The sequence below is a fragment of the Adlercreutzia sp. ZJ138 genome (genome assembly GCF_011038935.1).
Taxonomy (GTDB): Bacteria; Actinomycetota; Coriobacteriia; order Coriobacteriales; family Eggerthellaceae; genus ZJ141.
The window spans coordinates 1-57,671 of the sequence record NZ_JAAKEA010000001.1 but is presented as its reverse complement, the minus strand read 5'-3'; the positions used below and the strand labels follow the sequence as shown (position 1 = coordinate 57,671).

The window sequence follows — 57,671 nt, the reverse complement described above, 5'->3', positions numbered from 1 at the left end:
CTCTTCCAGCTTATGTTCAACCACAGCGTTCGCCTGCATAAAGTGGCCCGAGCTTTCCTGCACCGCAGCATCAAGCGCGCTTGCGTAACGGCTGCGCTGCACCGGGCGTCCTTCGTCTTTCGGTCGTTTGGCGTTGCGCTGGGCTTTTTTGAACCAATCGGGGATACCATCGTCAACTGGCACAGGATAACTTGAAACGGTTGGTTGAGCAGTGACAGCTGCAACATCCTGAGAGTATTCTTCCTCGGGTTGCGCGGCTTCAGCCTTCTGAAGTGCTTCGGCAACCGTGTTTTCGGGAATGGAGCTCAGAGCGTCACGTGTTTCGTCACGCACTGCCTTGCTTTCTTCGGGGTCATACGTCACTGGTGGCTCTTTCACATTCACCAAATTACCCGAGATATTCGACACACCTGCGCCAGTAACTGGCTGTCCCGACAGCGCAGCAATAGCCGCTTTTGCCGCTGCAAGGCGCTCAGCCTCGGTCTGTGGCGCGAGGGGCGGTTCCTTTACAGGTGCGTCATCATAAGAAAGCACCGCTCCATCGGGAATAAGTCCGCTCGCACGCAAGGCGTTTTCACCATGCATGGTAGCATCTTCGGCATCGTACGAAGTTTGCTCTCGCGAAATACGACGCGCAAGTTCGATAATCATGGCAACGCCCGACGCACTGCCGTTCGCCGCTTCATTATATTGTGCAACCTGATGCAAAATGTACACCACAATAGGAATAGCCGCGAGCAGCATCGCAATAACCGACAGCACATTTAATACAACCATAGACGCGCCCTCGCCATTTGCTAAAAACACCGTGCGCACAAATGCGAGCACAGCAAGCGCAACCATGGCACCAAGCGAAACGAGATTTAAAACTCGTTGTGCGCCAGCAAGCCCACCCGATAACTCAGAGCGTACTTTCCCACTGTCGTAACGAGTAACCAACACGATCTTTCTCCGTCGTGCCGGCCCTTGTTCGGGATCATGACGCGGTTCGAAGCGGGCAACCACGTTCTGGCTGACTCCGCTACCCAAAAAACGTGAGATAACAGGGTATCCGAACGCCTCAGCAACGAAAATAGCCGCAGCAGCGACGGTAATAAGGAGGGCAGGAACTCTAAGAGGTGCTACGAACATCGACAACAATGTTAGGATAAGCGATGCGCCGCAGCAGATTACTGCCGGTAACTCATGCGCGGGAACACCCGTAAAATCCTCCACTTCGGCATCAAGGCCTGCATCCTTTTTAAATGCTTCAGCTATATAAGAGGCTGCTTGTTGCTCTTCTTCTGTACCCGCAGGACGTGGACCTATCTCCTGGGAGAGATACGCTATACGGTCGATCATGTCAGGCATTGTTCTGTGCCTTTCGTTTTCGCTTTGTAACAAAATGTGCACGCTAATTAGGTATACACGTTGACCAGTATACGCTATTTGTCCTGCGCTCCCAAATAATCACGAAGAATAGCATCTGCCGTACCTGCCTGCATACGCGCAGTATCGTATACCTCACGGAAAGGTGCGGTTTCGGTATCGTATGTTTCCCGCACCGCTTCGCTGGGATTTTCGGGAAGCTGCCCGGCAAGTGACACCGCTTCTGCATCGCATGCCTCGTACGCATCGTTTTGAGATGCCGCCTCTTCCTTGTTTCGTTCGATCAAAGCAACATCCGATGCGATCGCATACCCCATAGCCTCACGGCGTTTGTTTAAATACGCCTCGAATGACGAGAAGTCAACTTCTTCATACAAATTGCGAGCCTGCTCAAACAGCGCTTGGGCCTGATCAAACAGCGCTTGGGCCTGCTCGCTCATCTCTTTCGAAGCACGCAGGTTTTCCTCAGTCGCATCTTCAATGAGTTTCGCTGATTCGCGGGCCAGCTTGTCTCCTTCGATCACCCTCGACCATGCTTCAGAGGCGACTTCGGAACATTCCGCAACGTGTTGTGTAGGTTCAGAAATCTTCAGTGCCTGGTCAATCATGGTTTTTCTCGCGTCAATAGCAACAACCGCCTGGTTTGCCGCTTCTCTATCATCGGCGTCAGTAAGATTAAGTGATGCTTCGCGCGCTTTTTTATTCGCATCATCAAGAAGACGCTGTGCTGAAACTGCATCCGACCGGCGTTTCATGAGATCAGAGGCATCAATGGTGATATTCTTCTCGCCAATGGAAAACTCTGACACGTCGGACCCTTCTTCTGAAGTGCGAACAACCTCAATGCTGTCTCCCGACGAACCGGTACTTGAAACACTGACCGCCGAAACCGGATCGTCCACTATTTCGTCAAACGCGAGCACCGACACGTCGGCCTCTTCAATCAGCGACAAAGCGGCATTCAGGTCAGCTAAGCTGTCCTGCTGAGCCCCATAATACCGAACACCATACCAAAGCGCTCCGCCCGCTAATGCGACAGACATCAGACACACCGCTGCCACCGCTAAGGCCTTTCCTTTACGGCGGCGCGCTTTTCGCCAGGCTATTTCCTCTTCAGGAGTGCGTCCCAATCCTACCGTAGGCTGAGATGTATTGAATGTGTCCCGTGACGAGCGTTCGTTCCAACGACGATGCTTATTCAAAGGTTCAGTGGTTTCCACCTGCAAGAGGTCGGTAGGAATAGGAGCAGACGACGTTTCCTTAACTTCAGATGTAATCGATGTGCTCGATAATTCTTCTACAAATAGAGACCCTTTTATCGAAGCGCTTTCACCTACGTGCGGTTGTTGTTTCACCCTTCCGAACGCGCGAGCCCACGAAAAACCACCAACAATCCAAGGATGACCTTTTGGCTTCTTCGAGCCCGTTACTTTATCCGACGACTCTAGTTGAATGCCGCCGATACGCGAATTACTTTGGGGTAAACCTTCGGTTGATACAAATCCTCCACCAGGAAGCGTTAGCCCTTTCTCTTTTTCGGGTGTTCCCCCTCGCTTACGACGTCCTGATAACCTCAATAACGGAATACGCCCAGGTTTACGTACGTTAATATCGCCTTTTGTGCCATCAAGCTCGCCTTTAATCGCATCGAGCACGCTTAAAGAAACCTCATTCGAAGTTCCTTTTGTGTTCTGCTTAATGTGCGCTGCACGGGATATCTTGTTACTATGCTTCGACATAACGCAAACCTACCGGCACATTAACCTTTACGCACAGCGTGCGCGGCAATATCGGCAATAATATCGGCTGTTGTCATAACTTTCACAGTTCTACTCGGCATAGAATTCAAGAAAGCACGCCCGTACGATTTGGTAAGCAACCGCTTGTCGGCAAGTATGAGCGCACCGGTATCATCGGCTTTCCGAATAAGCCGTCCAGCCGCTTGCTTCGTTTCCAAGATCGCCTGAGGAAGCACGTACTTACGCCACGCCTGATCATCGCGCGCAGCGCGCTCGCACGACAAGGGATCAGTCGGTTTCGCAAAGGGAAGCTTCGGAATGATTATTCCTTTCAACGTAGCCCCTGGTGCGTCGAATCCCTCCCAAAAACTCTTCAAAGCAAACAGTGATAAATGCTCGTCTGCGAGAAAATCGTCACGAAGACCCTTCACCGACACTCCCCACTTCTGACAAACCAGTCGCAGGTCATGCGCTTTCAAACAAGGCTGTACCTCGTTAAAACAGGCTTCCATTTCACGGCGATTCGTAAATAGTGTAAGTATTGAACCCTGCTGTGCAATATGAGTGGCGATCAGCAGCGATTGTAATTTGCTCAAATACGAAGGATCCATTGGCTCGGGTATGTCAGATACCACATAGATAATCATATTCGTATCAAAGTCATAACTAGAATCAAGCATGCAGGTGCGTGCGTGCGAGAATTCACCAGTATTTAAACCCAACGCCGATTCAAACGCAGTAAACGTTCCATTCACCGACAACGTTGCGGAAGCAAACACCACCGAATGGGTTCGGGCAAATAGTGTTTCGTTTAGCTTGTCTCCTACCTCTACCAGCAACGCTTCTTGTTTTTCCATAACGCGATCCTGCTTGCGGCTTACCGTCGCTGAATATGCGTATGTATCGCTTGGTGAACGGATAATCAGCTCTAACGCATTAATCTGCCGTTTCGCCTCCATGGCAAGAGACGCGATCTCGCGTTGAACCTCGGCAGCACCCTCAACATCCTCAAGATAAGCAACAAGCTCCTGCGACGTAGTAACCAGCTTTTCTGCCGCGCCGATAAGCGTATCAGCAAACATTGCCATATGGGCGAACGTAGCGCTACGCCGTACATCATCGTTTAACCACACTTCCGCAATGTCGTAACCACGTCCCCGCTTACCGGGAGCGAAAAACACCATGTCCTTCATATGCTCTGCATATACTACTGCCGCTTCCGCATACATCTTTCCCGCTGATTTTGCGCGCGAAGTGAGCGCATAGAACAATGTTGCTTTCTCACCGTTGCCACCGGCATCAACTCGTCGTTCAGCTGCAATAAACACGTTACGAGCCGATTCATCGGCACCTGCGCGTGCAGCTGCTCGCAGCAGATCTTCTGCTTCTAAGTTCACCGAAAACGCTCGGCGTGCTTCTTGTTCTGCTCCATGAGCCTCATCAACAATCCAATACCGCACCGGAGGTAAAAGCCCTCCATCGGCAGCAAGGTCGCAGAACAGTAAGCTATGATTCGTCACAATAATATCAGCGTGCTCAGCGTGGCGACGCTGCCCGTGAACGAAGCACGACGTGTTGAAATACGGGCATTTCCTTCTCAAACAATCATGACTCGTCGTAGTAACAGCCTTTCGCGGAAGAACGCGATAATCAAGCTTCAGGGAATCCATATCGTCATATTCGGTTTGCTCAATATACGACAGTAGCGCCGCAATCGCAGGAGCCTGCGATACGCTTTTGCCCGCCACCTCTTTCATATGCGCACCCGAAGCAGCAATTTGGTCAATACGCCGCAAACAAGGGTAATGCGAAAAACCTTTCAACGACGCATAGGTAAGCGGACTCATATCGGGATACGTATCTTGTAAAGCCGCAGCGAGAGCGGGAAGCTCATGGTACACCAGCTGATCAAGTAATGCGTTTGTTTTCGTCGCCACACCGACGGTAATGTTGTTCCGTTTCGCGAGAAGTACCGACGGCACCAGATACGCAATCGATTTTCCCACTCCAGTACCCGCCTCAACAATTAAGTTCTCACTGCGTTCAAATGCAGCTCCCACTACGCAACCCATAGTACATTGTTCTTTGCGAGGTTCGTAGTCATCATACATGCGGCCGAGTAACCCGTCTCGGGAAAACAATTCACTTAGTTCGTTACTCGAAGGAAACGTAAGATTCCTTATAGGATCAGCTGCTATATCGTCTGCATCAGCCTTTGCGTTAAATTCCCGAGTACACACCCTTGCATCGCGAATCGAACGCAACGAAAAACGAGGAATGGCAGTATTGGCTGCTTTCTGGCGAGTGATCTCATCGAACACGATACGGCTCGACCATTCTTCCTGTGATGCCAAGCTAGCAATGAACGCTGTGAGATTCAGGGGCATTTCATACACTGCAGCAAACAGCACGCGTAACACGGCGCACGTAGACGCCACATCATCGTCGGCACGATGTGTCGATAAAGGAAGTCCGAACGCTTTCACCAAATCGATCAGACGATGCGACTTTAAACGGGGAAGAGCGATACGCGACAGATCAAGCGAATCGATCCATGTGTTTTCAAGGAGCGGATACCCGCTGGGATGCCGTGTAGTGAACGTGCGATCAAAATCTACGTTATGGGCAACCAGTTTAGCATCGCCTGCGAATTCCACCAAACCTGCAAGTGCTTCGTTAGGGGAAGGGGCATCGATCACATCTTCATCATGAATATTGGTTAGTCGAGCAACCTCTTCGGGAATGGGTTTACCGGGATTCACGAACGTTACATACCAATCGATGATCTTTCCTTGTTCCATACGTGCTGCCGCAATTTGGGTCAGTTCGTCATGATTGAACGAAAAACCTGTTGTCTCAGTATCTATAACAACGATATTGTGGTCTAAATCGCCAAAATCGTGCGACTTTGCCACTTCAGTAAGCGAAGCGTATCGGAATACAATCTCGTCGGGCGTCCCATCGCTGATAAACGCATTCAATGCCGCAGGTATTCCAGTTATATGCTTATTTTCCATACGCCCCACCTTATCATCTATCATACATTCAGCAGGTCATACTACCCCAAACACAGCTGCTGGTCCCACCACGGACGAAAGGAATCCCGTGCTTACCGACAAATTCTTCGGTTCCTACGAGCGCTTCAGTACTCCTTCAAAAAAAGAGGCGGCGGTTCTATTAGGAGCCGACAATCTTGTTGGCGACCGCTACGATATCGTTTTCAAAACAGAAAACCACGTTTCAATCGCCTGGCTGAAAAACCGTTTCGACGGAGAGGTTGGATTTTTTAACGCAAATGTTTCGAGAACACTACGTGTCCTTTCTGCACGCGGATGGAAATTGAACGCAGTACTTTCATTTGTTGCATATTCCGATATCCCCGAACCAGGTGAATATTGGGGTGAAATGGCTCTCATATGCTACGATCTCTCACTTGAAGAATCATTCCTTCCGTTTGTGAGTAAATTTGGCAACGATATGGTCGACGGCAACCGACGTTCCCTTTTGCTAAACGATCATGAATTACAGAGTATTATCGATAGTAATGGAAACTGGCTCCCTTCAACGAAGACTAAGTTGCCAACATTAGATAAGGGAACCGCATTCATTAAAACAAGGCGATCGTTTACGGAGAAAATGGTCGAACACGGAAGAAAAGGGAATATAGGCTGCTATTTGATCAGCTGGGCATTTATTCTCTGCCTTATCGCTTTCGTTGCTTTTATCCTGCATTCTTTCGGGTTGTTTTAATACCTCATCAAGAAAGAATACTTCGTATAACACCTCCCGGTGAAAGAAAAGCCCCTCGATAGGGGCTTTTCTTTCACATTACCTAGTTTGAAGTTTTTAAAGCATCTCGTATCAACATAGTACAAAGTTCAGGAAAGCTAATTCCCGCTGCGCGAGCGGCATCGGGAAGCAGCGATGTACTCGTCATTCCGGGAAGTGTGTTTGTTTCCAACACCCAACACTCCCCGTTCTCGTCGAGAATAATATCGGTTCGCGAAACCCCCGAACATCCTAGTGCCTTATGTGCTCGAATAGCAAGATCTTGCGCACAACAGGTCGTTTCACTAGAAATTCGTGCAGGACATATGTGTTCAGAGCCACCAGGGGCGTATTTCGACTCAAAGTCGTAGAACTCGCTTTTTGGTACGATTTCAATTACAGGTAGCGCTTTTGTTGTATCGAGATCATCCACAACAGCTACCGTCAACTCAGTTCCCTGAACGTAGCGTTCTATCAACACCTCGGTGTCAATCTCAAACGCCTGATCTATCGCATCGGCTATTTCTTGTTCTCCTTTAACGATAAACACGCCAAGTGCGCTTCCTTCAGTCCCAGGCTTCACCACACAGTGTTCCCCAACGGTTTTTACGATTTCCTTTAGAGAATACTCATCATCAATATGGAGGGTGATTGATAAAGGAGTTGGAATGTCGTTTTGAATATAAAACAGTTTTGCCTTTGCTTTATCCATAGCTAAAGCACTCGCCCACACGTTTGACCCGGTGTATGGTAACCCAATCATTTCAAGCATACCTTGCAGCGTACCGTCTTCACCGTATTTACCATGCATACATAAGAAGGCAACGTCGAAATCACCGGTAATCAACGATACGAGGTCATTGTTCGACGCCGGATCGAGCATGGTAACCGAATAACCCGCTTCTCTAAGTGCTTCATAAGCACCCTTACCAGAAGCGAGAGAAATCTCTCGCTCGCCGCTCTTTCCGCCAGCAAGCAATGCGACACTGCATGAGCTCGGATTCAACGTGTTCACCACAACTCCTTTTCGCTATATTATTCGGCTCATGCAGTATAGCAAAACGCCCTCTTATCAGCGCAGCTCGCCGTACAATGCGCATGTTTCACGTGAAACAGGTATAATCTTCCTTATGGAAACTCATATCAAAACATATTCACCAAATCAGCTATCAGTTCTCATGAAAGAACTCGGAGAAAGTCCTTTTCGCGCTCGTCAGCTCGAAGAATGGCTTTATGTTCACCATGTTGACTCATACGACAAGATGACTAATCTCCCAAAAGCGTTACGATTAACCCTTTCAGAGATGTATCCACTCTATACACCATCAATCATTAATAGGAGTATTTCGAAAGACGGAACGAGAAAGTACATTATCGAATTTCACGACAGCACCTGTGTTGAAACCGTTGCCATTCCCTCAAAGAACGATTCGCGGTTAACAGTTTGTTTCTCTACTCAAATCGGATGCCCAATGGCTTGTGACTTTTGCGCTACAGGAAACGAGGGTTTTATTCGAAACCTTTTCCCAGGGGAAATCGTTGACCAGGTTCTTTTAGCACAAGAAGATATGGGAAAACGTGTTACCAATATCGTCGGTATGGGACAAGGTGAACCATTTCTCAATTATGATAACGTTCTTGCTGCGCTACGCATTCTTAATAACCCAAAAGGAATAGCTCTCGGTGCACGACATATCAGCTTATCAACCTGCGGTGTACTATCAGGTATTCAACGGCTTGCTTCAGAACCAGAACAATTCACGCTTGCCGTATCTCTACACTCTACAGTGCAGGAAACTCGCGATCACCTGATGCCAAAGGTTGCATGTTTTCCTCTTCCCGACCTTCGGAAAGAACTCCAATCTTATATCAGAGCAACGAAACGACGTGTTACATTCGAATATATCATGATCCGAAACGTCAATGATCAGCCAAGTGATCTTCAAGCATTACTTCGTTTTTGTAAAGGTCTTCTCTGTCATATTAATCTTATTCCTATCAATTCCATTAAGGATTCCCCTTATCAACCCTCATCTGCTGCAGTAATAAAGAAATGGGTTTCAGAAATAACCAATAGTGGTATAGAAGTAACAATACGTGATTCTCGCGGAAGTGACATTGCGGGAGCATGTGGACAATTAAAGCAAACACATTTGCTATAAAGCTAAGATACTATCCTTATATTAGATTCTTCTCTTTCTTGATTTCTTATCCTTAAACACTTACTAGCATTGAAAGAGTGCGAGCTCCTTGAAAATAAGAAGGAGCTCGCACTAATTGTTTATGTAATAAGAATCAATCTTCGTTAACATCAATGTTTCACGTGAAACATTGATGTTAACGATTGTTCTACTCGGAAGATAATTGATTAAACAGACGTTTCAAATCTTCTTCGTCTTTAAACTCAATTTCGATTTTATTTTTCCCTTTAACTGACTTAACGCGAACAGGTGCACTTAACACTTTCTTAAGCTCAGTAGCAACTTTCTTATATGAATCAGGTAACGGTGCACGAGATTGCTTTGCTGCCGATGTTTTACCAGACATTAACCGTGCAATCGCTTCCGCTTCACGCACTGAAAGAGTTTCTTGTAATAGCTTATCAGTTAGTTTTTGTCGTCCCTCTTGTGTGGGAATAGATAAGATAGCACGCGCATGACCCGCAGTAATTTTCTCTTCAAACAGTAATTGCTGGGCGTCTTCAGGAAGATCAAGCAACCGTAATGCATTCGCTACCGTTGAACGACCTTTCGACATTGCTTGAGCAACTTCGGCCTGCGTCATACCACGACGCTCCATCATTCTCCGATATCCATATGCCTCTTCAATTGGATTCAAATCAGAACGCTGAAGATTCTCAACCAATGCAAGCTCTAAAGCCTGATCATTGTCCGCTTCTTTAATTCGAACAGGAACAGTTTTCAAATCAATTAATTTGCATGCCTGCCATCTGCGTTCACCTGCAATGATCTGATATCTTTCTCCATCAATCGAACGAACTAAAATGGGTTGAAGTAACCCATCCTTCTCTATTGAAGCGGCTAGTTCTTCTAATTCTTCTCGTTTGAAGTTTGTTCGGGGCTGATCAGGATTCGGCTCAATTAAGTCGATAGATATTTCATCGGTACTTTGTTCGGAAACAACACTGATAGATATATCCTCACTACTAACAGCTTGATTAAGATCTTCTACTATTACCGAATGTATTTCGTTTTCTCGAGCTTGTTCTGCTCGCTGTTCAGGAGTCATTTTTACGGCTTTAATCGACTCTGATGGTACATCTTCACCTTCTACCATTACACGTGGAACAGGTTGAGTAGGCTTCACAACCTGGACAGATTGGGTAGGTTGCGTATGTTTGATCGGTTCAGGTTTCTCTTCTGGAATTGCCTCGTTATAAATACTACCCATAAGAGAATTTAAACCACGGCCTAAACCACTGCGTGTATTTTTAGCCACGAGAGATCACTTCCTTTGCAAGATCAACGTACGATTGCGCTCCTTTGCCGGCAGGATCATATTGAGTAATAGGCTGACCATAGCTCGGGGCTTCTGATAATTTGACGGTTCGAGGAATCATTGTCTCAAAAACAATTCTGCCGAAGTAATTTCTCACCTCTTCGACAACTTGTCGCGATAACGTCGTCCTTCCATCGTACATCGTCATAAGCACGCCATAGATATCTAAACTTGGATTCAAGCGACTTTTGACACGATTCATCGAATCAAGAAGTTTTGTCACTCCTTCCAATGCATAGAATTCACACTGAATTGGGATTAACAGTTTATCTGCTGCAACAAGAGCATTAACAGTTAATAAACCGAGAGAGGGAGGACAGTCGATAAAAACAAAATCATATCTCCCTCTCATCGTGCCAACAGCATCTTTAAGACGGTTTTCACGTGCCATCTCAGAAACAAGCTCAACTTCCGCACCAGCAAGGTTGATTGTTGCAGGAACAACGTCTAACCCTTCGTATACATCGGGAATAATAGCTTGCTCTATCGGCACATCGTTAAGTAGTACGTCATAAATACAGTTTTGAACTGCACCTTTATCGATTCCTAAACCACTTGAAGAGTTTCCTTGTGGGTCAAGATCAATAAGCAAAACTTGTTTACCCATTTCACCAAGAGCAGCACCTAAGTTGATAGATGTTGTCGACTTACCAACTCCACCCTTTTGATTAATGATAGCAATAACCTTTGTTTGACCAACAACGTGAGTTACTGGAGCCTTGTCAGCATACGACTTCAACGGACGGCTCTCAATCACGACATCCCGCACCGGCTCGGGTTGTTTCACTTCTCGCTCAATAACGGGAGTAGCCTCAATATCTTCAATCGAATCTATTTGAGTAATTTCTTCTTTCGGTTCCTTAATAATAGGATCAGAAGTTGCTGATATTTCAGATTCCTTTTTATGTCTATCGCGCTTCAAGCTATCGAATAAGCCCACAGAAATCCCCTTTCATCGGACGATTCAAAGTATATACCTTCTCGATGTTTCATATGAAACATTCGCTCTCACATCCGTTGAAGTAACTATCTTCCGGCGTTATAAAGGCTTCTTTTGAGCCATACCAACGTTTCGTGGTAATTTTATTTTTGGTTTCCCTTGCTTCTTAAAGCAGATAATTCTACGTGTTTTATCATCTAAAGATACAGTTCGATCTGAAACGTAGCTCATTGCAAGCTTTTTTTGTAACTCTAAAGCATGTCCCAATTCGTCATCATCAACGAGAGCTTTATAACAAACAAGTAAACCATTATCACAAAGCAAGGGACTCGATAGTTCCATAAGAATCGATAATTTAGCCAAGGCACGCGCTGTAACTACACTAAATTGCCCTGCTCTTTCCCTTCCAAGGTCTTCAATTCTTCCCGTATACGTTGATACATTTTCCAATTCAAGCGTTTTTATAAATGAATCAAGAATAGCGGTCTTTTTCCGTACGGAATCAACTAAGAGGGTTTCACGGCCTGTTTCAATGGCAAGCGGTATCCCTGGAAATCCAGCACCTGATCCAATATCAGCATATTTTCCTATAGGAGCGGCGTTTATTTCTTCTAATCCAATAAGGGAATCAGCAACATGAAGTCTCATTCCCTCGTTAAAAGATGAAATACGTGTTATGTTTGTTATCTTATTTGCTTCAATAACTAGCTCAAGATGCTTCCGAAGAAGATCGTCATGCATGAAGGCTCCTTGGTTTTTAACTGGTTGAGCACTGTATCCTACCTGATTACTAATTTCTATACCACAGTGGAACTTCATCTGCATGGCAAGAATAGAAAAAGACTCCCCAGCTATATCAGCACTTGGGAGTCTTTATAATCAAACTATGTATTCGATTTTATCGAGGAATAACCACTACATGACGAGCTGACCCTTCACCTTCGGATGCGGTTTCAACTCGATCATCATCACGAAGAGCAATGTGAACGATACGCCGCTCATATGGAGTCATAGGTCGCAGTTTTACACACTTATGCTGAGATGCTGCCCGATTCGCAGATGAACGAGCAATAGACTCCAATTTCTCACGCTGACGCCCTTTATATCCCTCAACATCAATAACAACCGGATAACGGAATCCAAGCGTTCTTAACGTAATAGCTGACACGAGAAATTGTAAAGAATCGAGTGTTTTCCCATGACGTCCAATAAGAACCGCAAGATTATCACCGGTGATATCTAGTATGAGTTCTCCTTCATCGCCTTCATATTCATCAATAACAACCTCACCAACATTGAAGTGCTTCAAAATATCTTTCAAAACACCAATAGCAGTATCAGCTATACGATCAATATCTTCGTCAGTGAGCTCAACATAGTCGTCAGGCTGCTCTTTTTCTAGCTCTTCAGCCATAGTTGCTCCTTTAATCCACCAGTTGTTTCACGTGAAACAACTATTAATGCCTCTTTTTGCCGCCTTTTTTCTTAGGGCGAGGCTTTTTTTCCTTCCTCGTCACATCAATCTCAATCGGCTGAACTTCGATCTCGTTCGATTCCTCTTCATCACGCTTACGCATAATACTCATTGCAATTTGCTGTTGTACAACACCGAAGAGAGATGACACTCCCCAGAATAAAAGCACGCCTGCTGGCGAACTCCAACCAATCCACAGCATCATTAAGCTCATAAGACCAGACATAATGTACATCTGCTGCTTTTGCTTAGGATCGGAGTTATTCTTCTGCTGAAGAAACATTGGTAAGAATGTTGCTCCTGCGAACACAACCATCAAGATGACATAGGGTAAGAAAAAGAGAAATCCCTGACCAAGAGCCTGTGATGGTGTAGTAACCAAGCTAGGAACGAGATTATAGAACTCATACGTGCCCTGAACACGATCGCCCATCTCGCGCAACACCTGAAACAACGCCATAAAAATTGGCATTTGTAGAAGCATTGGTAAACATCCAGCAAGCGGGTTGAATTTCGCTTCTGCGTACAATTTCTGCATCTCAACATTCATACGTTGAGGATCATCAGCATACTTCGACTGCAGTTGTTGGATCTTAGGCTGGATCTTCTGCATCTGATAGCTCGATTTCGACTGCTTATGTACAATCGGAGCCATGATCAGACGGAAGATGACGGTGATAATAATAATCGCCATTCCCCAGTCACCAACGAAGCTGTAGAAGAAACTGATGATATCAAAGATCCAATCTTTGAATACCGACCACATAATTCCTTCCTTCCTTTATATACCAAAGAGCACCACGCAGTACAGATCCCGCTCAGGGTACAGGATCGTAACCATGTGGTCCTCCCGGACGACACCGTAAAATCCTCTTAATGGTGAGGATAAAACCTTTTTTGAACCCATATTTCCGAAAAGCAATCAAACTATATTGAGAACATGTTGGTTGAAATCGGCAGCACGAGGGAAACAAAGGAGATATCGCAGCTTGGTAAAACAAAATAACAAGCGTTGCTACTCGAACGGGAAGTTGTTTAATTCTGTCTATCATAAACGGAATCTCGAACAAACCCAGCTTTTTGCGCTGTTTCGGTACATACACTGACAAGTGTTTTAAATGTAATACTACTCACATTTCTTTTCGCGAGAAATACCACATCAAATCCTTTCCAGGGACCTCCCGCCAAATAACACGCCTCTCTCATGCGTCTCTTTGCACGGTTTCTCCAAACAGCATTCCCTAACTTTTTTCCCGCTATAAAAGCAACACGACCATTAAGGTCGTGCCGCTTTGTTGGTAACACTATGAAAGTCAGGTAAGGCGTATGGAAACGCTTGCCAGAGGAAAAGAGATCGGAGATTTCCTGTTTCGATGATATAGTCTCCAACCTAAGTTTCCTTTTACACGCAAAGACGCTTACGTCCCTTGGCGCGGCGGCGAGCCAAAACCTTACGGCCGCTCTTGGTCGCCATACGAGCACGGAAACCGTGGCACTTAGCCCGCTTACGAGTGTTAGGTTGATACGTGCGCTTCATATTATTTCCCTTTCATGGTTAAGAGCAACTCCCAAATTATATACTGAATTCCCAGCTCGTCAACTGTTTTTCATAATTCATATTGATACCTAAAACCTCCCCGGCTTTCATCACGGCCTTCCAATTTTCGTTTATATACCTGCAGTGTGAAGAGAAAAAACAAGGAAAGAAACGGGAATTATATAAGATAAAGAGTTTTATCTCTTTTGTTATCCTGTATGTCGATCATGAAATTGTGGAAAATGTTGAAAACTTCGAAATCACTCATAAACCGTGGTGGAAAAACCTTTCTTTTCAATTTGTCAAGAGTGTTACCTTTTACATATGACATAGTGTTTCATCAGGCATTTAATAATACAAACATCTGTTTTGTCGCTTTTGACCTGGTATTTTAATATTATTTAACAACAACATCTCTGAAAATTATTTTTTAAATCTTGTCAAATTAACGATTATCCTGTTCAAGTAGGTTTTCTCAGTTTTCGAACGATTCCCTTTTTGTTTTGAGAATTATTCAACAACTCATCTCTTCTTTCATTAGTTTTCCCCAATTTCCTATAGCTACTTTTCAATGTTTTCAACATTTCATGAATAAAAAGTTAAAAACCTGGGAAACCCCTTATGAATACGATATTTTCACCTGGATGAATAATGGAAACAGTAAAGGAAATTCTCTCTTTTCGCAGATGAATAGATTCATTATCTAAAAACAGCTACAATGAGCGCGGAATAATCTTGAAAAGTATGAAATATCAGGTCTGAAAACGGAAAACAATTGGAAAACCAGATCGAACATAACGAGAATCACCCTAATGTTTCCTTAGAAGAGGGAGGGTTTGATTACTCATACGTCCATACAATAGCTCGAATAGCCCGCTATGACGATAAGCTTGCCGCGCCACGCGTAATTGAGATTCAACCCGCTCCGACAGCCGATTTTATTGAAACACTCGCATCATCTATCGACCGCGAAGCACGCGTGCTTGGAGGAACAATTCCATATGCGGTCATTCGCGAAGTGTCCGAAAACTTTATTCATGCGCGATTCGAAGAGATCGTTGTGTCAATCCTTGACGACGGCAATACTATCAGATTTGCTGACCAAGGGCCAGGTATCACCGATAAAACCAAAGCTCAATTACCAGGTTTTACCTCAGCAATCGAACCAATGAAACGCTATATTCGAGGTGTTGGATCCGGTTTACCTCTCACAAAAGAGTATCTCGATATGAAAAATGGAACAATTTCGATCGAGGATAATCTCGGAACGGGCGCAGTAGTAACCGTTAGTCTAAAACAACATCCCAGGTCTGCGTTTAATCAGCAGATGGTAGGTAATCGTAATCACTCAAGTATCCCTGCACCTCCGTTAAATGAACGTCAACGTGATATTCTTAAATGCTTCGAATCTGAAGGAGCACTTGGGGTTACCGACGTGGTAAACCTTACTGGTTACCCAACTTCTTCAACCCATAAGGAACTTCAACGCCTCGAAGAAGCGGGACTATTGGAAAAAACAATGGGAAAGAAGAGAATTCTCACTGATATGGGATTTCAGGTAGCAAGCTCTTTGTAGAACGTTTCTCTTATGAAGCACCCCATCGACCCTTATTTGATATAAAATCGGAAGTTACCCGAAGGCGCTCATAAGGAATAATCGGCAGACGAAACCTGGAGAGACGACTGCAATGAACAGCGAAAAGCTCGAACATACCTGGAACGTACTATGCGAAACAGTTAAAGAGTACGAAGAGATCGACCCTGCTCAGATCAATGCATTCTTTTCCAGACTCCAACCTCAAGCGATGAGTGACGGTTTTCTTATGCTGACCGCTGATAACGAATTTATTAAAACCTGGATTGAACGGCATTATGTTGGCTATATCAAGCGCGCACTCAGTGATGAATATGGAATACCATTCACCGTTGTGGTAGAAGTTGACGCTACACAGGGCTTATATTCACAACAAACCCAATCTAATACAGGAAATGTGCGCTCTACCTCCACGACAACAACCCAATCATCAGCGACAACAACTGAAGAGATAGCAAATCTCTTTCAACCTTCTGAGCTAGAACAACTAACAAATAAGAAGGAAGATCAAATAATACAAAGGTCACAGGTATTTGACCAGGTATCAATTCAACCCAACGATTTTCCGGTTAAAAGGTATTCCAGTGGGCGCATGTGTGACAGCGTAACAGGGGCCCTAACTTTCGAGAATTTCGTCATCGGCGATTCGAATCGAATGGCATATCATATGGCGGTGTCAGTTGCTGAAGTACCCGGAAAGAAGACACTTAATCCTTTGTTTATTTATGGACGATCTGGATTAGGAAAAACTCATTTACTTCGCGCTATACAAAACTATATCAACGAGACGCAACCTCATCTCCAGACAATCTATGTCGATTCTGCTGAACTGTTGTCGGACTATATGGATGCCAGCGCCGCACATGACAAGGAAAAACAGAGTTATCGTAACTTTAAGAATAAATACGAAGAAGCTGACGTATTACTTATTGACGACGTTCAATGGCTTCAAGGTAAGAAACAAACTCTCGACATCGTGTTTCAGATCTTCAACAAGCTTATTGATGAGGGAAAACAAGTAGTTCTCTCCGCCGACCGTGCACCAAAGAATATCGATATCGATGAGCGTTACATCAGCAGGTTTAATTCGGGCGGTACGTTTGATATCCAACCACCCGAATTTGAAACCAAGCTCGGTATCGTGCGTAGTTTTATCAGCGAATATAAAGAAAACGAACATGATGATAATTTCGTCATCCCTGAAGATATCCAGATGTATATCGCAGAAAGTTCGAGTTCAAACATTCGAGAACTAAAAAGCGCAGTAACCAAGGTGATCTACCAAATTTCCTTGGTTAGTTCTAAGAATATTACGCTCGACGACGTAAAAAAACTGCTTGAGAATCATTTTACCGGCGGGCCATCACGGAGAGTTACTATCGCTGATATTCAAAAAACAGTCGAGGGCTTCTATAAGGTCAACCATAACGATTTAGTAGGAAAGAAACGTACGCGTGAGATCAAGTATGCTCGTCAAGTGGCTATTTATCTCTGTCGACAAATCCTCGATTTACCATACAACGACATAGGAAAGAAATTCTCCCGAGACCACTCGACCGTCATGTATTCAGTTTCTATCATTGAAGAGAAAATGAAAGAAAACCGAGAGTTGCGTGAGGAAATTGAAACATTACGCCAGCTCATTCAAGAAATTTAGGAAAAGTGGACAACATGATAAAACATGACTCAAATATGACTGATAACCACCAATCGATAGGGGAAAGATAATTTCAGCAATAAAACAGGTGGATATCTTGGAGAGATTTACACTGTATTCAAGAATGAACATTTTCACTCTCATATGCGGTTTTAACAGTTTTCCACTTTTTAACCGTCGTTATTATTGTTGTTATTCAAAAACCAATAGATATAGAAGAAGCAACGAATCACTGTAGGGAAGGAAATAATCGTGAGATTCAGTATTAATCAATCAGAGCTGCAAAATGCACTATCTGTCGTTTTAAAGGGAATTTCAACCCGGTCGACACTTCCCGTACTTTCAGGTATTTATATCGATGCAAATAATGACTCATTAACACTGCAAACAACCGACTTATCGTTATCTATCCAGTACACTGTTGCGGCACTCATTGATACACCCGGACGTGTAGTTGTTCCGGGTAAGCTGTTTAGTGAAATCGTAAAGAGTCTTCCTGATGCGGCAGTTCATTTCGCATTGGAAGGAGAGTCAGCTATTATCACGTGTGATACAGCTTCTTTCTCAATTAAGACACTCGATGCAGAGGAATTCCCAGGCTTTCCTCACGTGGATGTCCATCAAAAGATACGAATTCCTTTCTCGAAGTTGTCTTCTATGGTTAAGAAAGTTGCACGCGTAGTGTCGAAAGATGAAAGTCGTGCCATTCTTACTGGCGTACTGATCACATTAGAAGAAACAACCTTGAAGATGGTGGCAACCGATTCATATCGCCTTGCTATCGCTGAATCAGAGGTTCCTGAGGCCGCAGCTGACAACTTTGAAGCTGTTATTTCAGGACCTTTTTTACAAGAAATTGCAGCTATGGTGAAGTCTGATGACGATGTAACTATTGCCTTAGCGGAAAACCAAATCGTCGTAACATATCATGACACTATGCTTATTAATCGCCGTATTGAAGGATCATTCCCAAATTATCGCCAACTACTACCTAAAACATGTGCTACACGCGTTGCTATGGATAAGAACCATTTAGTGTCTGCTGTAAAGCGTGCGTCGTTACTGATTCAGACATCATCACCGGTGCGTTTCTCTATTGATGCCGAAGCACAAGCGGTACAGGTGTCTTCAGCGGCTCACGATGTCGGATCAGCTCAAGAAGTTGTTTCGTGTGAAGCTGAAGGCGAATCAGTTGAGATTGCTTTTAATTATGCTTATGTGCTCGATGGATTGGCGGCAATTGATACTGATCAGGTATTTCTTGAGGTTAATGAGGGTATGAAACCAGGAATATTTAAATCGGATAACCCGGATAATTTCCTCTATCTCGTCATGCCAGTGCGTATTTCTTAAAACAGTGGTGTTGTGTGAGTTTAACAATTCGCCATATTACCCTGTCGAATTTCCGCAGTTATGCGGCATTTGAGTTGTCTGATATAGGGCCGCTCACTATTCTGGTTGGACCGAATGCGACAGGGAAGACAAATCTCATGGAAGCATTGCGCTTAGTAACGGCGCAACGTACGCTTCGGCATGCGTCCACCGATCAGCTGGTTCGAAAAGATTGTACCTATACATCGATAACAGCGGATATAAGTGATGGTAATCGTCAGCTTTCCTTAGAGACTCGCATAATTGATAATAAACGCCATTATTTATTGAATGGTAAATCAAAACGCAATGGAGATATGAAAGGGATAATTCCTTCAGTCGCCTTTGTTCCGGATGATTTAAATCTTGCAAAAGGATCGATGTCCACTCGTCGTCAAGCAGTTGATGCTCTTGGAGAACAACTGTCAATGAACCATTATCTGATTCGGAAAGACTATGAGAAGTTGCTTAAGCATAAAAACTCTGCATTAAAGGAAGGTTGTGAACCGGATATATTAGATGCGGTGAATGAGATAATCGTAACCGTCGGTGCTCAGCTTACCTGTTACCGTGCAGCGCTATTTTCAAAGCTCATGGTTTATTTAGCATCGTTTTATCAAGAGATAACGGATGAAAAAGAAACAGTATCGGGGTACTATATTCCTTCATGGGAGCGTGATAGTGAAAGCGTTTTAGCCCATGAATATAATCACATACCGTTCGTTCGTGATGAAGCCAGAGATTTATTACGTGCTTGTCTTAATCAACGAAAAGGAGAAGAACTAGCGCGGCGGCGATCTCTTGTTGGTCCGCATGCTGATACCATTGAGTTTCAAATTGACGGGATGAACGTGGCAGCATACGGTAGTCAAGGTCAACAACGGTCGTTAGTGTTAGCATTTAAGCTCGCTGAGGTAGCTCTTATTCATGAGATACTAGGTCAACAGCCGATCATTCTCCTAGACGACGTAATGAGTGAACTTGATGATGATCGTCGTCAATCGCTAATATCATTCTTATCAAAAGACATGCAAACATTTATTACTACAGCACACCTTGACTACTTTGATAACGAAACACTCTACCGCGCGCGTGTGGTTACATTAGGAAAAGAGAAGGGGAGTACCTTTATCGAACGTGATACGCCCCCATTTTCTGGAAGGGAGGCGTTGAATGAAGCGGTTAAATGTGGGTATTAACGATTTCATGCGATCGTCTTCCGTGTATGGTTTATCAAAGAAAGCTATTCGCGTTGCCCAAGTTCATGCTGCTTGGCGTCGTGCAGTTGAAGAAGTATATGGTGAGGCTTCTGGTCTTATTCTTATGCATACGAATGCAGTGTATATTATGAAAGATACCGATTATTATCCTTCTTCGGATGTCATAGATTCTGAAGTCGATTCTTGTACGACTGTTCATCAGTCTGAGCATATGTGTGATGTCGGATTATCCGTAATAGAATTCGGTGTTAAAGAGCATAGTAATAATAGGTCTTCTATTGACCATACGACTGACTGTAAACGTGTTTCACGTGAAACACGTCGTTTCTTACCAAAGCAACTAATTGTATATTCCGATGACAGTATGGTGAGATCAGACCTTGATGCTCGTCAAGAATTTCTAAAGATGAAACTTCGAGAATCAGGGGAGTATATTGAAAGATTCAAGATACTGCCGTCAAAAATGGATATGCGTTCACGCCATCCTTTTCTTGATGAAGACGGGAATCTAAAGAAAGGATCGGATGAAAATATATCACGTTCTGATAGGTTTGAAAAACTTAAAGTTCCGGCTGAGACATTCGATATACTTATCGATCACGTGAAAGATATTGATAACGAACAGGTGAAAAAGTCGCTCGATAAAGCAATACGAGCCAACCTAAGCCGAAGTAAAGACATTTCATGATATTTTTACTACTTTGAAGTGAAATCAGTGCTTAGATCATATGTGAATATCCGTAGATGATCTGATAAACCTTTGTATGAAAAGAGACTATGCTAGAATGTTCAGCTGATCAAGATTCAGCTGTTTTCAGGTGGTCATTCTCATCAACTTTGGTGAATAATGTATCCGCGGATATCATGCGATGGTTTCCGCGGATTTTTCTGCCATTGAATAACGCACTGGAAAAGGAGCGCAGCACGTGGCTAACAAACCAGATCATTATGATGGATCAGATATCCAGGTCCTTGAAGGACTCGAAGCTGTTCGTAAGCGCCCGGGTATGTATATTGGATCAACTGGCCCGCGTGGTTTACACCATCTGGTGTATGAGGTAGTTGATAACTCAGTAGACGAAGCTCTTGCTGGATTCTGCGATAAGATTGAGGTATGGATTCATCCTGACAATTCCATCACGGTTACGGATAACGGTCGTGGTATTCCTATTGATAAACATCCAAAGGAAAAAATTCCTACAGTTGAAGTGGTTTTAACTATTCTCCATGCTGGTGGTAAATTCGGCGGCGAGGGTTACAAGGTATCTGGAGGCTTACACGGCGTGGGTGTGTCGGTCGTTAATGCCCTGTCCACGCGTGTGGAGGTGTGCGTGAAGCGTGATGGCGGTGAATATCAGATCGCGTTTGATCACGGTAAAACAGTTGAAAAATTGAAAAGGATTGGTGCGGCGACAGGAACTGGTACAAAAACTACATTTTGGCCTGATCCGGAGATTTTCACCGAGACGACAGTATTTGACTATATGACGTTAGCAAATCGCTTCCGTGAAATGGCGTTTTTGAATCGCGGCTTAAAAATCATCTTACATGATGAACGTACGCCTGATGAGAAAGGTGTTCCACGTACTGAAACGTTCCAATACGCTGGTGGTATTACCGATTTCGTCAAGTATTTGAATGAGGGGAAAGAAACACTTAATAAACCGGTGTTCTTCGAAGCGGAGAATGAAGATGGCACTGTTGAAGTGGCTATGCAGTGGACTACATCGTATTCCACAAATTCGGTTATGGCGTTCGCGAATAATATCAATACGCACGAGGGTGGCACACATCTCGACGGTTTCAAGCAGGCAGTCACGCGTACGATTAACGAGTACGCTCGTGCGAAGGGTATTCTAAAAGAGAAAGATAGTAACCTTTCGGGAGATGATACCCGTGAAGGATTGGCTGCTATCGTGTCGGTGAAGTTACATGATCCGCAGTTCGAAGGACAGACGAAAACAAAGCTCGGTAACACTGAGATACGTCCACTCGTACAGAATGCTGTGACGAAAGGACTCGCCGAATATCTCGAAGAAAACCCTGCACCTGCAAAACGGATTATCGGAAAAGCAACTCAAGCACTGAAAGCTCGCGAAGCTGCGCGTAAAGCTCGCGAAATGACTCGCCGTAAAGGTGTACTCGATTCATTTTCACTACCCGGCAAACTTGCCGACTGCTCCAGTAAAACACCGGCAGAGTCAGAAATATTCATTGTTGAGGGTGATTCTGCAGGTGGTTCGGCTAAACAAGCACGAGACCGTAAAACGCAGGCTATTCTTCCATTACGCGGTAAAATACTCAACGTTGAACGTGCTGGTTTAAACCGTTCATTGTCATCTGATACTATTAGCTCGCTCATTACCGCCATCGGTACCAATATTGGTGATGATTTCGATGCTGAGAAAGCCCGTTATCATCGCATCATTATCATGACTGATGCCGACGTTGATGGTGCGCATATTCGTATCCTCCTATTGACGTTCTTCTATCGCTATATGCCTGAGCTTATTAATCGTGGTTATATCTACATCGCACAACCGCCTATTTTCGGTGTGAAAAAGAAAAACTCACGATCCCCGAAAATTGAGCGCTATATCTATGACGAGAGCGCGCTTGGTGAAGTGCTTTCCGAAATGGGTGGCGCTGATAAGTGGGATGTGCAGCGCTATAAAGGTCTTGGTGAAATGGATCCTGATCAGCTATGGGAAACCACCATGGAGCCCGCCAGTCGAACACTTTTACAAGTAAATATAGATGACGCAGCTGAAGCGGAGCGCGTTGTGAGTGAACTGATGGGTGATCAGGTAGAACCCCGTAAAAATTTTATTCAACAGCATGCCCGTGATGTCCGTTTCTTGGACATTTAACGAGATAGGACACGATGATGACCGAGGAAAACGAGAGTTTTGTTCCTGATAGTGACCGTGATAACGCGCCTTCCACTGAACTTGAGGGAATTTCTGTAGACGATACGTTAGATAATCATGTCCTTTCGGAAGAGCAGCGTGCCCGCGCAATGTTCGTTGATATGCCTGCCGCCCATGGGGATATCATAGAAGGTGCGAATGGTGGAGAAGGAACTATCGTTCGCAGCGCGTATCTTGGTAAGGAAATGCAAACGTCGTTCTTGGAATATTCCATGAGCGTTATCGTATCACGCGCACTTCCCGACGTACGTGACGGCTTAAAGCCAGTTCACCGACGCATTTTATATGCGATGAACGAATCCGGTTACACGCCGCAGCGGCCACATATGAAGTCGGCGCGTACCGTTGGTGACGTTATTGGTAAATATCACCCACACGGTGACTCATCGGTTTATGATGCTATGGTTCGTCTCGCACAACCATTCAGTATGCGTGTTCCTTTAGTGGATGGTCACGGTAACTTTGGTTCTATTGACGGCGACTCTGCAGCGGCAATGCGTTACACCGAAGCTCGTTTGGGAAAGACAGCTATGGAGCTGTTACGCGACCTTGATAAGGAAACAGTCGACTTTCAGCCGAACTACGATGAAAGCCTTGAAGAGCCAGTCGTGTTACCAGCGCGGTTTCCGAATTTGCTGGTTAATGGCTCAAATGGTATTGCTGTTGGTATGGCAACAAATATACCACCTCACAACTTAGGCGAAACAATTGACGCTGTGTGCTTATTAATCGACAACCCAGATGCCACAACCGAAGAGTTAATGACCACGCTTCCCGGACCCGATTTTCCCACTGGTGGCATTATTATGGGCAAAAAAGGTGTACTTGATGCATATGAAACAGGACGCGGTAGCTTAACTATTCGCGCGAAATGGGAATCTCACGAAGGAAAAAACGGTAAGAGTACTATCACTATTAAGGAAATACCCTATCAGGTGAATCGTCAGCGGCTCATGGAAAAGCTCGGTGAGCTGGTGCGTGAAAAAAAGCTTCCCGAGATAGCAAATATTCACGATGGAGCTGATCGTCACGGTATAGATATCATTATTGATCTGAAAAAAGATGCGATTCCTGATGTAGTGATGAATAAGCTGTTCAAACATACACAGCTGCAAGTCGGGTTTGGCGTGATTATGCTTGCGCTCGTAGATGGAATTCCTCGCGTTCTTTCATTAAAGGAGATGCTACATTACTACATTCTTCATCAGGAAGATGTTATCGTTCGTCGTACTCGCTATGAACTAGCAAAAGCCGAAGAGCGAGCCCATATTCTACAAGGGTATATCATCGCGCTTGATAACATCGATGAAGTAATTCATATCATTCGCTCATCTCAAACCGACAAGGAAGCGGCGGTTCGTCTAACTGAGCGTTTTGGGTTAACGAAAAAGCAAACCGATGCTATTCTCGAGATGCGTCTACGCCGACTCACGGGCTTAGAGCGTACGAAAATCGAAGAAGAATTGGCCGCATTGCTTGAGAAAATTGAATATTACAAGCGTGTGCTTGCTGATAACAACCTCGTTCGTCAAATCATTAAAGAGGAACTGCGGGAAATCAAGAAAAAGTTCAATTCAGCTCGTAAAACCCGTCTATCGGGCGAAGCAAAAGATATCGACGTTGAGGATCTAATCGCCGACGAGCAGATGGTGGTTACCGTCACGAAAGCCGGCTATGTGAAACGCCTACCGGTGGGAACGTATCGACAGCAGAAGCGTGGCGGCAAGGGTATGCAAGGGGTGAATCTGAAAGATAACGACTACGTTGAACATCTATTTATTGCTTCAACCCATTCTTATATGCTGTTCTTCAGTACGTTAGGTAAGGTATATCGCCTGAAAGTGTATGAGATTCCTGAAGCGTCACGTCATGCTCGTGGTACGGCTATCGTCAATCTATTACCGCTGCATAAGGGCGAAACCATCGCGGCAGTTATCGAAACACGTGATTTCCCTGAAAACGAATATCTCATGTTCGCCACTGCTCAAGGCATGGTAAAAAAGACCTCAATGAATCAGTATGACCGTACGCGTCGCGATGGGCTGATTGCCATTAACTTAAAGGATGATGACAGTCTGATTAGTGTGCGTCGTGTTGCGGAAAATGAGAATGTGATCATGGTATCATCCGCTGGTAAGGCAATTCTTTGGAATGAGCAGGAAGTGCGGGCTATGGGGCGTGGCACTATGGGTGTTCGTGGTATGACAGTTCCGGCTGATGCTCATGTATTAGGGATGGAAATAGCAAAGCCTGGTTGTGATCTGTTTGTTATAACCGAAAAAGGCTTTGGTAAGCGTACGCCCGTGTCGGAATACCCAGCACATCATCGTGGTGGTCAGGGTGTGTACACCATCACTATGACGCGGAAGAAGGGCCTGCTTTCGGTAATGAAGATTGTAGCGTCCGACGATGAGATTATGATCATCTCAGAAGAAGGCGTTATTGTGCGCACTCCGGTAAAGGGTATTTCTGAATTAGGGCGCTCGACACAAGGTGTGTGTGTGATGAAGGTTGCCGACAATGATCGTGTGACCGCAGTAGCTATCTCCACAGACAAGAAGACAGCGCGTCATGGTGAGAATTCAAACGATACCGATATCATCACTGAAAGTGATATATAAGGTAAGTATAGAAACGAGCGTTAAGTAACATGTGGGCTTCATGAGATATGCTGGATACCTAATATCCTCTCATGAAGCCCACGTATATGGTGAGAGAAATAGAATCAGTGCGGGATTTACTATATTGGTAAGTATTACTATGGGAAGCATTTAAGAGAAATCATCAGGAGTGAGATCATTAAGAAACTCTTGGAATTCCTTTATTTCCTGAGCCTCTTCTTCTGATCCTTTTGCAGCAGTGAATGAGAATGTGCACCCCATACGCTCAATAATAGACTCATCTATAAGAATAGGTGCTGATTGGCGCACAGCGAGTGCTAATGCATCGCTTGGACGAGCGTCGATACTGATCAAGCGATCATATTGGCGCACGTAAATCGTAGCGTAAAATAACGCTCCCTTCACGTGAGGGATAACTATGTGATCGATAATACCATCAAGATTCGTCATAATGTTAAGCAGTAAATCGTGAGTCATCGGGCGTTCGAACTGCTTGTCTTCAAGGGCTGCACCTAGTTGGAGTGCTTCGTTGTAACCAATCCATATAGGGACTACTTTTTGATTATCGATTACGTTGTCTTGTATGGTGTTGTATTCAGGTTCATATGTGCGTTCAAGCTGATCAGGTGCTTGTTCCTTAGATTGTTTGGCATTAGGGGTCTCTGATATAGGTTGTAACACAATAAATGAAGGATTAGGAGGATATACGACCACCAAGGTCTTTATTTCGACCGGAATCACGCACTTCCCCTTCTCGTGTTACAGAAAGCCATGCGTGCAGTTAGCGCTTTGCAACGCGAGGTCCTCTGCGGCTGCAGTACTTTTGATTATAACCTTTTCGTTGGTTCGTTGGGAGAGTGGTCTACAGACGATTCCCCTGCGTTGTTTTCCTTTGTATGATCTACGTGGTCTGTTGGCTGAATAACGTCGCGCGTTGACACATTACCAGTGGTTTTATCGGCTTCAACAGCGCTGCGCATGTCAATCACATACATCGATTCATCGATATCGCGATGAGCTTGATCTTTTGATGATCGCTTGTCGGCAAGTAAAGTCAGAACCGTTGACACCATGGGAACCGCCAACAAAATACCGGCAACACCAAACAACCCACCGCCGATAAAGACCGACATCAACACAAGAATACCCGGCACGCCAACAGATGTACCCACGACTTTGGGATAAATGAGGTTACTCTCGAGCTGCTGCAGAACTACGAGAAAAACAAGGAACATGATGGCTTGCTGCGGCGACACTGACAATATCATGAACGCGCCTACCGCACCTCCAACCCATGCTCCCACGATGGGGATGATAGAAGTTGCGCCAACAATAAGCCCGATTGGAGCGGCGAAGGGAAAATCGAAGATGGTGAGCCCGATAGCGCAAAGCGTACCTAAAATACATGCTTCGATACATTGACCATACACGAAGCGTCCAAAGCAGCCGTTTGCAACAGACAACGTATGGCTGACAGATGCATATGTTTTATTGGGTAGGATAGTCTTACCGAACGAGCGTATCGCATCGAGTGCGCGTTCTTTGTCGATGAGAATATATAACGAGAAAACAAAAGCGACAATAGTATTCACCGTTACACTCAGTAGGCCCGACCCTACTTTGGTAATTGATGATGTTATATTGTCAGCTCCACCTAATCCATCGACGATCTTCCTTAGATACTCGGACCACACATCGGGTTCGCCGCTGATCAGTGCGTAAAGATGAGAGTTTTCCCCGACGTATTTCTCAATGATATCCACTACAGCTGTTAAGCCTTCGCCAATAGCGAGAATCGCCGTGGTTAACTCACTTGCGGCAAAATAGGACACAATGGAGATAATGCTGATGACAACGGCAACCGAAAGCAGTAGACAAACTGGCCGGCGGGTGCGCTCCACAACCTTTGAAGATGAATTTGGGAAGTATATTTTTTCCCATTTAACCATCAGTAGATTCAGTACGTACGCAACTGCAAGGCCAACAATGAAAGGAAGGCAGGCATCCCACACATTTCCAAAGAATACAAACACCTTTGAAAGATTAGTCGCGATCATAAAAGCGAAAGTGAGTACGAGTAGCAGCATGAGCGTCATGCGTGTGGTTTCCCATTTTGGAGATTTTAGAAAATCTTGGATCATATGTATCAGCCTTCAAGAGATTAGTGGTTTCAACGTTTCTATCATCTTATGCAACAACAGTACAGTTTCGCTTAACATAAAGAAAATATCATGATGACGGTTTCAGTACGGTTGTAGGCGGTTTCAGCATAACGGAAATATTTCAACAACATACCAAAAAAAGCTTGACGGTTTGGTAACTTTCCCTTTAAAATAGCGAAGCACTTTTTCAAGGGCCCGTAGCTCAGTTGGTTAGAGCGCACGCCTGATAAGCGTGAGGTCGCTGGTTCAAATCCATTCGGGCCCACCATTGCGCGATAAACGCTCCACCGTGAGCCGAGTTAGCCGGTGGAGCGTTTATTATTGAGTGTCGAGGTTTTTGCCGCGTGCGTATGCGTGCAGGAATGTTCGGGGCATTAGCTCAGCTGGGAGAGCGCGGGCTTTGCAAGCCTGAGGTCAGGGGTTCGATCCCCCTATGCTCCACCAAAATTGTTACGGCCGTCAATTCAGGCTGGCGGCCGTTTTTGTTAACCTCACACGGATCGAACCCCGTGAGGGCAGAATGCGCCAGTGGCGCATTCTGGTCCGAAAGCCGAAGGCTTGAGGAATTCACGCCTAGCCAGGCATTCTCACCATGCCGCGTTCTACGATATCGAAGGCAGGGTCGCAAAATGTGCGAATAGTTTGAAATCCAACATGACGATAGAGCGCTTCGAGCTTATCGGAGTAAGTTTCTAAGAAACAAGGGATATTGTGCGCATCGGCGTAATCGAAAAACGGCGTGATTAAATGACGAAACGACCCCGATCCGCGCGCTTGAGTGTCGACGGCTAAACATACGAAGTGGATGAAGTCGTCAAAACCCATCTCGTGCGCCGCCTCGTATTCCCAATTAAACACAGAAACAGCTTCCATGCGCTGCTCTTGCTTTTCGATTGCTGTGAGCTCTTCTGCAGATAAAGCGGCTTCGAGTACGTGTGCTCCCCGTTTTTCCAACTGTGACCACGTAGTATCACCCAGCTCGCTTTTCAAATATGCCAGCGCCAGTGCCGATGAGTCATTGAGGGTATAGCAACCATCTGCCGGCGCAACACCGGTCATGCTGGCTAAAATAATAGTGCGCGATACTTCACGTTTACGATCACTGTTGTCGGGAAGAACTGACAGTACTTCACACGTCCACTGTTCTTCCATGAAACTGTCACCCATCATGGTTGCTAATCGCTTGATAAGACTACGATCAGCGGGGTTAACGGTAACAATACCAGGTAAGCGCATAGTGGCTCCTATAGTTGATTATAGGTGTATACGTGAGCACATAGAATTGCTGCGTCGTGTTCGATGGTATCACATACGGTCAGGTACTCCGAAGAGTACAAAGATCATGAAGATCATGAATAGTGCGCTTTTGGCGAGGTGACAGCATGGAAGTTTGCCTTGTATTGCCGATTGTTATAATGGAAAGCCGTCGAGTGTTTTCAAAGTAAAGCTCGCCTGTGGAGTATTACGCGGTGAGCTGATGCATGCGAGTATTGACGGACATGCGTGTCAATGCGCGCACGCGCTGACAGGTAGTTGGTGGGAACAAGGAAGAGAAGCAAGGGAACCGTGAATCGCATAGAAGCGCTTAATATTCTCGGGCTTGATGATGACGCCACACCCGAAGACATCAAGACGGCATATCGGGAAACCGTGCAAATCCTGCATCCCGATCGCTTTGCGAACAACGCAAAGCTACAGGATCGTGCGACTGAGCAGTTTAAGCGATTGCAAGATGCATACGAATACCTGAACAGCGGAAAAGGATCGCGTGGTTCGTCCGTGCAAGCAGATCGTAGCGCTGCGCGCCCGGGTTCGACAGCGAATCTTGAGGCCCGTTTAGCTGGTATTGCCGCAGCACGCACTCAGCTGGTGAAACAGCGCGACGTGATTCTTGATGAGCGGCGAAACGCCATTGCTATGATTGCTGTTGGCGGTTTGGTGGCGTTCTTCCTGCGCCGCATCGTTGCAGTGGCTGGTATTGCCAGCGCTGCAGTGGTGTGGGATATCGTGCAGTTGGCATCGTCGCAACGTACGTTGAACACGCTTGACGAACATATCACCGAATTGAAGCGAGAGCAGAAGGAACTGCAAACCCAATTGGAGGACAGGTAAGTGAAACAGGAGAACATCCGCAACGTCGCTATTATTGCCCATGTTGATCATGGTAAAACCACGCTCGTTGACCGTTTGCTGTATGCAGCGAACGTGTTTCGTGCGAACCAACAAGTTGCCGATCGTGTGCTGGACAGTAACGACCAGGAACGCGAGCGAGGCATTACTATTCTTTCCAAGAATATATCCATCAATTACAAAGACACAAAGATCAATATTATCGACACTCCCGGCCATGCCGATTTCGGTGGTGAGGTAGAGCGCGTGCTAAACATGGCCGATGGTGCTCTGCTCATCGTAGATGCATTTGAGGGTCCTATGCCGCAAACCCGCTTCGTGCTGTCTCATGCGCTTGCGCAGGGTTTGCGTATTGTGTTGGTTGTCAACAAAATAGATCGCCCGGGTGCGCGCCCTGAAGAGGTTGTCGACGAAGTGTTTGACCTGATGGTTGAGTTGAATGCATCAGATGAACAGCTCGATTTCCCCATTGTGTATGCGTCCGCTGTCAATGGCTATGCCCGCTATGAGCATGACGACGATAACATGGACATGTTTCCGCTGCTCGACACCATTTTGAAGGAAGTGCCCGCACCTGACGTTGACGTCGATGGTCCCGTGGCGTTGCAAATCTGCACCGTTGATCATTCGAGTTTCGTTGGCCGTATCGGTGTTGGCCGCCTCCATAGTGGTGTTATGCACGAAAAGGAACAAGTGCTGGTCATAAAAAACGATGGTACGCGCTATAACACCACAATAAAGAAGGTGCACACCTTCGAAAATCTCGACAAAGTTGAGGTTCTTCAAGCCATGGCAGGTGACATCATCGCAGTCATTGGAGTGGATGACGCCGACATTGGCGATATGGTGACGAGCCGCGAGAACCCGGTTCGTTTAGCTCCTATTGCCGTGGAAGAGCCCACTATGTCCGTTGTGTTTGAGGCATCTACCAGCCCACTGGTTGGTCGCGAGGGTGACATCGTAGGTGCTCGCCAATTGAAGGAGCGTCTGATGCGCGAAAAGGAGAGCAATATCTCCATGCGTATCGAAGAACTTGAGGACAAAAGTGGAATTAGCGTGTCTGGTCGTGGCGTTCTTCATCTGTCAGTACTGATGGAAACCATGCGTCGCGAAGGTTTCGAGTTTCAAGTAGGCCGTCCGCGCGTCATTATTAAGCATGCGGAGGACGGAACCAAGCTCGAGCCGATCGAAGAAGCGACGGTTGATGTACCGAGCGACTACGCTGGTAAGGTTATCGAGGTATTCGGCAATGCTGGTGGCATTATGACCGATATGTTCCCGCGAGAAGAACAAACCCATTTGGTGTTCAGTATTCCCTCGCGCGGCACCATGGGGCTGAAAACACGGCTGCTGAATGCAACACATGGTGAAGCGAATATGTTCCATCACTTCAAGGAGTATGGTCCGTATACCGGTGAATTCACCGGGCGCAAGAACGGTAGCATGATCAGTATGTCCACCGAGAAAAGCGTCGCGTATGCGCTCGATACGCTACAGGAGCGTGGTCGCTTATTCGTAGGTCCCGGCGAGAACTGCTACGAGGGTATGATCGTGGGTGAATCGGCTAAGGAAGGCGACATGGTGGTCAACATCGCCAAAAGCAAACAGCTGGGCAATCAGCGTTCCGCTGGTGCTGACAAAGCCATCCAGCTCACGCCGCCGGTAACCTTCACGCTAGAGGAAGCACTCGAATATATCGAAGATGATGAGCTCGTTGAAATCACTCCAAAATCGATCCGCTTGCGTAAGCGCATTTTGTCGGCAACGGCACGGAAGAAAGCTGCAAAGAAGTAGAGAAGTGTAAGCGAAGGTGACCCGTAAGCGTTTGTGAACTGAATGTGCGCATCGTGTGCGGGTCTGACCTCCCAAAACCGCGTATGCGACAATAGACCATCATTCAATCCGGTATTGGGTTCGCTTCCCCCTTGAGGGGGCGACGGGAAAAGAGCAATCTGTATTCGCCAAACGAGAGGGTGTTCATGGAAGCAAGCAAAGTACTAAGGACGGTAACCATTGGCGCGGTATCTACCGTACTCGCACTCAGTCTAGCAGCGTGTTCCGATGGTAAAGGGTCTTCAGAAGGCGATAAAGGAAGCGTTGCCGCAACGGTAAACGGAACGGAAATCTACGAGAATATTATCACCGACTATATTGCAAGCATTCGCGATCAGATGGGTCTGACCGAAGATGAAAAATGGGGAGAGTGGCTGGTCTCGTACAACTATACGCCAGAAAGCGTGCGAAGCGACGTTATTGATTCGCACGTCTCCCGTGAACTGATGGTGCAGGGGGCTAATGAGAAGGGTATAACCGTTGATGCGGCCGAAGTTGATGAGTACGTTAACTCTATGAAACAGTACTACGACTCCGATGAAGCGTGGCAGAGCGCTCTTGAGCAAGCGGGCATGGACGAGGAATACTATCGCAACGAGATCGAGATGCAGCTGAAGACTAAAAAGCTGCAGGAATCGTTTGCCACCGACGAGGAACCCTCCGAGGAAGAAATGCTGAGTACGTGCCAGATGTATGCGACCTCATATGATGGCGCGCGGAAGTCGTCGAATATTTTGTTTGATGCCGACGATAAAGAAACTGCTCAGGAAGTACTCGACAAGATAAATGCTGGCGAATTTGACTTCGCTGAAGCCGCCAAGGAGTATTCCATCGACACCGGATCGGCGGAAAACGGTGGTGATGTTGGCTGGGATTGCATGAACACGTTTGTTGAAGAGTACGAAACGGCGTTGAAGGCCCTTGAGAAGGATCAAGTATCTGACCTGGTGGAAAGCCAGTATGGATGGCATATTATTAAGTGCACCGATGTGTTTGTTGCACCTGAAGAGGTGACAAGTGTCGATCAAATTCCTGCGGATTGGGTTGAAACTATCAAATCATCGTTGAAGCAACAGGCTCAGAGTGAAGCATTTAACGCATGGCTCGAAGAGTACAAGAAATCTGCCGACATCGTTATTAATGACATGCCGGAAGGCCTTCCCTACGACATTGATCTAACGCCGTATCAGGAAGCTGCGGCCGCCAACGCTGAGGACACTGCTACTGAAGGTGATAGTGCCACTCCGTCCGAGCAACCTGCAGAGGGCGCTGAAGGTGACACAGCGGCTGCCGATGGAACTACTGATGGCGAGTCGGGTGATTCCGGTAGCGACACTGCGTCGAGCGAAGGTGATGCGGCTGAGGGCGACGCCGCTGCAGCCACCGACAGCACCGACGCTGCAGCACCTGCATCAACGCAGCCAACCGAGGCATCATAAGAACAACGTTGAGTTCAAAGGAATCTCATGATCGAACGCGAGATCAGAGACAAAGAAGCGGCGGCAGGGCAGCAAGTCCCGCCGCCGTTCCTTTCGTTTAAGGACGCCGTGGTACGTCGTCAGGGTAGGGATATCCTAACCATCGATAACTTACACATTCGTCAAAGGGAACGTCTTGCCCTGTTGGGGCCGAATGGCTCGGGTAAATCGACATTCGTGAAGCTCATCACGCGGGAAATGTTCCCGCTTCATCGCGATGTGCCGCCGGTGTTGTTTAAAGGGCGTGAGCGCGCTACCCTTGCCGAAGTGAAGGCGTGCTTGGGTATTGTGTCTTCAACGATGCAGGATGAGATAACCGTGCATCTTCCCTGCATTGATATTGTGGCCGGTGGCGTGTACGGGTCGCTGGGCATCCCTCTGCGAGCTACTGGTGTGCAACGCGCGCGGGATCGAGCAAGCGACGCATTGGAGATGCTGGGTATCGCCGATGTGGCGCGACGCGACGTGATGACGCTTTCAACTGGTCAGGCACGGCGCGTGCTAATAGCCCGCGCACTCGTGAACGATCCGGAAACGCTGATATTTGATGAACCTTGCACAGGTCTCGACCCAGAAGGTATGTATTACGTACGCTCCAGCATGCGCAAGCTCGCTCAGGCGGGAAAAGGTATTGTGCTCGTTACTCATTATCCGGAAGATATCATTCCCGAAATCGATCGCATCATTCTGTTGAAGGAAGGCCGCGTGTTTGACGATGGCGAAAAGAGCCGCATGCTGACAGATGAAACCATGAGTGCGCTATTCGATGTACCCATGCGCGTAAAACGCACAGTTGTCTGCGAACAGCAGAAAGAATCCCTGGCTTCCTCGAAGGTGGTATATTCTGATACAGCTACAACAGAAGCAATAACTAAGGGTAAAGAAATATCACAAACCGCTTATGAAGCCGAATATTTTTCACTTGTGAGCGAGTATTAGCTGTTGTATACTGCTGATTCGCGCGCGAGGTTTCCTCGGCGAATCGAATAATGCGGAGAGATGTCCGAGCTGGCCGAAGGAGCACGATTGGAAATCGTGTATACGCCAAAAGCGTATCTGGGGTTCGAATCCCCATCTCTCCGCCAGAGCTGATTGACGCCGTTCTATAGAGCGGCGTTTCAGAATAGGTCTTCTGATTAAGGAGACACACCCCAAGCGGAGGGGTGGCAGAGTGGTTGAATGCGGCGGTCTCGAAAACCGTTTTACGCGTAACCCGCGTAACGAGGGTTCGAATCCCTCCTCCTCCGCCAGTTACTTGCAAGCAGGTTAGGAAGCGGACCTACTTTTCTTCTTCGTTTTATTCATCGTTTGTTGACGGCAAGGCAAGAACCTCGGTCTTCCTTCTGGGAAAACACGCTGTAAATTGGTATGATTATTGGAAAAGGACGTGACGAAGGAGAGGCCATGTCTTACAGAATCGTACTTGATTCCAGTGCCGATGCCGTATCATGGGCAGCACCGACCGAAGAGATATCCTCGGTTCCGTTGCGTATTATCACTGACGCGCGGCAATTCGTTGATGACTGGCGTCTCGATGTTGGGAATATGGTCGACTACCTAGCTTCCCTTCATGAAAAGTCGGGAACGGCGTGTCCGAACGTGGGGGAGTGGAAACATGCGCTTTCAGGTAGCGACATGGCGTTTGCCATTACAATTACTAGCAAGCTTTCCGGATCGTATAATGCTGCTTGCCTTGCAAAAGAAGCTATCGAGCGTGAGAATGCTCAAGCGCAAATACACGTTATCGATTCTCGCATGACCGGTCCGGCCATGAGGTTAATCGCCGAAAAAATTGAACAATTGGCAAACGCAGGCCTTCCCTTTGCGTCCATTTGCCAGAAGATCGACGAGTATCGCGATCGTTCTCACCTTGTTTTCGCGCTTGAGTCGCTGCGTAATCTGGCGAATAACGGACGCGTTCATCCCGCTGCAGCGAAGCTTGCCGGCGTGCTGGGTATTCGCGTGGTTGGTCGAGCTACCGACGGCGAGCTCGACCCGTTTGCGAAATGCAAAGGCGAGCGCAAGGTAATCAAGACCATCTTCGAGGAAATGAAGAGCAAAGGTTACGATGGCGGTAAGGTACGCATCTCGCATGTATTCAACGAGAATGCTGCGCGTATTATGTCTGACCTGATTAAGCGCGAATTTCCCCAAGCTGACGTGCTGTGGTGTCAAGCGCGCGGTTTGGTGAGTTTCTATGCCGAGCGCAACGGCCTGCTCGTTGGGTACGAGGGGAAGTAACTCAGTACTCAGTTGTTTGTTTTGTGGTGGTTCACGCTTCGTTTTAGAGCGTGATGAATCTCGTTGTGCTTGGTGGTTTCCCATTAACACGTGCTTTTCACGTCGTTTCCTGCGTGAACGGCGCGGTTCTGTATACTTTCATACTAAGAAGATGAGAGAAAACCGTGCCGATGAAAGGAAACATTATGGCTGATCGTGATTTGGACAACTGGACATCCGAAGTCCCCGAGCTCCCCGAAACGCTAGAAAATGTACTGTTGTTCGCGCTTGACGAGGCAAAGGAGAAGATGGCTCAGGGTGCGGACATCATCCCGTTCACGTGTCTGGTGGTGAAGGACAGCCTGTTCATAGAGAATCATCCGGGCGAAACTTCCGAAGATTGCTTTGAGCATGCGCGTCATACGGTGCAAAATGCTCGTGGCGCCGTGGCGTATGCTTTGTGCTACGACGGCTATGTGGAAACCGATGCGGGTGAGGTGGACGCGCTCATTGCGGAAGGCGGTATTCCTGGAGCTGATGAGGGCCATGCGGTTGGTTATTTGTACACAGTCAGCGGCGATGAGGGTAACGTCACGTTCGAGGACGAGGCGGCCTACATCGGTGAGGCACCGAATTTTATGGTGGCCCTGAAAGATGCCGACGAGTACGCCGATGAGGATATCGAGGAATGCTATCTTGCCGAACCCGAGGTGGAAGGTTTTCGTTAGATTTCATCGGGTAATCTGCAAAAAACCGCACGGTGAAGCGCAAGAACGGCAATAGAAACGTGGTGGTCTGTATCAAGCATTCTGCCACGCTTTGCAGGGAGTTGTCATATACGATGACAGCGCAAGAAGTTGTAGTCGATGCGCGAAGGACAAAGCGTTCGTAGCGGGTGGAGTATTCGTCATTGGGCGAAAAGCAAAGGCGTTCGATGTGTGGGGAAACGATGGAAGCGATCAGGTGCAAAAAGAGTTTCCTTATATGGGTGACGGGGTTTGCTAGAATGGTACGGCTAAATCCTGCCCCGGTAAATGCCTTCATCGCGCCGGGGCCGTCAAGTCCAAAGGAGGTGAGCTCATGAAGGCTTATGAACTGCTGTTTTTTGTCGCTCCGACGATCAGCGAAGAAACCCGCGTAAACGTCATGACCCGTATCGAAAACACGATTACTGACGCACAAGGTACTGTCGATAACGTTGACAATTGGGGCAAGCGCAAACTCGCTTATGAGATCAATGGTTTGACCGATGGTGATTACACTCTCATCGATTTCCATGCCAATCCCGCAGACGTCGCCGAACTCGATCGTATTCTCCGCATTACCGATGCGGTGGTTCGTCACATGATCGTGAAGCGCGAAGACCGCGACTAAAGATGACGCATGGGGCGCAGGTTATGTGCGTCCAGCATGAGAGAGGTGTAAACCATGAGCATTAACCGAGTTATCATCAGCGGGAATTTAACGCGCGATCCGGAGCTTCGCTCCACGGCTTCTGGCTTGCCGGTTTTGGGATTTGGTGTTGCGGTAAATGATCGCCGCAAGAACCAGCAGACTGGTGAGTGGGAAGACTACCCGAATTTCATCGATTGTACGATGTTCGGCGCTCGCGCCGAAAGCCTGTCCCGGTACCTGTCAAAGGGCACAAAGGTGTCCATCGAAGGTAAGCTCCGCTGGAGCCAGTGGGAACGCGATGGGCAGAAGCGCAGCAAGATCGAAGTCATTGTGGATGAGCTTGAGTTTATGAGCAGCCGCAACGACGCTTCCCGTTCCGCTGGTGGCGGCTACCAGGCGCAAGGCGGTTATTCCGCCCCGGTTGCCCCGGTTGCTCCGGCGCCGTTGGTTGATGCCTCGTCCTCGGTTTATGACGAGGACATCCCGTTCTAAGCGAAACGAAAGAGGTTGAAATGGCAGATTACGCCAAGCAGCCGCGTCGCAAGTACTGCCAGTTCTGCAAGGATAACGCAGAATACGTAGACTACAAAGACACGCAGATGCTGCGCAAATATGTTACTGACCGCGGAAAGATCAAGCCGCGCCGCGTGACGGGTGCTTGCACCCAGCACCAGCGCGACATCGCCCTTGCTGTGAAGCGTGCGCGCGAGATGGCTCTCATGCCGTACGTCGTGCCCACGGTGAGCGGCCGTGGCGATCGCCGCAACCGCTAGGCGCAAGGAGGAACAATGAAAGTTATCCTGCTTGAAGAGCTCAAGGGCAAAGGCGGCGAAGGCGACGTTATCGAAGTCACTCGCGGCTTTGCGAACAACTACCTGCTGCCGCAGCGCAAGGCTCTTAAGGCCACCTCGGGCAATCTGAAGCAGCTCGAGCAGCGCAAGCACAACATCGCCAAGCGCGAAGAGGTGCGCATCGCCAATGCCACCAAGACCAAGGAAATTCTGGATGCCGCAACAGTGAAGATCGTCGCACAGGTTGGCGAGGAAGGCCAGCTGTTCGGCGCCGTTACCACCACCGCCATTGCTGAGGCTGTCAAGGAATCGATGGGTATTGAGGTTGACCGCCGTCGCATCGAGGCTGCCCACGCTATCAAGACCGCTGGCGAGCATGAGGTTCTTGTCTCGCTGTACCGCGATATCAAGGCCACGTTGAAGCTCGTTGTCGGTGGCCCGGAAATCTTGGTTGAGGAAGAGGCTGAAGCCGAGGCTGCAACTGAGGAAGAGACTGAGGCGACCGAGGAAGCTGCCGAGTAGCTCTTACACAAAAAAGTTTTCCACCGTCACCGAAGGTGGAAAACCACGAAACCCTCTCTGGCCCCCAGATAGATGGGCCGAGAGGGTTTCTTTTTTTGTTGAAAACCGAGCAATCTGCAGAGAGTTTTCAACAAAAATAGTGAATGACCTGCATCAATACTTGCTATAAGATAAACTCTCGCACGCTTAAGAGAAGGAATCCCGCCATGCAGACAGCTTACAATCCCGATTATGCTCCCGATGAGGCGGCGCCCGCGCACGCCAGAAAGCGCGACCCGCAGAACATCGAAGCGGAGAAGTCGGTACTCGCGGCGTGCCTGCTCAACCAAGAGGCTATCGAAGAAGTTGCCACGAAGCTGGTGAAGGAGAATTTTTACCGCATCGCGCATCAGCGCATTTTCGAGTCGATGATGGACCTGTATATTCGTCACATTCCCATCGACCATATCTCGTTGGCTGATAACCTGCAAGCAACAGGACAGCTCGAAGCCGTGGGCGGAAAATCGTACCTCGTCGAGCTTGCCGACAACACGTTTGCTCTCACAAACTGGCGCAGTCATGCCGACATCGTGAAGCGCACGTCGGTGCTGCGTGACCTGATACGGGCTTCCGCCGAAATTAACGCACTGGCATACGATGCGCCTGACGATCTGAATGTTGTGGTCGAAGAGTCCGAGAAAATTCTGTTTAACGTAACCGAAAAACGCGTGTCATCGGAGTTTGCACGCATGGATACGCTGCTTACCGACGCATTCGATGAGATAACGAAGCTCGCCGAGCAGAAGAATAGCATCGCGGGTGTGGCGACGGGGTTCAAAGATGTTGACAATTTGTTCCATGGCCTTCGCGGTGGTGATTTGGTAATACTAGCGGCCCGACCTGGCGTGGGTAAGACATCGTTCGCATTGAATCTAGCAGTCAATGCTGCCAAAACCGGTAGCACCGTTGCCTTCCTATCGCTGGAAATGAGCGCGTCGCAGCTGGTGCAACGCATCCTGTGTTCCGAAGCTCGGGTGAACTTGTCGCGCTTGCGCGCAGGTCAGCTTCAGGAACAGGATTGGGGAGCCATCGCCGACGCGTCCAACACGCTTTCGAAATTGAACATGTTCATTGATGACACACCGTCACTTTCCATTCTCGAATTGCGCGCAAAGGCTCGCCGCGAGCTGCGAGGTTGCGACAAGGGCCTGATCATCGTTGACTACTTGCAGCTCATGCAGCCACCCAAGTCGCGCCGCGACGGAAACCGCGCTGTGGAGGTCGGCGAGATTTCCCGTGGCCTAAAGGTGCTCGCAAAGGAAATGAACATGCCGGTGCTGGCGCTCTCGCAGCTGTCGCGTCAGGTGGAGATGCGAGGTAAGAAGCGCCCAATGCTTTCCGACTTGCGCGAATCGGGATCTATCGAACAAGACGCCGACATTGTCATGTTCATTGACCGCTCAATGGATGAGATGGAGGCGGAATCGGAAGGTCGACCCGATCTTGGTACAGCCGAGCTGATTGTGGCCAAGCACCGCAACGGCCCGACACGTGACATTCCGCTTGCGTTCAATTCGGAATACACGCGATTCATGGACTTTATCGACGATTCGCGCGTTGGTGGCTACGTGTAACGCAGCGACAGAGCGGGGCGAGCGGGAGTAGGGAGTGGGGGGCCAAGCAGCTCGGTTCTCTGTTTCTGTCAAAACCTTTGCATAACGGAAGTTGGGCGAGCAACTATACTATAATATGCGGTTGTTTCTGTCGCGCTTGCAAAGCATTTGAAAGGATGCGATCACATGCCAAGCACTGTATTGGTGGGTGCCCAGTGGGGCGATGAAGGCAAGGGGAAGATCACCGATCTCATTGCCCGGGATTACGACTACGTTGTGCGCTATCAAGGCGGCAACAACGCTGGTCACACGGTTATCCATGGCGACAAGAAGCTCGCTTTGCATCTTATGCCGTCAGGTGTTATGTATAAGGATTGTGTGCCCGTTATCGGAAACGGTGTGGTGATCGATCCAGGCGTGCTCATTAAAGAGATGGCTATGCTGCAGGCAGAGGGCATCTCGTGCAATAACCTGAAAATCTCGTGCGACGCGCATATTATCATGCCGTATCACAAAGACTTCGACGGCGCTGACGAGAAGCGTCTCGGCGAGAACAAAATCGGTACCACGAAGCGCGGCATCGGTCCGTGCTATCAGGACAAGGTTGCTCGCAAGGGTATTCGTGTGCAAGACCTGCTTGACGAGAAGATCTTTCGCCTGAAAGTTCAAACTGCACTGTCGCAAAAGAACCCCATTCTCGAGAAGATTTACGGGTTGCACACCTACACGGTTGAGGAAATCTGCGACGAGTACTTGCCCTATGCGCGCATCTTAAAGCCGTACATGGCTGAAACGGCGCAGCTGCTCAATGAGGCAGTACGTAACGGCAAGTCAATTCTGTTCGAGGGCGCGCAGGGCACGCTGCTCGATATCGATCACGGAACGTATCCATACGTCACGTCGTCGTCGTGCTGCGCGGGTGGTGCGGCTACGGGCACCGGCGTTGGTCCGAAGGCTATCGACCGCGTGTTGGGTATTCAGAAGGCATACGTTACCCGAGTGGGCGAAGGCCCGTTCCCTACGGAGCTTTCCTTCCCCGAAGACGGCGGTACTGGTCAGGATGCAATTGACGGCGAGCTTTTGTGCTCTGCCGGTCATGAATTCGGTGTGACGACGGGCCGTAAGCGCCGCTGTGGATGGTTCGATGCTGTTATTGGGCGCTATGCTGCTGAGGTGAACGGCCTCACTGACGTTGCGCTTACCAAGCTCGATGTCCTCTCCGAATTTGACACGATAAAGGTATGCGTAGCTTACGAATGCGACGGTAAAACCTACGACTACTTCCCCATGCAGCAAAGTGTGTTGTTCCACGCCAAGCCAGTGTATGTAGAGCTTCCCGGTTGGAAGGGTATTGACATCACCGGATGCCGAACCTACGACGAACTTCCAGAAAACACGCGCAAGTACGTGGAGTATTTGGAGGAAGTGACCGGCGTAACCATGAGCATCGTATCGGTTGGACCCGATCGCGATCAGACGATTATGAGAAGTTGGTAATTCCGAGTAGCGCTTTTCTGTGGGGCTTCATGAGTTTCGGTAGTTTTGCTGAAGTAGACGATTTGAATCTGAAAGGGCTGAGCATGAACATTCTGGTGCTGGGCGGTGGCGGTCGCGAGCATGCCATAACATGGGCGTTGGCGAAGTCCCCCCAAGTTGACAAGCTGTTTGTTGCTCCTGGCAATGGTGGAACGGCGCGCATTGCGCGGAATATCCCGCAGCTTCGAGCGGATGACGCTCAGGCGGTGCTGGGGTTTGCCCGCGATCGTGACATCGACTTGGTGGTTATTGGTCCCGAAGCACCGCTGGTTGCTGGTGTGGCTGACGTGCTGCGCGAAGCGGGCATCGCCGTGTTTGGTCCCGATGCGCAAGGGGCCCGCCTTGAGGGGTCGAAAACATTCAGTAAAGAATTCATGGCTCGTCATGGCATTCCTACTGCGCGCTACAACAGCTTTACCGAGTGTGAGCCGGCGCTGGCTTACGTACGCGAACTGGGCGCGCCCATTGTAGTGAAGGCCGACGGCCTGGCTGCAGGCAAGGGCGTTGTAGTTGCCGATGACGTGGAGGATGCCGAAGAAGCCGTGCGTGCGTGCTTTGATGGCGCGTTTGGCGGTGCAGGTTCTACAGTGCTTATCGAAGAGTGTATGACCGGCCCCGAATGTTCGCTGCTCGCGTTCGTTTCCGCAGGCAAAGCCCATTGTATGGCTACGGCACAGGACCACAAGCGTGCCTACGATGGCGACCGCGGCCCGAACACCGGTGGCATGGGTGTGTATTCGCCAGTACCCATTGTTACCGACGAAGAGCTTGCAGCCATGAAGGAGATTATGGAAACAGCGGCGGCGGCCACGGCTGAGGAATTCGAGCACGATTACCGCGGTGTTCTTTATGGTGGCTTTATGCTGACGCCCGAAGGCCCGAAGGTAGTTGAGTTCAACGCACGCTTCGGCGATCCGGAAACGCAAGTGTTGTTGCCGCGGCTTGAGTCAGACGTGGCCGAAGTAATGATGGCTGTTGCTGAGGGACGGCCTGACGACATTGACCTTGCCTGGTCTGACAAGCATGCTGTATGTGTGGTGCTGGCGAGTGATGGATATCCAGGCTCGTACGAGAAAGGCAAGGTTATCTTAGGCGTTGACGAAGCCGAGTTGATGGACGACGTCATCGTGCTGCATGCGGGAACCGCCGTGGATGACTACGATGAACTGGTCACTGCTGGTGGGCGCGTTCTGAACGTGGTGGCGCTGGGCGACACATTTGAAGAAGCGCGAGAGACTGTGTACCTTGCGTGCGACAAAGTGTACTTTGAGGGAAAGCAGTACCGCAAAGACATTGGCAAACGCGCGTTGCAGGGCCGTTCTGCTTGGAAATAGGCTTGCCGTTACCATATGTGCCGCGCTTGCGGCTAAACAACGAGTGAATACGTAAATACCGGGAGATACAAACCAGATGCTGTCCGAACGATTGTTGACGACCGCCGTACACACGTGCACGAAACGCTATTTGAATCTGAAACCAACCGATGAAGCAAGTGTTCCCGCCCCTGTTCCAGGGCAAGCGTATATGCTGTACATGCACGTGCCATTCTGCGAGCGTTTGTGTCCATACTGTTCATTCAATCGTTTTCCTTTCGCCGAAGATCGCGCGCGGCCGTATTTCGCCAACATGCGCAAGGAAATGCTCATGCTCAAGGAACTGGGCTACGATTTCGATAGCGTGTACATTGGCGGCGGCACCCCGACCATCTTGCTCGACGAGCTGTGTGACACCATCGACCTTGCGCGCGAAACATTCTCGATCAAGGAAGTTTCCAGCGAAACAAATCCGAACCACCTGATTCCCAGCTATCTAGATAAGTTGCAGGGTCGTGTGCAGCGTTTGTCTGTGGGGGTGCAGAGCTTCGATGATGATCTGCTGCGTCAGATGGATCGCTACGACAAATATGGTTGTGGCCAGCAGATCATGGAGCGCATCCAAGATGCCACCCCGTACTTTACGTCAATGAACGCCGACATGATATTCAACTTCCCCGCGCAAACCGAAGATGTGCTGATTCGCGACATCGAGCGCGTGGTGGAAAGCGGCGCTAGCCAAACGACGTTCTATCCGCTGATGGCCTCGCCGGCGGTGCAGAAATCGCTGGCGCGCACGGTGGGGAAGGTCGACTATACGCGCGAACACCGCTTCTACACCATCATCGACGAGCTGCTTGCCGGAGGCAACGATCCACTGTTCGATCACGGGTCGGCATGGACGTTCAACCGTCGTCAGAGTGCTGTGGCCGCGCCGCATGCGATGATAGACGAGTATGTGGTTGACTACGAAGAATATCCGGCTATTGGGTCGGGTGGCATCACGTATTTGGGAAAGAGCCTATACGTGAACACGTTTAGTGTGGTTGACTACAACAAGGCCATTGAGAGTGGTCGGATGTCGCTTATGGGCAAGACCACGTTCGGCAAGCGCGAGCGCATGCGCTATCGTTTCATGATGCAGCTGTTCGGCCTACGTCTTGATAAACGCCAGTTCAAGCGCGATTTCGGTTGCTCTATTGAAGCGGGGTTACCCGCCGAGATGGCGTTTATGACAGCGGCGGGTGCGTTTGCCACCAACACGCCCGACGAGCTAACACTTACTCCGCGTGGTCGCTACCTGATGGTGGTCATGATGAGACAGTTCTTTGTCGGCGTAAACAGTCTGCGCGATCAAGCCCGAGCCGCGCTGACCGGAGAAGAGCGCGAACTGCTTTTTGGGTAATCAGCGCTTCCCTGGCCGCTGCTCGGACAACAAAAAACAAAGTCGCATCAGTCGAATACTCTCGAAACAGCACGAAAATCCGCTGGTTCGAAGGAGTGGTGAGATCATGACGCAAACCATAGCGCAGAAAATGTATGGGTACGCCCGGGTGTCATCAAAGGACCAACATCTCGATCGGCAACTTGCCGCGCTTGAACAGTTCGGAGTTGAACCTTCGCTGGTGTACGCCGACAAGGCGAGTGGCAAGGATTTCAATCGTCCTGAATACCAGAAGCTGGTTGCGCGCCTGCGCAAAGGCGATGTTCTTGTGGTGAAGTCAATTGATCGGCTGGGGCGCAACTACGACGAGGTCATTGAAGAATGGCGGCGCATAACCAAAGATCGGGGAGCGAATGTTGTTGTATTGGACATGCCGCTGCTCGATACGCGCGAGCGTCAAGACGGTATAACAGGTGTGTTTATTGCCGATCTCGTGTTGCAGCTGCTCTCCTATGTGGCACAAATAGAGCGCGAGAGCATCAAGCAACGTCAGGCCGAGGGCATAGCCGCTGCTCAGGCACGGGGCGTGCGTTTTGGCAGGCCAAGGAAACGCAGGCCCGCAAGCTACAGTGAAGCCAGAAGATCGTTCCAGGAAGGGCGTATCACGCGCAAGCAGGCAGCGGCATGCTTGAAAGTGTCGCCCAGTACGTTCGACCGATGGATACGAGAAGATGACGACCAGGTGAAAGAATCAGCATAATCACCAGTTTGAAAGTCCTTGGTGCTTGATAGCACCAAGGACTCAAAGACTAAGACTAATCTTTAGTTGGAAGGATCAATTAGCTTAACGTTGATAAAGAGATGATAAAGAAGTGATAAAGAAAAACGACGTCCATTATATCACGATAATTTGCAAAACGCCTGATAGAAGGCCTGCAGGCATTTTTGAGTCAATGTCATGAAGCCCAAAATGATTTTCAGTGATAAAGAGGAATTGCCCGATCGCCAAGCTATCTTCCATTACTTTATGCCCAATGAGGGATATATCGTTTGAACTTAGTTCCAGCGTTTTCATCTTCTTCTTTGATAAGCTCTTTCTCGCATGCTTCTCTGATTAGCCGTGAGATAGCCAAGGTATTCTTTCTTTCATTGTTCAGACCAAAGCGGCTGCGAAGGCTCTGATTCCCCATTGATTCGTCTTGTGCGTACATAAGGCAGGCGTGCCAGTAGAGGGCTTCCATGCGCTCGGTTTTTGTCATGCGATCGAAAGCCGAATCCGAATAGAGAGAAACGGTGGTTCCAAGGTCTTCGGTGCTGATAATTTTTGGAGCGGGCATAAATCGACTCTCGCACGCTTCAACCGCTCTGTCCCACCCAGTGCCTCCTTCTTCACAAAGATCCATTTGACGCAGCATGCGCACCAGTCCGTTATTTCGAGTTTTTGGTTGGGCATTGAGAATGCGGTCAGTGGGGATGAGGCACGATCCGGGATTACTAAACTCGATGCGGTTATCGTATATCTTTACTAGTGGGCCAGCGGTGGTAACGGTTGCGTCTTGATGGACGATAGCGTTAATGAGCAGTTCGCGAATGGCAGCTTGCGGATATGCGTATTGGATTTTTCGGAAAGCTCCCTCAGAGATCTCTTTTGCGGGTAATGAGGCCATAATGTAGCTTTCAGCTTGAGGAATTACCAGTGCATAGCCTTCGTCAAAGGTGCGGTCGGCGATGATGTTGAGGTTGCTTTTTCCCTCAAATCGGATTACTCGAAGCGGGCGTTTTCTCAACCCTGGGAAGCCGGACAGCTTCTTTGCAAGAAGGAGAGCACCTAAATTAGTTATCGCGTAGTTTCCATCATCTTGGTACTTGATAAGTTCTTGTTCTGCAAAGGGGATGAGTGCCGATGCTAAGTCGGTGGGTTGTTTGAGTCCGAGCAAATCGAAATACGCGTCAACGGCAAGAAGCTCGCGCACGTCTTTTGCTGGGATGTTTTCGATGGCAGTTTGGAATTCAAACGTTGCGCGTTGAAGTCTGCGCCATAACTCTTCTTCTTTAGCTGATCCGAGGGCAAGGCATGTGGTTGCGTTTCCCTCACGAATGTAGGCGGTGTTGTTGAAGCGTACAGGCTGTCCCGATGCTGCTCTCACTTTCAGGATGACAAAGCGCCTGTTGGTATCGTCGGTAACCTGGCTGAACTCGTAGTTTGCATTAGGAGTAAGGTGGCGGGTGAGCCAAACCAGCAGATCTTGATTTCCTTCTCCTTTGGCTCGAAGATAGTCGAAAGTGGTTCCAACCAGTGCATGATCGGAGTCGCGAACGCCCCATATTTTATAGCCGTAATCGTGTCCGCAAAAAGCAGCGGCATTGGCAAGGGCTGAGATATCACGGCCTGTCCGCTGAGGATCCTTGTTGTTCTCTTTGAATTCAAGCCATTCGGTTTCGGCCGGATAACCAACGAGGGAATAAACAAGGTCCATTGAGTGCTGGTTGGGCATTTCGACTCCTTGGAATACGTGAGTTGATAAAGAGATGATAAAGAGGTGATAAAGAAAAATCAAGCCCTTTGTGTTGCAAGAACTTGAAAAATACCTGGTAAAAAGCTCGTGGGCATTTTTGAATCAACGTCATGAACCCCAAGATGATTTTCAGTGATAAAGAGAAATTGCCGGCATGGGCAGCAATGCGAAAGCCTATTTGATCGACTGAAGCACGAAGGCATGGGGACAAGTGGCTTGTTGGTTTCAGTCATAATCTCTCAAGAAGGTATTAACGACCATCGAACGCTTTAACGCAGATGAACTAAGTGGAAGTATTTCTTAAGCGGGGGTAATCAATGCAAAGCATTCAAAAGCACAACGACTTCGTGATTGCTTGCGCTACAATAGCGGCGTTTCACTGGGGATTGCCCGCAAAACGCTCGTGGGAGTGGTAACGGGTTTGGCTGGGAAGGGAAAGTTATCATGCGCTTCGTGTCGTGGAACGTGAACGGCTTGCGCGCCGTGCTGAAAAAAGGGTTCGAGGACGTGGTGAGCGCGTTTGATGCCGACATATTCGCGCTGCAGGAAACGAAGCTGCAGGCAGGTCAGGCTGCACCCGATTTGCCGGACTACTACGAGTTTTGGAGCTATGCCGAGCGCAAAGGTTACTCGGGTACGGCGGTGTTTTCCAAGCGACTGCCCTTACAGGTGCTGCACGGGCTGGGTTTCCCGCATCTCGATACCGAAGGGCGCATTTGTGCGCTTGAATTCCTCGAGTTCTGGTTTGTATGCGTGTACACCCCAAATGCACAAAACGAGCTGGCACGCATTGATCATCGTATGGAATGGGACGATGCGTTTCGCGAGTTCTGTACGGGGCTTGAATCAGGAGTGTTGCCGGCGGGTGTGCCCGTGGAGCGCCCGGGCGAAGGGCCGGCGGAGTTTGGGGCGGGGCACGTGGATGTCGCGGTGCTTCCAACAACACAGCCCGGGGATGCAACGAATCCGAAACCGGTGGTCATGTGTGGCGACTTCAACGTGGCCCATCAGGAGATTGACCTGAAAAATCCTGGCCCCAATAGGGGAAACGCAGGGTTTTCCGACGAAGAGCGTGCCAAGTTCACCGCGCTATTAGATGCGGGATTCATCGATACGTTCCGCCTGACGCACGGCCAGGAAGAGGGTGCGTACTCGTGGTGGAGCTACCGTTTTAATGCGCGCAAGAACAACGCTGGATGGCGCATCGATTACTTCCTGGTAAGCGAGCAGCTACGCCAGCGTGTGCAGGCTGCCAGCATTTACCCAGAGGTGTTCGGCAGCGACCATTGTCCCGTGGGTCTTTCGCTGGACGAGTTTACTGAATAAGCAGCTAGCTTCATCGCTTTGCCAATTTCCCGTGCAATTTGCGCCAACGGATCTCGGGTGTGGATCTCGGGTGTTTCAATAATGATGCGAAGCAACGTACGTGATGTGAAACCAACGCGAAAACGAAGGGTTCAATGGAGCGAACGAGGGTTGCATGGCGGGTAATAATGACACTCCGGCGTGCGTGTTGTGCCTGATAGAACAAATGCTACAAAATAACTAGCATATTGCGGATGTCCTTGATTCGCTGGTAGAATGAAACCGTAACGGTATTTCCATCTCGTAACAAATAGAAGGGGGTGTGCGATGGATCTGCTAACCGATGTTGCGCTGCTGTCCCGAATCCAGTTTGCTTTGACAGTTGCCTACCATTTCTTCTTCGTGCCGCTGTCCATTGGCCTTGGCTTGATTCTGGCCATCAACGCAACAAAGCATTATCGCGCCGTGAAGAGGGGTGACGCATCCGCCGAGCAGGAAGGCAATGCAGTTCGCTTCTGGGTGAAAATCTTCACGGCCACGTTCGCCATCGGTGTTGCTACAGGTATCACGATGGAGTTCTCGTTCGGCACGAACTGGGCTAACTACTCGCGCTTCGTGGGAGACATTTTCGGTGCGCCGCTGGCGGCCGAGGCGCTGTTCGCGTTCTTCCTGGAGTCGGTATTCCTGGGAGTGTTGCTGTTCGGGCGCAACCGCGTGTCGCTGAAGTTCTACACGGTGTCTGCCTGGCTTGTGTGGTTTGGCTCGTGCCTTTCTGCCCTGTGGATTCTCATTGCGAACTCGTGGATGCAAACGCCGGCCGGAGCCCAGCTTGCAGCTGACGGCAGCAAAGCGGTTATCACTGACTTTTTGGCCGCTGCGTTCAACCCATCCATTCTGCCTCGCTACGCACATACGGTCATCGCGTTGCTGATCATGGGTGCGTTCGTTGCCATGGCTGTGGCGGCATGGTATCTGCTTCGTGGCAAGTTCAAGGAATTCGCTCTGAAGACCATGAAGATCGGTGCTGTGGTGGGCATTGTTGCCAGCTGCACCATGATCTTTGCTGCTCATGCTTCCGCTGTGCTGGTGTGGGAAGAGCAGCCCACGAAAATGGCCATGATGGAAGGTATGTACGAAGACGAGGTTCCGCCGCTGTATGCGTTCGGCTGGGTTGACGAGAACGGCGAGAAGGTTCTCGCGCCCTTTGCCATTCCCGGCGGCACGAGCTTTTTGGCTACGGGCACCTTCGATACCGAGTACCAGGGCCTAAATTCGCTCGCTGAAACCGAGAAGTACGGCGACATCAACCCGTCTGAGCTGCCAGTAAACCTTGTGTTCCAGAGCTATCACCTTATGGTGGCCATGTACGGCGCTATCATGCTGGTGATTATTCTGGCGCTGGTGTTCACGCTGCGCGGCGGGAAGATTGCGAGCATGAAGTGGCTGCAGCGCTTGATCGTTATCGGCCCTCTGTTCCCGTTTATTGCCATTCAAACCGGTTGGATTACCGCCGAGGTTGGTCGTCAGCCATGGGTAGTGTATCCGTCCGTGAGTGGTCCTGACGGCGTGAGCCTGCTTACTAACGATGCCATTTCTCAATCGGTGTCGGCTCCTGAGCTGCTTATCACGCTGGCGCTGTTCATTGCCATCTATGCATTCCTGCTGATTGGTTGGATTCGTATTGTGAAGGGCTTTATCCAGAAGGGTCCCGTGGGCGATGAGGTCGCACCGGCGCAGGACATGACGCCGACGCGTGCGACTGTGTCTGCTGTACCGGCGACCAAGACCGCTTCTGCGCCTGCGGTCGAGAAGGCTGACGCTTCTAAGGAAGGTGAGTAACCATGACGTTTCTTCAGATACTGTGGTTCATTCTCATCTTCGTTTTGATTGCCGGATACTTCGTGCTGGATGGTTTTGATTTAGGTGCTGGCGTGCTGTATCCGGTGCTGGGGAAAAACGAGCGTGACAAGGCTGTGGTGCGCCGGGCTATTGGTCCGGTGTGGGACGGCAACGAGGTGTGGCTACTTACAGCGGGCGGTGCGCTGTTCGCCGCATTCGCTCCGGCGTATGCCACCACGTTTTCGGGCTTTTACCTGGCGGTTATGCTGGTGCTGTTTGGCTTGATTGTTCGTGCGGTTTCTCTTGAGTATCGTGCGCACGATCCCAAATGGGCGCGTTTGTGGGATGTTCTGTTCACGGTTGGGTCGCTTTTGCCGGCGCTGCTTTTGGGCGTTGCGGTAGGCAATATCTACGCAGGCATTCCCATGGACGCCGCCGGCAACTACAGCGGTGTTCCGCTGTTGGGCCTGATCACGCCGTTCACGTTGCTGTGTGGTTTGCTCGGTTTGGCTATGTGCCTTGCCGCCGGTGCATCGTGGGTGGCACTGAAAGCTCCGAAGCCCTCTGACATGCAGGACCGCGCCGCCAAGTTGCGCACGCCGCTGCAGATTGTTGCGCTGGTGTTGTTCGTTGCCGTTTCGGTGTACGCATTGGTTATCGTGCAGCCTGAAATGGCTGCTCAACTGGGCGTTGTGCGCTGGGTGTTCGCTATTCTGTTCGTGGTTGCTGTGGTCGCGGCGATCATGGCAGGCAAGAAGAATTGCGACATCGGGTCGTTCGTGCTGCAATCTGCCGCTGCGGTGTGCCTAGTTGCGCTGCTTGCCGCGAGCATGTTCCCCAACTTGGTGGTTGCTTCCGCCGATAGCGTGGGCGCCTCCATTACCATTGCCTCTGCGGCATCATCTGAGCTGGCGCTGTCGTGGATGACGGGCATTGCTTGTGTGGGCGTGCCGCTGGTGCTTATTTACCACGTAATCATTTATCGCACGTTCCGTGGGCGCGTGGCCGACGACGAGCTGGATTACTAGGTGATTCACGAGGTGGCTCGATTGCGGAAGCACACAGCTTTCAAGCTGCTGAGGTGCCGGATGTGTCGGATGGCTTTTCAAAAAGCTATCGCAGCTTTGGTTATGGGTGCGTGATACGAGCTTATTGCGATGGCGTCGCGCGTTGCGGCGCCATCGCTGTGCGTTGGTGGAGTTCGACAATAGGGGGCTTGGTGATGAGAACCTACTTTGGGTGGATAGCCGCCATCTGTGCAGCATTGGTGATGTTCGCTGTGGGTATTACACTCGTAGGTTACAAGTCACTCAGTGTTGGGCGCGTGGCAACGATGCTTGTGCTGACCGTAGGCGCAATCGGATTCGCAGTGGCGTCGCGTCGCGTGCGCTGACGCTTAGGAAGTGAAACGATCGAGAAACCCGGGTGGCTCGGAATGGCCGACCAGGGTTGGGCGGGCCGAGTGGAAACGCCGTGGGGCCGTTGGCAACCTTGGTATAGAATGTCCCAGGTAAGAACAGGCGCGTTTGAGTGGGGGTTTGTTACGTGGATACGGAAAAGATCGAACAAGGCGTGCGCCTGATTCTTGAAGGAATTGGAGAGGATCCGAATCGCGAAGGGTTGCTTAAAACCCCCGGCCGCGTGGCGCGCATGTACGAAGAGGTGTTTGCCGGCATGGAGCAGGACCCTGCCGTGCATTTCGAAACGACGTTTGACGAGCATCACGAGGAAATGGTGCTTGTTCGCGACATCCCTTTCTACTCGATGTGTGAGCATCATCTGGTGCCGTTTTTCGGCAAAGCACACGTTGCATACATTCCTGCGGCTGATGGGCGCATTTGCGGGCTGTCGAAGCTTGCACGCCTGGTTGACGTATACGCGCGCCGCCCGCAGGTGCAGGAACGTTTAACCAGCCAAATTGCTGATACGCTCATCGAGCAACTGCACCCCCAAGGTGTGATCGTTGTGCTCGAGGCTGAGCACATGTGTATGAGCATGCGTGGCGTGAAAAAGCCAGGCAGCAGCACAACCACCAGCGCAGTGCGCGGTGTGTTCGAGCGTAGTCAGAATACGCGGCAAGAAGCGCTACAGCTGATCTTTCGTCCGTAGTGTTCGCTTGATGGTGTGGTCGCGGCTGGGTCGCACGTGTAGCTGGCCGCTTCTGTATTACAATGCGGAAAACCTCGTGAAAGGACCTTCCAATGAAGTGTGTTATATCTGTTTTGGGGAAAGACCGTAGCGGCGTGGTTGCGGCTATTTCTACGGTGTTGGCTGAATGTGATGCGAACATCGACGACATCAGCCAAACCGTTCTTGATGACATCTTTAGCATGACCATGCTCACTACGCTGAACACCGACGTCGCCGATTTTAATACCGTGCAGGAACGTCTCGAAGAAGCCGGCGAGAAGCTAGGCATGCAGGTAATCATCCAGCGTGAAGATGTGTTCCAATTCATGTACAAGATTTAATGAACATGGTAAAGTTATCACGATAGTGTTTCCAATTAGTTCAAGCAGTTTCTTCTAATATCGGCTATAACCTGGTGCTTCACCTCTTTCTTGGACAAAAAATGCAGACTTTTATGCATCTGCACTAAAATGAATAATCAGTGAACTAATCGCGATTATAGAAAATTCAGAGCGACCTTGATAGAATGCCGTTAGGTTCGTTGTTACTGACGTCAAAATCAACACCAAAACTCGCGAGCGCCCGTTACTGATTGTTACCGACAAGGAGGAAAAAATGGCAAGCCCGGGTGGTGGAATCTGCTGGCGCAAAGCTGCAATTCTTGCAGGCGCCATCATTGCGTTGGTGATAGGTTCTGGATTCGCTACAGGCCAAGAGCTTTTTCAGTACTTTACTGCATATGGATTGCAGTGCGTATTTGCAATCGCTGTGTTCGCGATCCTGTTCATTTACTACAACTTCAATTTCGCCAAAGTAGGCACTGAGCAGCGTTACGAAGTTGGCAACGATGTGTTCAAGTATTTCTGCGGAAAGACTATCGGCACCGCATTCGATTATTACTCGACCTTGTTCTGCTACATGTCCTTCTTTGTTATGGTTGGAGGTGCGGCATCTACGCTGCATCAGGGGTTCGGTATCCCCGAATGGGTTGGCGGTGTCCTGCTTGCTGGATTGGTTATTCTGGTTGTGGCGGCAGGGTTAAACAAACTTGTCAACATTATCGGCGTGATCGGACCTATCAAGATAGGCTTCTTCGTTGTTGTGGGTATTGCTGTGCTTATTGTGGGCTGGCCTCATATATCTGAGGGTCTTGAAACCATCGCGAGCGGCACCTATCAGGGAGCGGAGGCGGGCCAGACTGTTACTAAAGCCGGTGGAAACTGGCTGATGTCCGGGTTATCCTATGCTGGCTTTGTCTTGCTGTGGTTCTCGAGCTTCACTACTTTGCTGGGCGCGAAGAACGAGCTTAAGAACCTGAAGGCTGGCATTATCATTGCAACGGTGACTATTTGCGCAGCTATCCTGATAATCGTTCTAGCTCAGATTGCTAACATCAACACCACTGATGGCACCAATTACGTGTGGAATGCAGCTATACCCAACCTCATTCTTGCGGAAAGCCTAAACCCCGCCCTTTCGGTTGTATATGCCGTCGTGGTGTTCGTCGGTATATGCGCAACCGCAGTGCCCTTGCTGTATAACCCCGTTGCTCGCTTCGCGAAGGAGGGGACTCGAAAGTTCCGCATTCTTGCAGTTGTGCTCGGTGTTTCGGGCCTTGTCATTGGCCTGTTCGTTCCGTATCGCATGCTCGTGAATGTCGTGTACGTTCTGAACGGGTACGTCGGCGCGGTGCTGCTGATTTTCATGGTTCGGAAGAACATTATGGATCGCAGGACGGTTTCGTCGCCTCGGCCGAACTACGGTGTGTGGTATCTGATGAAGAACGGGACGCCTTTGCCTGCCGAAGAAGTTCCTCGATAACTTTTCGCCTTGGGTTCCCGTGGTTCCCCATTCTGTATCCCCCACGGAAACCCAATGGTTCCTCTCTCCTGGTGCCGCTGCAGTTTTCCCTTATCCCGCAGCGGCACCACTCACATAACCACAAGAAGACTCAGTACTTTTGTTAACCAAGCAATTTCAGGATAGCGAGAGTCTATGAGCACGTCATCTTCAGCTCCAAAATACCTCAAAGAGCAGATCATGCGGGCGTCCATCGTTTTAACCGCTACTGACATTTTGCTCAGGGAAGGGTCTGCCGCAGTAACGTACGACAGCGTTGCTAAGTTGGCGCGAATTCCTCGATCGCAGATACCGCACTACTTCAGCTCCATCGATCGGCTTTTGCACGAAGGTGCCAACTCCATTGTGAACCTCATGCTCAAACAATCGGAAGAGGTGGTTCTCGAGGCTGAGAAGATGCATGCGGAAGAGATCAGGGAGCGAATCGTTGACCTTCTCATAAGAACGTGCCTTCCTGATGACAACACTGTTTTGGTGGGCTATTACAAGCAGATGCTGCTTGCCGAGAAAGAGAAGCCTCTCAATGTGGTTTACCAAAAGAGGCGTCGGAGATTGAACCTGTTGATCGAAGAGCTTTTGAGCAAAACAGACATTATCATTGATGCGTGCATGCTGAGCATTCAAATTGACGGAGCGGTATTGCAAGCGATTTCCAAAGGAGAAAACCCAAGGGAGTCGGCCACCTGCGTTGTGGAGAGACACATCAACGATTCGCTTTACTGCAACTAACCCCAAAGTACGCCTCCTCGATAAGGCGGATAAGGTCTTGTGCTCTCGTTTATGGTGGGTATAATACATGCAAAACGCATGCATTATAAGGAGTGTAGTATGCCGGCCTTGCAAGTGAGGGAATTTCCTGAAGACCTTTACGAGGAATTGCGTGTTTTCGCAGCCCGTAATCATAGAAGCATCGCGCAACAAACCGTCGCTTCGGTTGAGCAAGCGATTCGTGGGTGCGACCAGGTGCAGCGTACCTCCGAGCGACAAGGGTTGTTTACTATAGAGTCTTCCGTAGAGCGCGAGGCCCGCAATGCCAGGCGTGAAGAAATATTCCGACGAGCCCGCGAGCGACAAAGCAAGCTTCGCGGCACTCTTCCCGAACCGTCCACCATGCTTGCCGAGGCTCGCACGGAACGCGATGCGCGATTTGATGAACTCGCTGCAGACGTAGCAGGAGAAAAACGATGATTGTGCTGGATGCGAATGCCGCTCTCGCCATGGTTATGGGAACGGAATACGGCGAAGCGCTCGAGATACTGCGCTTGAAAGACGAGCGAATCGCAGCGCCAACGCTGCTCGTTACCGAGGTCACGCATGCACTTACGAAATACGTGAGCGGAGAACACCTGACGCCTGAAGAGACAATTGATTGCGGGCGGGACGCTATCGCTCTTGTTGATGATTTCTACGACGATGGCAATCTTTGGGTTGAAGCTATGACTGAGTCGGTCAGGCTCGGTCATTCGTCCTATGATCTGTTCTACTTCGTGTTGGCACGCCGTTTGGGTGCCACTCTCTTCACTGTCGACAAAAAGCTTCAATCCCTCTGCACCGCTAACGGCGTGAATTGTCTCTGGTTGGATGCTGCTTTTTAGCCGAGTGCCAACGGTGTCCTTGTGGGCTGTTTCGTATATGTGGGGTGCATGTGTCAGGGGGAGACTCTGGTCTTTGGTACACTCTAGTGGGTACGTCGTTTCGCTCCGGCAGCATTGAGTTTTCGACAGTGCTGGGGCAGAATGCCAGCGTGACTGTTACGGTTACTTGCTGGGTCTATGCTAGAATGGGCACAAAGTAAGTGCTGTTCTTCGGGGAGTTTGTTTGCTTACACGTGATGACATAACTACTGCAGTGGCTCAGGTGGCTCCGAAGTACGGCGTTCGACGCGCCCATCTCTTTGGAAGTTACGCAAGGGGTGATGCCTGTGCCGAATCGGATGTCGATCTTGTAATCGAGCTTGAGAAGCCCCTCGGGTTCGCTCTCGGCGGGCTGTATCTTGATCTTGAGAAAAAGCTCGGGTGTGACGTCGATATCATATGTGGAGCCGATAGGCTCTATCCCTTTGTACGTGAATCGTTTGAGCGGGATAAGGTGTCTATCTATGGATGACAGAAGCGATATCAGTCCGTTTCTAGTACAAGAAGTTTTGATTAATGCCCGCATGATTGACAGCAGGATAAAAAGTGAGCGAATCGACGAGGAACTCTTTTCAAAATCTCCTTTTCATCAAGATCTGCTTACTATGCCGCTTTTGCGTATTTGCGAGCTTGTGAGCAATCATAAGGATGCATTTAAAGCGATCAATCCGTCTTATCCATGGGATGAAGTTGCTAAAATGCGCAGTAAGATCGCTCATCCGTATGGCGGCTTTGATTTCTATTTCGTTTGGACTGCGATTGTTGAAGATCTTCCCAGCCTTGTTTCCATTTGCGAAGACTATGTCTCGTAAAGGTTGTGGCAAGACAATCGAATGAGTCTCAAAATCAGTAACTAACCCGCTATTAGGGTACACCTACCTAAGCCCCTTGAAGGGGAATTTCAAAAAAGTGGTGTTAAACGGTTCATGGTAATAGCCCGAATATTACTATGGCACGGTATGACTTCAAATAGTTGTGCAAGTGATATAAAAGATCCTGCAGTTGCACCAAAATGAATAATTGATGAACTAATCGCGATTATTGAAAATACAGATCGGCCTTGATAGAATGCCGCTTAGTTCGTTGGTTACTGACGTCAAAATCAACACCAAAGCTCGAGAGCGCCCGTTAACGACTGCTACCGATAAGGAGAAGAAGATGGTAAGCCCGGGTGGTGGAATCTGTTGGTGTAAGGCTGCAATTCTTGCAGGTGCCATTATTGCGTTGGTAATAGGCTCTGGATTCGCTATAGGCCAAGAGCTCTTTCAGTACGTTACTGCATACGGATTGCAGTGCATATTCGCGATCCTGTTCATTGGGTGCGTCGGTGCAGCGCTGCTGGCATTCATGGTTCGAAAGAACATCATGGATCGCAAGCCTAAGGTAGTCTCGTCGCCTCGGCCGAACTACGGTGTGTGGTATCTGATGAAGAACGGAACGCCTTTGCCTGACGAAGAAGTCTCCAGCTAATCCTCCGCATGGAGCTGCCGAGTTTCCCCATTTCATGCCCCCCACGGCAGCTCTATGGTTCCTCTCCTGGTGCCGCTGCAGTTTACCCCTATCCCGCAGCGGCACCAGCGGCTTAACCGCAAGGAAGCTCAGTGCTTTTGTTAGCCACGTAATTTCAGGATAGCGGGAGTCTATGAGTACGTCATCTTCAGCTCCAGAATACCTCAAAGAGCAGATCATGCGGACAACCATTATCTTGACCGCTGCTGACATCATGCTTAAGGAAGGGCCTGCCAATGTGACGTACGATAGCGTTGCTAAGTTGGCGCGAATTCCTCGATCGCAGATACCGCACTACTTCAGCTCCATCGATCGGCTTTTGCACGAAGGTGCCAACTACATTGTGAACCTCATGCTCAAACAGTCGGAAGAGGTGGTCCTTGAGGTTGAGAAGATGCATGCGGAAGAGATCAGGGAACGAATTGTTGACCTTCTCATAAGAACGTGCCTTCCTGATGACAACACTGTTTTGGTGGGCTATTACAAGCAGATGCTGCTTGCCGAGAAAGAAAAGCCCCTCAATGTGGTTTACCAAAAGAGGCGTCGGAGATTGAATCTGTTGATCGAAGAGCTTTTGAGCAAAGCAGGCATTGACATTGATGCGTGCATGCTGAGCATTCAAATTGACGGCGCGGTATTGCAAGCGATTTCCAAAGGTGATTCCTACGCCAATTCCTGAGCGCTGTTCCGCAATATACTGAGCAGCATGACGCTCATTCCTGAGCACGCGAGCGCTAATTGTTGAACACTCCCATAATCGCCCTGCATGGCAAAGACGACCATG

At 48.9% G+C, this 57,671-nt stretch carries 54 protein-coding genes and 4 tRNA genes (1 of these 58 running past the window's edge); 42 read left to right on the top strand and 16 right to left on the bottom strand.

From position 1 onward, the window contains the following. The 3 genes from G7Y43_RS00290 to G7Y43_RS00280 all read right to left on the bottom strand — a co-directional run. Positions 1 to 1,350: the 5' end (the start) of a M28 family peptidase gene (locus tag G7Y43_RS00290; protein ID WP_165042883.1), read on the bottom strand. The gene continues 1,989 nt to the left of window position 1, outside the view; only the first 1,350 of its 3,339 coding nucleotides appear in the window; it begins with the start codon at positions 1,348 to 1,350; its stop codon lies off the left edge, out of view. 74 nt (positions 1,351 to 1,424) lie between these two features. Continuing rightward, positions 1,425 to 3,107, bottom strand: a complete 1,683-nt coding sequence (locus G7Y43_RS00285) for a hypothetical protein (protein ID WP_165042881.1) — start codon at positions 3,105 to 3,107, stop codon at positions 1,425 to 1,427. A 20-nt stretch (positions 3,108 to 3,127) separates the two neighbouring features. After that, positions 3,128 to 6,124 (bottom strand): helicase C-terminal domain-containing protein, encoded by a 2,997-nt coding sequence (locus tag G7Y43_RS00280; protein ID WP_165042879.1) that lies wholly within the window; start codon positions 6,122 to 6,124, stop codon positions 3,128 to 3,130. Positions 6,125 to 6,212: 88 nt separating this feature from the next. On the opposite strand from G7Y43_RS00280, the gene G7Y43_RS00275 reads away from it, so the two are divergent. Further along, on the top strand, positions 6,213 to 6,857 hold the full coding sequence (locus tag G7Y43_RS00275) for a hypothetical protein (protein ID WP_165042877.1): 645 nt from the start codon (positions 6,213 to 6,215) through the stop codon (positions 6,855 to 6,857). A gap of 82 nt (positions 6,858 to 6,939) precedes the next feature. On the opposite strand, the gene G7Y43_RS00270 is transcribed toward G7Y43_RS00275, so the two are convergent. After that, positions 6,940 to 7,890, bottom strand: coding sequence for a D-alanine--D-alanine ligase (locus G7Y43_RS00270; RefSeq protein ID WP_370514620.1), 951 nt, complete (start codon positions 7,888 to 7,890; stop codon positions 6,940 to 6,942). Between the two features lie 115 nt (positions 7,891 to 8,005). Here G7Y43_RS00270 and rlmN point away from each other — a divergent pair, with 115 nt between their 5' ends. Beyond that, complete coding sequence (gene rlmN / locus G7Y43_RS00265) at positions 8,006 to 9,037, top strand: 23S rRNA (adenine(2503)-C(2))-methyltransferase RlmN (RefSeq protein ID WP_165042873.1); 1,032 nt, start codon at positions 8,006 to 8,008, stop codon at positions 9,035 to 9,037. A 187-nt stretch (positions 9,038 to 9,224) separates the two neighbouring features. On the opposite strand, the gene G7Y43_RS00260 is transcribed toward rlmN, so the two are convergent. The 8 genes from G7Y43_RS00260 to rpmH form a co-directional block, all read right to left on the bottom strand. Further along, positions 9,225 to 10,334 carry a ParB/RepB/Spo0J family partition protein gene (locus G7Y43_RS00260; protein WP_241158080.1) on the bottom strand — a complete coding sequence of 370 codons (1,110 nt, stop codon included), beginning with the start codon at positions 10,332 to 10,334 and terminating at the stop codon, positions 9,225 to 9,227. Beyond that, positions 10,327 to 11,229, bottom strand: a complete 903-nt coding sequence (locus G7Y43_RS00255) for a ParA family protein (RefSeq protein WP_370514622.1) — start codon at positions 11,227 to 11,229, stop codon at positions 10,327 to 10,329. Before G7Y43_RS00255 ends, G7Y43_RS00260 begins: the two co-directional genes overlap by 8 nt. Before the next feature lie 204 nt (positions 11,230 to 11,433). After that, the gene (rsmG, locus tag G7Y43_RS00250; RefSeq protein ID WP_165042871.1) at positions 11,434 to 12,075 is read right to left on the bottom strand and encodes a 16S rRNA (guanine(527)-N(7))-methyltransferase RsmG; all 642 of its coding nucleotides are present in this window, start codon (positions 12,073 to 12,075) and stop codon (positions 11,434 to 11,436) included. Positions 12,076 to 12,232: 157 nt separating this feature from the next. After that, complete coding sequence (locus G7Y43_RS00245; RefSeq protein WP_165042869.1) at positions 12,233 to 12,748, bottom strand: R3H domain-containing nucleic acid-binding protein; 516 nt, start codon at positions 12,746 to 12,748, stop codon at positions 12,233 to 12,235. Between the two features lie 43 nt (positions 12,749 to 12,791). Beyond that, positions 12,792 to 13,574 carry a YidC/Oxa1 family membrane protein insertase gene (locus G7Y43_RS00240; protein WP_165042868.1) on the bottom strand — a complete coding sequence of 261 codons (783 nt, stop codon included), beginning with the start codon at positions 13,572 to 13,574 and terminating at the stop codon, positions 12,792 to 12,794. A 52-nt stretch (positions 13,575 to 13,626) separates the two neighbouring features. Then, positions 13,627 to 13,860: a membrane protein insertion efficiency factor YidD gene (gene yidD / locus G7Y43_RS00235; RefSeq protein ID WP_165042866.1), complete on the bottom strand. Its 234-nt coding sequence runs from the start codon at positions 13,858 to 13,860 to the stop codon at positions 13,627 to 13,629. After that, complete coding sequence (gene rnpA / locus G7Y43_RS00230; protein WP_165042864.1) at positions 13,844 to 14,197, bottom strand: ribonuclease P protein component; 354 nt, start codon at positions 14,195 to 14,197, stop codon at positions 13,844 to 13,846. Before rnpA ends, yidD begins: the two co-directional genes overlap by 17 nt. Positions 14,198 to 14,210: 13 nt before the next feature. Further along, on the bottom strand, positions 14,211 to 14,345 hold the full coding sequence (gene rpmH / locus G7Y43_RS00225; protein ID WP_165042862.1) for a 50S ribosomal protein L34: 135 nt from the start codon (positions 14,343 to 14,345) through the stop codon (positions 14,211 to 14,213). A 775-nt stretch (positions 14,346 to 15,120) separates the two neighbouring features. Between rpmH and G7Y43_RS00220 the strand changes: the two genes are divergently transcribed. The 7 genes from G7Y43_RS00220 to gyrA all read left to right on the top strand — a co-directional run bounded on the left by G7Y43_RS00220 (position 15,121) and on the right by gyrA (position 25,738). Beyond that, positions 15,121 to 15,921: an ATP-binding protein gene (locus tag G7Y43_RS00220; RefSeq protein WP_165042860.1), complete on the top strand. Its 801-nt coding sequence runs from the start codon at positions 15,121 to 15,123 to the stop codon at positions 15,919 to 15,921. Between the two features lie 112 nt (positions 15,922 to 16,033). Then, positions 16,034 to 17,596, top strand: coding sequence for a chromosomal replication initiator protein DnaA (dnaA, locus tag G7Y43_RS00215; protein ID WP_165042858.1), 1,563 nt, complete (start codon positions 16,034 to 16,036; stop codon positions 17,594 to 17,596). Positions 17,597 to 17,848: 252 nt separating this feature from the next. Then, positions 17,849 to 18,949, top strand: a complete 1,101-nt coding sequence (gene dnaN, locus G7Y43_RS00210) for a DNA polymerase III subunit beta (protein ID WP_165042856.1) — start codon at positions 17,849 to 17,851, stop codon at positions 18,947 to 18,949. A 14-nt stretch (positions 18,950 to 18,963) separates the two neighbouring features. Continuing rightward, the gene (locus G7Y43_RS00205; RefSeq protein WP_165042854.1) at positions 18,964 to 20,166 is read left to right on the top strand and encodes a DNA replication/repair protein RecF; all 1,203 of its coding nucleotides are present in this window, start codon (positions 18,964 to 18,966) and stop codon (positions 20,164 to 20,166) included. Then, positions 20,156 to 20,875 (top strand): hypothetical protein, encoded by a 720-nt coding sequence (locus tag G7Y43_RS00200; protein WP_165042852.1) that lies wholly within the window; start codon positions 20,156 to 20,158, stop codon positions 20,873 to 20,875. Before G7Y43_RS00205 ends, G7Y43_RS00200 begins: the two co-directional genes overlap by 11 nt. A 238-nt stretch (positions 20,876 to 21,113) precedes the next feature. Continuing rightward, entirely contained in the window at positions 21,114 to 23,057 is a 1,944-nt protein-coding gene (gyrB, locus tag G7Y43_RS00195; RefSeq protein WP_165042850.1) for a DNA topoisomerase (ATP-hydrolyzing) subunit B, read from the top strand. A 149-nt stretch (positions 23,058 to 23,206) separates the two neighbouring features. Then, the gene (gyrA, locus tag G7Y43_RS00190) at positions 23,207 to 25,738 is read left to right on the top strand and encodes a DNA gyrase subunit A (protein WP_206215064.1); all 2,532 of its coding nucleotides are present in this window, start codon (positions 23,207 to 23,209) and stop codon (positions 25,736 to 25,738) included. A gap of 150 nt (positions 25,739 to 25,888) precedes the next feature. On the opposite strand, the gene G7Y43_RS00185 is transcribed toward gyrA, so the two are convergent. Together G7Y43_RS00185 and G7Y43_RS00180 are read right to left on the bottom strand one after the other, a co-directional pair. Beyond that, positions 25,889 to 26,479 (bottom strand): bifunctional nuclease family protein, encoded by a 591-nt coding sequence (locus G7Y43_RS00185; RefSeq protein WP_165042847.1) that lies wholly within the window; start codon positions 26,477 to 26,479, stop codon positions 25,889 to 25,891. Between the two features lie 86 nt (positions 26,480 to 26,565). Next, a complete protein-coding gene (locus G7Y43_RS00180; RefSeq protein ID WP_165042845.1) occupies positions 26,566 to 27,879 on the bottom strand; it encodes an AI-2E family transporter in 1,314 nt (437 codons plus the stop codon). 212 nt (positions 27,880 to 28,091) lie between these two features. Between G7Y43_RS00180 and G7Y43_RS00175 the strand changes: the two genes are divergently transcribed. Both G7Y43_RS00175 and G7Y43_RS00170 read left to right on the top strand, forming a co-directional pair. Continuing rightward, positions 28,092 to 28,168: transfer RNA gene (locus tag G7Y43_RS00175), tRNA-Ile, on the top strand. Positions 28,169 to 28,268: 100 nt separating this feature from the next. Continuing rightward, a tRNA-Ala gene (locus G7Y43_RS00170) sits at positions 28,269 to 28,344 on the top strand. Positions 28,345 to 28,473: 129 nt separating this feature from the next. Here the strand turns inward: G7Y43_RS00170 and G7Y43_RS00165 are convergent. Further along, positions 28,474 to 29,136 (bottom strand): GNAT family N-acetyltransferase, encoded by a 663-nt coding sequence (locus G7Y43_RS00165; protein ID WP_165042843.1) that lies wholly within the window; start codon positions 29,134 to 29,136, stop codon positions 28,474 to 28,476. A 330-nt stretch (positions 29,137 to 29,466) separates the two neighbouring features. On the opposite strand from G7Y43_RS00165, the gene G7Y43_RS00160 reads away from it, so the two are divergent. The 17 genes from G7Y43_RS00160 to G7Y43_RS00080 all read left to right on the top strand — a co-directional run bounded on the left by G7Y43_RS00160 (position 29,467) and on the right by G7Y43_RS00080 (position 44,854). Next, the gene (locus G7Y43_RS00160; RefSeq protein ID WP_165042841.1) at positions 29,467 to 30,012 is read left to right on the top strand and encodes a J domain-containing protein; all 546 of its coding nucleotides are present in this window, start codon (positions 29,467 to 29,469) and stop codon (positions 30,010 to 30,012) included. Then, positions 30,013 to 31,824 carry a translational GTPase TypA gene (gene typA / locus G7Y43_RS00155; RefSeq protein ID WP_165042839.1) on the top strand — a complete coding sequence of 604 codons (1,812 nt, stop codon included), beginning with the start codon at positions 30,013 to 30,015 and terminating at the stop codon, positions 31,822 to 31,824. Positions 31,825 to 32,009: 185 nt separating this feature from the next. Continuing rightward, positions 32,010 to 33,302, top strand: a complete 1,293-nt coding sequence (locus G7Y43_RS00150; protein ID WP_165042837.1) for a peptidylprolyl isomerase — start codon at positions 32,010 to 32,012, stop codon at positions 33,300 to 33,302. Between the two features lie 27 nt (positions 33,303 to 33,329). Continuing rightward, positions 33,330 to 34,280: an ABC transporter ATP-binding protein gene (locus tag G7Y43_RS00145; RefSeq protein ID WP_165042835.1), complete on the top strand. Its 951-nt coding sequence runs from the start codon at positions 33,330 to 33,332 to the stop codon at positions 34,278 to 34,280. 54 nt (positions 34,281 to 34,334) lie between these two features. Then, positions 34,335 to 34,426 (top strand) — tRNA-Ser (locus tag G7Y43_RS00140). 72 nt (positions 34,427 to 34,498) lie between these two features. Continuing rightward, a tRNA-Ser gene (locus tag G7Y43_RS00135) sits at positions 34,499 to 34,591 on the top strand. Positions 34,592 to 34,745: 154 nt separating this feature from the next. Next, the gene (locus tag G7Y43_RS00130) at positions 34,746 to 35,582 is read left to right on the top strand and encodes a DegV family protein (protein WP_165042833.1); all 837 of its coding nucleotides are present in this window, start codon (positions 34,746 to 34,748) and stop codon (positions 35,580 to 35,582) included. A 185-nt stretch (positions 35,583 to 35,767) separates the two neighbouring features. Next, positions 35,768 to 36,289, top strand: a complete 522-nt coding sequence (locus tag G7Y43_RS00125; RefSeq protein ID WP_165042831.1) for a hypothetical protein — start codon at positions 35,768 to 35,770, stop codon at positions 36,287 to 36,289. A 352-nt stretch (positions 36,290 to 36,641) separates the two neighbouring features. After that, complete coding sequence (gene rpsF, locus G7Y43_RS00120) at positions 36,642 to 36,935, top strand: 30S ribosomal protein S6 (protein WP_165042830.1); 294 nt, start codon at positions 36,642 to 36,644, stop codon at positions 36,933 to 36,935. A 54-nt stretch (positions 36,936 to 36,989) separates the two neighbouring features. Then, positions 36,990 to 37,448 carry a single-stranded DNA-binding protein gene (locus G7Y43_RS00115; RefSeq protein WP_165042828.1) on the top strand — a complete coding sequence of 153 codons (459 nt, stop codon included), beginning with the start codon at positions 36,990 to 36,992 and terminating at the stop codon, positions 37,446 to 37,448. Between the two features lie 20 nt (positions 37,449 to 37,468). Further along, the gene (rpsR, locus tag G7Y43_RS00110) at positions 37,469 to 37,729 is read left to right on the top strand and encodes a 30S ribosomal protein S18 (RefSeq protein ID WP_165042826.1); all 261 of its coding nucleotides are present in this window, start codon (positions 37,469 to 37,471) and stop codon (positions 37,727 to 37,729) included. A 15-nt stretch (positions 37,730 to 37,744) separates the two neighbouring features. Next, entirely contained in the window at positions 37,745 to 38,269 is a 525-nt protein-coding gene (gene rplI / locus G7Y43_RS00105) for a 50S ribosomal protein L9 (RefSeq protein ID WP_165042824.1), read from the top strand. 206 nt (positions 38,270 to 38,475) lie between these two features. Beyond that, entirely contained in the window at positions 38,476 to 39,882 is a 1,407-nt protein-coding gene (gene dnaB / locus G7Y43_RS00100; protein ID WP_165042823.1) for a replicative DNA helicase, read from the top strand. Positions 39,883 to 40,047: 165 nt separating this feature from the next. Continuing rightward, positions 40,048 to 41,358 carry an adenylosuccinate synthase gene (locus G7Y43_RS00095; RefSeq protein ID WP_165042821.1) on the top strand — a complete coding sequence of 437 codons (1,311 nt, stop codon included), beginning with the start codon at positions 40,048 to 40,050 and terminating at the stop codon, positions 41,356 to 41,358. An 83-nt stretch (positions 41,359 to 41,441) separates the two neighbouring features. Beyond that, a complete protein-coding gene (purD, locus tag G7Y43_RS00090; RefSeq protein WP_165042819.1) occupies positions 41,442 to 42,731 on the top strand; it encodes a phosphoribosylamine--glycine ligase in 1,290 nt (429 codons plus the stop codon). A 76-nt stretch (positions 42,732 to 42,807) separates the two neighbouring features. Then, a complete protein-coding gene (locus G7Y43_RS00085) occupies positions 42,808 to 44,115 on the top strand; it encodes a coproporphyrinogen III oxidase family protein (RefSeq protein ID WP_165042817.1) in 1,308 nt (435 codons plus the stop codon). A gap of 106 nt (positions 44,116 to 44,221) precedes the next feature. Next, on the top strand, positions 44,222 to 44,854 hold the full coding sequence (locus tag G7Y43_RS00080) for a recombinase family protein (RefSeq protein ID WP_165042815.1): 633 nt from the start codon (positions 44,222 to 44,224) through the stop codon (positions 44,852 to 44,854). A 265-nt stretch (positions 44,855 to 45,119) separates the two neighbouring features. Here G7Y43_RS00080 and G7Y43_RS00075 read toward each other — a convergent pair whose 3' ends face one another. After that, complete coding sequence (locus tag G7Y43_RS00075; RefSeq protein ID WP_165042814.1) at positions 45,120 to 46,652, bottom strand: ATP-binding protein; 1,533 nt, start codon at positions 46,650 to 46,652, stop codon at positions 45,120 to 45,122. 402 nt (positions 46,653 to 47,054) lie between these two features. Here G7Y43_RS00075 and G7Y43_RS00070 point away from each other — a divergent pair, with 402 nt between their 5' ends. The 14 genes from G7Y43_RS00070 to G7Y43_RS00005 all read left to right on the top strand — a co-directional run bounded on the left by G7Y43_RS00070 (position 47,055) and on the right by G7Y43_RS00005 (position 57,566). Continuing rightward, complete coding sequence (locus G7Y43_RS00070; RefSeq protein ID WP_165042812.1) at positions 47,055 to 47,936, top strand: exodeoxyribonuclease III; 882 nt, start codon at positions 47,055 to 47,057, stop codon at positions 47,934 to 47,936. A 306-nt stretch (positions 47,937 to 48,242) separates the two neighbouring features. Then, the gene (locus tag G7Y43_RS00065) at positions 48,243 to 49,754 is read left to right on the top strand and encodes a cytochrome ubiquinol oxidase subunit I (RefSeq protein ID WP_165042810.1); all 1,512 of its coding nucleotides are present in this window, start codon (positions 48,243 to 48,245) and stop codon (positions 49,752 to 49,754) included. Between the two features lie 2 nt (positions 49,755 to 49,756). Then, positions 49,757 to 50,782 carry a cytochrome d ubiquinol oxidase subunit II gene (gene cydB, locus G7Y43_RS00060; protein WP_165042808.1) on the top strand — a complete coding sequence of 342 codons (1,026 nt, stop codon included), beginning with the start codon at positions 49,757 to 49,759 and terminating at the stop codon, positions 50,780 to 50,782. A gap of 194 nt (positions 50,783 to 50,976) precedes the next feature. Continuing rightward, positions 50,977 to 51,147, top strand: a complete 171-nt coding sequence (locus G7Y43_RS00055) for a hypothetical protein (RefSeq protein WP_165042806.1) — start codon at positions 50,977 to 50,979, stop codon at positions 51,145 to 51,147. A 152-nt stretch (positions 51,148 to 51,299) separates the two neighbouring features. Further along, the gene (folE, locus tag G7Y43_RS00050) at positions 51,300 to 51,863 is read left to right on the top strand and encodes a GTP cyclohydrolase I FolE (RefSeq protein WP_165042804.1); all 564 of its coding nucleotides are present in this window, start codon (positions 51,300 to 51,302) and stop codon (positions 51,861 to 51,863) included. Between the two features lie 92 nt (positions 51,864 to 51,955). After that, a complete protein-coding gene (locus G7Y43_RS00045; protein WP_165042802.1) occupies positions 51,956 to 52,225 on the top strand; it encodes an ACT domain-containing protein in 270 nt (89 codons plus the stop codon). A gap of 274 nt (positions 52,226 to 52,499) precedes the next feature. Continuing rightward, positions 52,500 to 53,705: a hypothetical protein gene (locus tag G7Y43_RS00040; protein ID WP_206215056.1), complete on the top strand. Its 1,206-nt coding sequence runs from the start codon at positions 52,500 to 52,502 to the stop codon at positions 53,703 to 53,705. Positions 53,706 to 53,879: 174 nt separating this feature from the next. Further along, on the top strand, positions 53,880 to 54,473 hold the full coding sequence (locus G7Y43_RS00035; protein ID WP_165042800.1) for a TetR/AcrR family transcriptional regulator: 594 nt from the start codon (positions 53,880 to 53,882) through the stop codon (positions 54,471 to 54,473). A 99-nt stretch (positions 54,474 to 54,572) separates the two neighbouring features. Further along, positions 54,573 to 54,932, top strand: coding sequence for an argininosuccinate lyase (locus tag G7Y43_RS00030; protein WP_165042798.1), 360 nt, complete (start codon positions 54,573 to 54,575; stop codon positions 54,930 to 54,932). Continuing rightward, positions 54,929 to 55,339 carry a type II toxin-antitoxin system VapC family toxin gene (locus G7Y43_RS00025; protein WP_165042796.1) on the top strand — a complete coding sequence of 137 codons (411 nt, stop codon included), beginning with the start codon at positions 54,929 to 54,931 and terminating at the stop codon, positions 55,337 to 55,339. The genes G7Y43_RS00030 and G7Y43_RS00025 overlap by 4 nt, the downstream gene beginning before the upstream one ends. 223 nt (positions 55,340 to 55,562) lie before the next feature. Then, positions 55,563 to 55,850 (top strand): nucleotidyltransferase family protein, encoded by a 288-nt coding sequence (locus tag G7Y43_RS00020; RefSeq protein ID WP_165042793.1) that lies wholly within the window; start codon positions 55,563 to 55,565, stop codon positions 55,848 to 55,850. After that, positions 55,843 to 56,190, top strand: coding sequence for a DUF86 domain-containing protein (locus tag G7Y43_RS00015; protein WP_165042791.1), 348 nt, complete (start codon positions 55,843 to 55,845; stop codon positions 56,188 to 56,190). Before G7Y43_RS00020 ends, G7Y43_RS00015 begins: the two co-directional genes overlap by 8 nt. A gap of 256 nt (positions 56,191 to 56,446) precedes the next feature. Continuing rightward, positions 56,447 to 56,848 (top strand): hypothetical protein, encoded by a 402-nt coding sequence (locus tag G7Y43_RS00010; RefSeq protein WP_165042787.1) that lies wholly within the window; start codon positions 56,447 to 56,449, stop codon positions 56,846 to 56,848. Between the two features lie 172 nt (positions 56,849 to 57,020). Then, entirely contained in the window at positions 57,021 to 57,566 is a 546-nt protein-coding gene (locus G7Y43_RS00005; protein WP_165042789.1) for a TetR/AcrR family transcriptional regulator, read from the top strand. The last annotated feature ends 105 nt before the right edge of the window (positions 57,567 to 57,671 follow it).

Excerpts from the sequence above, each read along its gene's own strand:
- purD (WP_165042819.1), top strand. The coding sequence starts at position 41,442 with ATGAACATTCTGGTGCTGGGCGGTGGCGGTCGCGAGCATGCCATAACA.
- G7Y43_RS00035 (WP_165042800.1), top strand. The coding sequence starts at position 53,880 with ATGAGCACGTCATCTTCAGCTCCAAAATACCTCAAAGAGCAGATCATG.
- rsmG (WP_165042871.1), bottom strand. The coding sequence starts at position 12,075 with ATGCATGACGATCTTCTTCGGAAGCATCTTGAGCTAGTTATTGAAGCA.
- G7Y43_RS00240 (WP_165042868.1), bottom strand. The coding sequence starts at position 13,574 with ATGTGGTCGGTATTCAAAGATTGGATCTTTGATATCATCAGTTTCTTC.
- G7Y43_RS00145 (WP_165042835.1), top strand. The coding sequence starts at position 33,330 with ATGATCGAACGCGAGATCAGAGACAAAGAAGCGGCGGCAGGGCAGCAA.
- G7Y43_RS00165 (WP_165042843.1), bottom strand. The coding sequence starts at position 29,136 with ATGCGCTTACCTGGTATTGTTACCGTTAACCCCGCTGATCGTAGTCTT.
- G7Y43_RS00095 (WP_165042821.1), top strand. The coding sequence starts at position 40,048 with ATGCCAAGCACTGTATTGGTGGGTGCCCAGTGGGGCGATGAAGGCAAG.
- G7Y43_RS00150 (WP_165042837.1), top strand. The coding sequence starts at position 32,010 with ATGGAAGCAAGCAAAGTACTAAGGACGGTAACCATTGGCGCGGTATCT.
- G7Y43_RS00070 (WP_165042812.1), top strand. The coding sequence starts at position 47,055 with ATGCGCTTCGTGTCGTGGAACGTGAACGGCTTGCGCGCCGTGCTGAAA.
- G7Y43_RS00005 (WP_165042789.1), top strand. The coding sequence starts at position 57,021 with ATGAGTACGTCATCTTCAGCTCCAGAATACCTCAAAGAGCAGATCATG.
- G7Y43_RS00025 (WP_165042796.1), top strand. The coding sequence starts at position 54,929 with ATGATTGTGCTGGATGCGAATGCCGCTCTCGCCATGGTTATGGGAACG.
- yidD (WP_165042866.1), bottom strand. The coding sequence starts at position 13,860 with ATGATAGACAGAATTAAACAACTTCCCGTTCGAGTAGCAACGCTTGTT.
- G7Y43_RS00045 (WP_165042802.1), top strand. The coding sequence starts at position 51,956 with ATGAAGTGTGTTATATCTGTTTTGGGGAAAGACCGTAGCGGCGTGGTT.
- G7Y43_RS00125 (WP_165042831.1), top strand. The coding sequence starts at position 35,768 with ATGGCTGATCGTGATTTGGACAACTGGACATCCGAAGTCCCCGAGCTC.
- G7Y43_RS00040 (WP_206215056.1), top strand. The coding sequence starts at position 52,500 with ATGGCAAGCCCGGGTGGTGGAATCTGCTGGCGCAAAGCTGCAATTCTT.
- rplI (WP_165042824.1), top strand. The coding sequence starts at position 37,745 with ATGAAAGTTATCCTGCTTGAAGAGCTCAAGGGCAAAGGCGGCGAAGGC.
- G7Y43_RS00115 (WP_165042828.1), top strand. The coding sequence starts at position 36,990 with ATGAGCATTAACCGAGTTATCATCAGCGGGAATTTAACGCGCGATCCG.
- G7Y43_RS00065 (WP_165042810.1), top strand. The coding sequence starts at position 48,243 with ATGGATCTGCTAACCGATGTTGCGCTGCTGTCCCGAATCCAGTTTGCT.
- G7Y43_RS00180 (WP_165042845.1), bottom strand. The coding sequence starts at position 27,879 with ATGATCCAAGATTTTCTAAAATCTCCAAAATGGGAAACCACACGCATG.
- G7Y43_RS00130 (WP_165042833.1), top strand. The coding sequence starts at position 34,746 with ATGTCTTACAGAATCGTACTTGATTCCAGTGCCGATGCCGTATCATGG.
- G7Y43_RS00010 (WP_165042787.1), top strand. The coding sequence starts at position 56,447 with ATGCCGCTTAGTTCGTTGGTTACTGACGTCAAAATCAACACCAAAGCT.
- G7Y43_RS00030 (WP_165042798.1), top strand. The coding sequence starts at position 54,573 with ATGCCGGCCTTGCAAGTGAGGGAATTTCCTGAAGACCTTTACGAGGAA.
- dnaB (WP_165042823.1), top strand. The coding sequence starts at position 38,476 with ATGCAGACAGCTTACAATCCCGATTATGCTCCCGATGAGGCGGCGCCC.
- rlmN (WP_165042873.1), top strand. The coding sequence starts at position 8,006 with ATGGAAACTCATATCAAAACATATTCACCAAATCAGCTATCAGTTCTC.
- G7Y43_RS00085 (WP_165042817.1), top strand. The coding sequence starts at position 42,808 with ATGCTGTCCGAACGATTGTTGACGACCGCCGTACACACGTGCACGAAA.
- G7Y43_RS00080 (WP_165042815.1), top strand. The coding sequence starts at position 44,222 with ATGACGCAAACCATAGCGCAGAAAATGTATGGGTACGCCCGGGTGTCA.
- rpmH (WP_165042862.1), bottom strand. The coding sequence starts at position 14,345 with ATGAAGCGCACGTATCAACCTAACACTCGTAAGCGGGCTAAGTGCCAC.
- G7Y43_RS00280 (WP_165042879.1), bottom strand. The coding sequence starts at position 6,124 with ATGGAAAATAAGCATATAACTGGAATACCTGCGGCATTGAATGCGTTT.
- cydB (WP_165042808.1), top strand. The coding sequence starts at position 49,757 with ATGACGTTTCTTCAGATACTGTGGTTCATTCTCATCTTCGTTTTGATT.
- G7Y43_RS00015 (WP_165042791.1), top strand. The coding sequence starts at position 55,843 with ATGGATGACAGAAGCGATATCAGTCCGTTTCTAGTACAAGAAGTTTTG.
- G7Y43_RS00055 (WP_165042806.1), top strand. The coding sequence starts at position 50,977 with ATGAGAACCTACTTTGGGTGGATAGCCGCCATCTGTGCAGCATTGGTG.
- rpsF (WP_165042830.1), top strand. The coding sequence starts at position 36,642 with ATGAAGGCTTATGAACTGCTGTTTTTTGTCGCTCCGACGATCAGCGAA.
- gyrA (WP_206215064.1), top strand. The coding sequence starts at position 23,207 with ATGTTCGTTGATATGCCTGCCGCCCATGGGGATATCATAGAAGGTGCG.
- G7Y43_RS00285 (WP_165042881.1), bottom strand. The coding sequence starts at position 3,107 with ATGTCGAAGCATAGTAACAAGATATCCCGTGCAGCGCACATTAAGCAG.
- dnaA (WP_165042858.1), top strand. The coding sequence starts at position 16,034 with ATGAACAGCGAAAAGCTCGAACATACCTGGAACGTACTATGCGAAACA.
- rpsR (WP_165042826.1), top strand. The coding sequence starts at position 37,469 with ATGGCAGATTACGCCAAGCAGCCGCGTCGCAAGTACTGCCAGTTCTGC.
- G7Y43_RS00245 (WP_165042869.1), bottom strand. The coding sequence starts at position 12,748 with ATGGCTGAAGAGCTAGAAAAAGAGCAGCCTGACGACTATGTTGAGCTC.